This is a genomic window from Flavobacterium psychrotolerans, from assembly GCF_003097635.1.
In the GTDB taxonomy this organism is placed as follows: domain Bacteria; phylum Bacteroidota; class Bacteroidia; order Flavobacteriales; family Flavobacteriaceae; genus Flavobacterium; species Flavobacterium psychrotolerans.
The window spans coordinates 115,343-173,013 of record NZ_QCZI01000006.1 but is presented as its reverse complement, the minus strand read 5'-3'; the positions used below and the strand labels follow the sequence as shown (position 1 = coordinate 173,013).

At 35.0% G+C, this 57,671-nt stretch carries 49 protein-coding genes and 1 tRNA gene (2 of these 50 running past the window's edge); 15 read left to right on the top strand and 35 right to left on the bottom strand.

What is annotated here, in order from left to right:
* The 19 genes from DB895_RS06805 to DB895_RS06715 all read right to left on the bottom strand — a co-directional run.
* Positions 1-457, bottom strand: the beginning of a protein-coding gene (locus DB895_RS06805; protein ID WP_116724612.1) for an RNA-binding domain-containing protein. 1,205 nt of this gene lie to the left of the window's left edge; 457 of the gene's 1,662 nt are visible here — the first part of the coding sequence; the start codon lies at positions 455-457; its stop codon lies beyond the left edge, outside the window.
* Between the two features lies 1 nt (position 458).
* Complete coding sequence (locus DB895_RS06800; RefSeq protein WP_208012142.1) at positions 459-3,311, bottom strand: SNF2-related protein; 2,853 nt, start codon at positions 3,309-3,311, stop codon at positions 459-461.
* Between the two features lie 160 nt (positions 3,312-3,471).
* Entirely contained in the window at positions 3,472-4,359 is an 888-nt protein-coding gene (locus DB895_RS06795) for a hypothetical protein (protein WP_116724610.1), read from the bottom strand.
* 21 nt (positions 4,360-4,380) lie between these two features.
* Positions 4,381-4,662, bottom strand: coding sequence for a helix-turn-helix domain-containing protein (locus DB895_RS06790; RefSeq protein ID WP_116724609.1), 282 nt, complete (start codon positions 4,660-4,662; stop codon positions 4,381-4,383).
* A 3-nt stretch (positions 4,663-4,665) separates the two neighbouring features.
* Positions 4,666-4,953, bottom strand: a complete 288-nt coding sequence (locus tag DB895_RS06785; protein ID WP_116724608.1) for a helix-turn-helix domain-containing protein — start codon at positions 4,951-4,953, stop codon at positions 4,666-4,668.
* 115 nt (positions 4,954-5,068) lie between these two features.
* Complete coding sequence (locus DB895_RS06780) at positions 5,069-6,577, bottom strand: hypothetical protein (RefSeq protein WP_116724607.1); 1,509 nt, start codon at positions 6,575-6,577, stop codon at positions 5,069-5,071.
* A 62-nt stretch (positions 6,578-6,639) separates the two neighbouring features.
* Entirely contained in the window at positions 6,640-7,893 is a 1,254-nt protein-coding gene (locus DB895_RS06775; protein WP_116724606.1) for a phage integrase SAM-like domain-containing protein, read from the bottom strand.
* Positions 7,894-8,285: 392 nt separating this feature from the next.
* Positions 8,286-10,190 (bottom strand): YCF48-related protein, encoded by a 1,905-nt coding sequence (locus tag DB895_RS06770; RefSeq protein ID WP_116724605.1) that lies wholly within the window; start codon positions 10,188-10,190, stop codon positions 8,286-8,288.
* 524 nt (positions 10,191-10,714) lie between these two features.
* Positions 10,715-11,377 (bottom strand): VanZ family protein, encoded by a 663-nt coding sequence (locus DB895_RS06765; protein WP_116724604.1) that lies wholly within the window; start codon positions 11,375-11,377, stop codon positions 10,715-10,717.
* A gap of 369 nt (positions 11,378-11,746) precedes the next feature.
* A complete protein-coding gene (queG, locus tag DB895_RS06760; protein WP_116724603.1) occupies positions 11,747-12,673 on the bottom strand; it encodes a tRNA epoxyqueuosine(34) reductase QueG in 927 nt (308 codons plus the stop codon).
* Positions 12,674-12,749: 76 nt separating this feature from the next.
* Positions 12,750-13,772 carry a Holliday junction branch migration DNA helicase RuvB gene (gene ruvB, locus DB895_RS06755; protein ID WP_116724602.1) on the bottom strand — a complete coding sequence of 341 codons (1,023 nt, stop codon included), beginning with the start codon at positions 13,770-13,772 and terminating at the stop codon, positions 12,750-12,752.
* 78 nt (positions 13,773-13,850) lie between these two features.
* Positions 13,851-15,653, bottom strand: coding sequence for a cytochrome c oxidase subunit I (locus DB895_RS06750; protein ID WP_116724601.1), 1,803 nt, complete (start codon positions 15,651-15,653; stop codon positions 13,851-13,853).
* Positions 15,654-15,678: 25 nt separating this feature from the next.
* Positions 15,679-16,839, bottom strand: coding sequence for a cytochrome c oxidase subunit II (locus tag DB895_RS06745; RefSeq protein ID WP_116724600.1), 1,161 nt, complete (start codon positions 16,837-16,839; stop codon positions 15,679-15,681).
* A gap of 18 nt (positions 16,840-16,857) precedes the next feature.
* Positions 16,858-18,165, bottom strand: a complete 1,308-nt coding sequence (locus DB895_RS06740) for a cation-translocating P-type ATPase (RefSeq protein WP_116724599.1) — start codon at positions 18,163-18,165, stop codon at positions 16,858-16,860.
* Between the two features lie 27 nt (positions 18,166-18,192).
* Complete coding sequence (locus DB895_RS06735) at positions 18,193-18,738, bottom strand: c-type cytochrome (RefSeq protein ID WP_116724598.1); 546 nt, start codon at positions 18,736-18,738, stop codon at positions 18,193-18,195.
* A gap of 8 nt (positions 18,739-18,746) precedes the next feature.
* Positions 18,747-19,271, bottom strand: coding sequence for a DUF3341 domain-containing protein (locus tag DB895_RS06730; protein WP_116724597.1), 525 nt, complete (start codon positions 19,269-19,271; stop codon positions 18,747-18,749).
* Positions 19,264-20,667, bottom strand: a complete 1,404-nt coding sequence (nrfD, locus tag DB895_RS06725) for an NrfD/PsrC family molybdoenzyme membrane anchor subunit (RefSeq protein ID WP_116724596.1) — start codon at positions 20,665-20,667, stop codon at positions 19,264-19,266. Before nrfD ends, DB895_RS06730 begins: the two co-directional genes overlap by 8 nt.
* A gap of 37 nt (positions 20,668-20,704) precedes the next feature.
* Positions 20,705-23,767, bottom strand: a complete 3,063-nt coding sequence (locus tag DB895_RS06720; protein WP_116724595.1) for a TAT-variant-translocated molybdopterin oxidoreductase — start codon at positions 23,765-23,767, stop codon at positions 20,705-20,707.
* A gap of 34 nt (positions 23,768-23,801) precedes the next feature.
* Complete coding sequence (locus DB895_RS06715; protein ID WP_116724594.1) at positions 23,802-25,127, bottom strand: c-type cytochrome; 1,326 nt, start codon at positions 25,125-25,127, stop codon at positions 23,802-23,804.
* 217 nt (positions 25,128-25,344) lie between these two features.
* Here DB895_RS06715 and DB895_RS06710 point away from each other — a divergent pair, with 217 nt between their 5' ends.
* The 3 genes from DB895_RS06710 to DB895_RS06695 all read left to right on the top strand — a co-directional run bounded on the left by DB895_RS06710 (position 25,345) and on the right by DB895_RS06695 (position 28,331).
* A complete protein-coding gene (locus tag DB895_RS06710; protein WP_116724593.1) occupies positions 25,345-25,734 on the top strand; it encodes an SPOR domain-containing protein in 390 nt (129 codons plus the stop codon).
* 278 nt (positions 25,735-26,012) lie between these two features.
* Complete coding sequence (locus DB895_RS06700) at positions 26,013-26,567, top strand: hypothetical protein (RefSeq protein ID WP_116724591.1); 555 nt, start codon at positions 26,013-26,015, stop codon at positions 26,565-26,567.
* 591 nt (positions 26,568-27,158) lie between these two features.
* Positions 27,159-28,331, top strand: a complete 1,173-nt coding sequence (locus DB895_RS06695) for a C1 family peptidase (protein ID WP_116724590.1) — start codon at positions 27,159-27,161, stop codon at positions 28,329-28,331.
* A gap of 362 nt (positions 28,332-28,693) precedes the next feature.
* On the opposite strand, the gene infB is transcribed toward DB895_RS06695, so the two are convergent.
* Genes infB through rimP form a run of 3 tightly spaced genes read right to left on the bottom strand, consistent with a single transcriptional unit; the run spans position 28,694 to position 33,301 of the window.
* Positions 28,694-31,528 carry a translation initiation factor IF-2 gene (infB, locus tag DB895_RS06690; protein ID WP_116724589.1) on the bottom strand — a complete coding sequence of 945 codons (2,835 nt, stop codon included), beginning with the start codon at positions 31,526-31,528 and terminating at the stop codon, positions 28,694-28,696.
* Between the two features lie 50 nt (positions 31,529-31,578).
* Positions 31,579-32,823, bottom strand: a complete 1,245-nt coding sequence (gene nusA / locus DB895_RS06685) for a transcription termination factor NusA (protein WP_116724588.1) — start codon at positions 32,821-32,823, stop codon at positions 31,579-31,581.
* Positions 32,824-32,836: 13 nt separating this feature from the next.
* Complete coding sequence (gene rimP, locus DB895_RS06680; protein WP_116724587.1) at positions 32,837-33,301, bottom strand: ribosome assembly cofactor RimP; 465 nt, start codon at positions 33,299-33,301, stop codon at positions 32,837-32,839.
* 176 nt (positions 33,302-33,477) lie between these two features.
* Here rimP and DB895_RS06675 point away from each other — a divergent pair, with 176 nt between their 5' ends.
* Positions 33,478-34,305: a universal stress protein gene (locus tag DB895_RS06675; RefSeq protein WP_116724586.1), complete on the top strand. Its 828-nt coding sequence runs from the start codon at positions 33,478-33,480 to the stop codon at positions 34,303-34,305.
* Between the two features lie 123 nt (positions 34,306-34,428).
* Here the strand turns inward: DB895_RS06675 and DB895_RS06670 are convergent, their stop codons facing one another.
* The 6 genes from DB895_RS06670 to ruvC all read right to left on the bottom strand — a co-directional run bounded on the left by DB895_RS06670 (position 34,429) and on the right by ruvC (position 39,158).
* Entirely contained in the window at positions 34,429-35,694 is a 1,266-nt protein-coding gene (locus DB895_RS06670) for a glycosyltransferase family 4 protein (protein WP_317046124.1), read from the bottom strand.
* A gap of 133 nt (positions 35,695-35,827) precedes the next feature.
* Complete coding sequence (locus DB895_RS06665; protein WP_116724584.1) at positions 35,828-36,529, bottom strand: PH domain-containing protein; 702 nt, start codon at positions 36,527-36,529, stop codon at positions 35,828-35,830.
* Between the two features lie 85 nt (positions 36,530-36,614).
* The gene (locus DB895_RS06660) at positions 36,615-36,983 is read right to left on the bottom strand and encodes an MmcQ/YjbR family DNA-binding protein (protein ID WP_116724583.1); all 369 of its coding nucleotides are present in this window, start codon (positions 36,981-36,983) and stop codon (positions 36,615-36,617) included.
* Positions 36,980-37,381 (bottom strand): GNAT family N-acetyltransferase, encoded by a 402-nt coding sequence (locus tag DB895_RS06655; protein ID WP_116724582.1) that lies wholly within the window; start codon positions 37,379-37,381, stop codon positions 36,980-36,982. Before DB895_RS06655 ends, DB895_RS06660 begins: the two co-directional genes overlap by 4 nt.
* Before the next feature lie 6 nt (positions 37,382-37,387).
* Entirely contained in the window at positions 37,388-38,521 is a 1,134-nt protein-coding gene (hemW, locus tag DB895_RS06650; protein ID WP_116724581.1) for a radical SAM family heme chaperone HemW, read from the bottom strand.
* Positions 38,522-38,606: 85 nt separating this feature from the next.
* On the bottom strand, positions 38,607-39,158 hold the full coding sequence (ruvC, locus tag DB895_RS06645) for a crossover junction endodeoxyribonuclease RuvC (protein WP_116724580.1): 552 nt from the start codon (positions 39,156-39,158) through the stop codon (positions 38,607-38,609).
* Positions 39,159-39,271: 113 nt separating this feature from the next.
* Here ruvC and DB895_RS06640 point away from each other — a divergent pair, with 113 nt between their 5' ends.
* Both DB895_RS06640 and DB895_RS06635 read left to right on the top strand, forming a co-directional pair.
* The gene (locus tag DB895_RS06640) at positions 39,272-40,216 is read left to right on the top strand and encodes a lysylphosphatidylglycerol synthase domain-containing protein (protein ID WP_116724579.1); all 945 of its coding nucleotides are present in this window, start codon (positions 39,272-39,274) and stop codon (positions 40,214-40,216) included.
* A complete protein-coding gene (locus tag DB895_RS06635) occupies positions 40,213-41,331 on the top strand; it encodes a glycosyltransferase family 2 protein (RefSeq protein WP_116724578.1) in 1,119 nt (372 codons plus the stop codon). The genes DB895_RS06640 and DB895_RS06635 overlap by 4 nt, the downstream gene beginning before the upstream one ends.
* Positions 41,332-41,393: 62 nt before the next feature.
* Here the strand turns inward: DB895_RS06635 and DB895_RS06630 are convergent, their stop codons facing one another.
* A complete protein-coding gene (locus DB895_RS06630) occupies positions 41,394-41,873 on the bottom strand; it encodes a hypothetical protein (RefSeq protein ID WP_116724577.1) in 480 nt (159 codons plus the stop codon).
* 81 nt (positions 41,874-41,954) lie between these two features.
* Between DB895_RS06630 and DB895_RS06625 the strand changes: the two genes are divergently transcribed.
* On the top strand, positions 41,955-42,455 hold the full coding sequence (locus tag DB895_RS06625; RefSeq protein WP_116724576.1) for a DUF456 domain-containing protein: 501 nt from the start codon (positions 41,955-41,957) through the stop codon (positions 42,453-42,455).
* Positions 42,456-42,623: 168 nt separating this feature from the next.
* On the opposite strand, the gene DB895_RS06620 is transcribed toward DB895_RS06625, so the two are convergent.
* From DB895_RS06620 to dnaE, 4 genes are all read right to left on the bottom strand, one after another.
* Positions 42,624-42,697, bottom strand: a tRNA-Asp gene (locus tag DB895_RS06620).
* Positions 42,698-42,783: 86 nt separating this feature from the next.
* Positions 42,784-43,710 (bottom strand): DUF58 domain-containing protein, encoded by a 927-nt coding sequence (locus DB895_RS06615; protein ID WP_116724575.1) that lies wholly within the window; start codon positions 43,708-43,710, stop codon positions 42,784-42,786.
* Positions 43,711-43,857: 147 nt separating this feature from the next.
* The gene (gene trxA / locus DB895_RS06610) at positions 43,858-44,175 is read right to left on the bottom strand and encodes a thioredoxin (RefSeq protein WP_116724574.1); all 318 of its coding nucleotides are present in this window, start codon (positions 44,173-44,175) and stop codon (positions 43,858-43,860) included.
* A 240-nt stretch (positions 44,176-44,415) separates the two neighbouring features.
* On the bottom strand, positions 44,416-48,951 hold the full coding sequence (gene dnaE / locus DB895_RS06605; protein WP_116724573.1) for a DNA polymerase III subunit alpha: 4,536 nt from the start codon (positions 48,949-48,951) through the stop codon (positions 44,416-44,418).
* 730 nt (positions 48,952-49,681) lie between these two features.
* Between dnaE and leuC the strand changes: the two genes are divergently transcribed.
* The 5 genes from leuC to leuB all read left to right on the top strand — a co-directional run bounded on the left by leuC (position 49,682) and on the right by leuB (position 55,108).
* Entirely contained in the window at positions 49,682-51,076 is a 1,395-nt protein-coding gene (gene leuC, locus DB895_RS06600; protein WP_116724572.1) for a 3-isopropylmalate dehydratase large subunit, read from the top strand.
* A gap of 166 nt (positions 51,077-51,242) precedes the next feature.
* Entirely contained in the window at positions 51,243-51,839 is a 597-nt protein-coding gene (gene leuD / locus DB895_RS06595; RefSeq protein ID WP_116724571.1) for a 3-isopropylmalate dehydratase small subunit, read from the top strand.
* An 84-nt stretch (positions 51,840-51,923) separates the two neighbouring features.
* Positions 51,924-52,445, top strand: coding sequence for a GNAT family N-acetyltransferase (locus DB895_RS06590; protein WP_116724570.1), 522 nt, complete (start codon positions 51,924-51,926; stop codon positions 52,443-52,445).
* A 43-nt stretch (positions 52,446-52,488) separates the two neighbouring features.
* Entirely contained in the window at positions 52,489-54,012 is a 1,524-nt protein-coding gene (locus tag DB895_RS06585; protein ID WP_116724569.1) for an alpha-isopropylmalate synthase regulatory domain-containing protein, read from the top strand.
* A 34-nt stretch (positions 54,013-54,046) separates the two neighbouring features.
* Positions 54,047-55,108 (top strand): 3-isopropylmalate dehydrogenase, encoded by a 1,062-nt coding sequence (gene leuB / locus DB895_RS06580; protein ID WP_116724568.1) that lies wholly within the window; start codon positions 54,047-54,049, stop codon positions 55,106-55,108.
* Positions 55,109-55,219: 111 nt separating this feature from the next.
* Here the strand turns inward: leuB and DB895_RS06575 are convergent, their stop codons facing one another.
* Positions 55,220-55,585 carry an RNA recognition motif domain-containing protein gene (locus DB895_RS06575; protein WP_116724567.1) on the bottom strand — a complete coding sequence of 122 codons (366 nt, stop codon included), beginning with the start codon at positions 55,583-55,585 and terminating at the stop codon, positions 55,220-55,222.
* Between the two features lie 144 nt (positions 55,586-55,729).
* Positions 55,730-56,227, bottom strand: a complete 498-nt coding sequence (locus DB895_RS06570; RefSeq protein WP_116724566.1) for a DUF6252 family protein — start codon at positions 56,225-56,227, stop codon at positions 55,730-55,732.
* A gap of 186 nt (positions 56,228-56,413) precedes the next feature.
* On the opposite strand from DB895_RS06570, the gene DB895_RS06565 reads away from it, so the two are divergent.
* From DB895_RS06565 to DB895_RS06555, 3 genes are all read left to right on the top strand, one after another.
* Positions 56,414-56,971, top strand: a complete 558-nt coding sequence (locus DB895_RS06565; RefSeq protein ID WP_116724565.1) for a 30S ribosomal protein S16 — start codon at positions 56,414-56,416, stop codon at positions 56,969-56,971.
* Positions 56,972-56,985: 14 nt separating this feature from the next.
* Complete coding sequence (rimM, locus tag DB895_RS06560; RefSeq protein ID WP_116724564.1) at positions 56,986-57,510, top strand: ribosome maturation factor RimM; 525 nt, start codon at positions 56,986-56,988, stop codon at positions 57,508-57,510.
* A gap of 88 nt (positions 57,511-57,598) precedes the next feature.
* Positions 57,599-57,671: the 5' end (the start) of a tRNA1(Val) (adenine(37)-N6)-methyltransferase gene (locus DB895_RS06555; protein ID WP_262497401.1), read on the top strand. 641 nt of this gene lie beyond the right edge of the window; the window shows 73 of its 714 coding nt (coding positions 1-73); it begins with the start codon at positions 57,599-57,601; the stop codon falls past the right edge of the window.

The window sequence follows — 57,671 nt, the reverse complement described above, 5'->3', positions numbered from 1 at the left end:
TATAAATAGTACGAATAAAATCAGGGAATTTTTTTAAATCAGTTAAGTTAGTACCAATACGTATATAGGATTGATGCATAAAGCTTGTAGGTTCAGCAATTGCCGCAGGAATTCTATATATTTCTACATTATTTGAATTATAATCACATACATAATGATCAAATTTTATTGAAGGGCTTAAATGTCTTCTAATCCACAATTCAAGTTCCTCATTACCTACTTTACGATTATTAAATTTAAAATTAGTCCCTATTACTTTATGGGAAACGTCATCAATGCCAAAAACTAAATAAGCAAATGATTGATTTTTTACACAAGCAGCATTAGACAAACCAGATATATATTGCCCTAGTTTTTCATTAGTAGTTGCGTTGCCACTCTTGAACTCTATCCATTCGTTTTCTTTAGGCAAAGCTTTTAATTCATCTATTAATTGTATCAAATCGTCATTTGTCATTTTAAATCATTTTCCATTTAATTGTGAATAATTCTTTTTGCTCAATTTTTTGGTTTAAACGTTTTTCAATATCTGACAAAAGGGTTTCTTTTTTATCATCGATATCGTCTTGAGCAGAAAATAAAGTTTGTCTTTTTTCACTTCGTTTCTTCTCTAACTCTTTTATTTGTCTTTGTGATTTTACTTTAGCTTCCAAATTTAGCATTTTTTTAGCTTCGGCTTTGCGTAACTTGATTTCTGCATCAAGGTCTCTAATTTCTTTTTCAAGGCTAATTTTCATATCATCAGCCCACTGGTCCAATTTATCCATTTCAACATCAAAGAAATCCCTGTTTCTATTGGAATTTTCAGAAATTATTTCTTGTCTTTTGTTATAAATCAAATCCTTGAATATTGTACTGGCTTCGTTAGTTAATACCATTGCACCATTTACTGTTGCATTTAGCGAGAAAAAGCGTTGTGCGGTTTCGCTTGGTATTACTTCTCCTTCATCAGAGTAACAAGCCATCAAAAGGTAGTCTTCTTGCTCAAAGGAATTTATAGATAGATGCTGTAGTTGAAACCAGCCCGATTTTCCGATGAATTCATTTAAAGTTGAAACTTTCCCTTGTGTCCCATTATAGTCAAAAACAACTTCCTTTATTGGTGTTTCATTTGTCTTGCAAGCATTCAATATACGCTGCGCTAATTTGTGACCAATTCTGTAAACGTTTGTATCATCCGGAATAAAAATATCTGATTTTCTTTGTCCTTCCTTCGGCTTCAAAATCATATATGGCCCACTATGAATGACTTCATTTGGGAATGGGTTTTTTACTAATTTAAAAGAATAATCTTCTGAAAATTCCGCATAATCATTCAAGAAATACTGTGTTGTTTTCCAGAGTTTATCTTCGAATGTATTTAAGTATTGCTTTGTTTCAAGCAAGTTGCTTTTCAGTTTTTCTCTTACTTCATCATCAAAATGCTCTAATAAGGTAGTTCTAACAGTTTGGATTTTTTCAGATATTTCCGGTCTTAATTCATCTTGCAAACTGTCAAACGCATTTTTAATTTCCTCAACAGTTCTGCAATCATTATAAATTTGAGCAATCCTCTTTTCAAAATCCACACCATTACCAATAGCACCCAGTACTTCATCACTTGATCCGAAAACACCATCAAACAATTGAAATTTTTGGTCTAATAACTCATATACTCTTTGGTCGGCAGCATTTTTAATATTTAGAAAATTTACTACCACAACATCGTGTTTTTGACCGTAACGATGGCAACGACCAATTCGTTGTTCAATTCGTTGTGGGTTCCAAGGTAAATCGAAATTAACTATAAGAGAGCAAAATTGTAAATTGATACCTTCGGCCGCTGCTTCGGTAGCAATCATAATGGTTGCATCCTCTCTAAAATAATCAACTAAAGCTGCTCTTTTATCTGCTGTCGGCGAACCTGTAATCTTATCCGTTCCTTTGTGCTCTAGCAACCAATTTTTATATATTTCTTTTGATTTGACATCGGTGTTAGTTCCATTGAATTGAACTACTTTGTCCTTGTATCCTCTTGCTTCCAAAAGATTATATAGAAACTCTTGTGTCCTTCTACTTTCAGTAAAAATCAAAGCTTTTTGATTTGCCCCTAATTTTTGTAATTCCTGAAATGCTTTTTCCAATGCCGTAAATAAACGTTCTGCTTTTGAATTTTTCCTGATTTTCTGAGCTAAATCCCTGTATTTTTTTAAATCAGCTATTTCATCATTTATAGCTTCTATATCCTCTTGAGTGTATTCAATTTCATTTACAATCTCTAGCTCGTCTTCTGTCCATTCTTCGTTAGTCTCTTCAAGTCCTTCATAATCCTCCTCTAAAACAGTAAACAAATCAACATCACTTTTAGTGATAATTTTTTCAAGCTTTTTAACCAAAGCATCTAATGTACCATATATGGCATAAGTTGACGAAGCCAGTAATTTTCTTAAAATCAATGTCATTAACTGACGCTGACTATTAGGAAGCGCATAGAGTTTCTTGCGTTGTAAATATTCAGATACCCACTCATATAATTGGTGTTCTTCATCAGAAGGCGTAAACTCTTCACAAAAGGCTCTTCTCTCAGTATAATTGATATATTCTAAAACTTGCCTTCTTAAAGTACGGTGACAAATAGGTAGTAAACGGCTTTTTAATTCATCGTAATTGCCCTCGTCGAGTTGTCTGCTGTATTGACTTTTAAAGCTTTTTAAATCCCCGAAAATGAAATCATCAATAATACTCACTAAGCCATACAATTCCAAAATGGAATTTTGAAGTGGTGTAGCAGTTAGTAGTACTTTTTTTCTTTTCTGTAATGCATCCTTAATTACATTTCCTATTTTGTTAGAAGCTTTATATACATTTCTTAATCTATGTGCCTCGTCAATAATTACCAAATCCCATTGAGTTTGTTCAATATAAATTGCTTTGTTTTTTGCAAAATGATAAGAGCATATTACAATATTATCGCTTTGATTGAATGGATTAAGATTACGAGATTTAATTTGTTCGTTGAAAGTTTTAGTTTCCAGGATTATTGAAGGTAAAAAAAACTTGTCTGCTAATTCCTGACTCCATTGCTTCCGAAGATTTGAAGGTGCAATAATTAATAATTTTCTTTTACGTTCTGCCCACTGTTGAGATAAAATTATACCCGCTTCAATTGTTTTACCTAGACCAACTTCATCCGCTAGAATTGCACCTTGAGACAGAGGAGATTGGAAAGCAAATAAAGCTGCTTCAACCTGGTGAGGATTTAAATCTACTTGAGCATCTTGTAAAGAGGAAGTTAACTTACCAAGGTCATTAGAAGGTCTTTGTCTCGTCAATTCGTAAGCAAAATATTTAGCGTGATATGACGTAAAACTCATTGAAGTTGATTTAATTATAATGATACAATGATACAAAAAAGCAGTGGAATGTAAAAGTGGTAAAACATCTAATAAAGTAAGATTTGGTAAAAAACTCTTTATTAATTCAATCTAAACTCTAAAACACAATTCTTACCTGTGCAGTTTCCATCTTTGTAATAGTTGGAATATGCACACATTTTAAATATTTGGTTCTTCGTTCTATGATTTTTCTAATGTTGGTGTGAAGATTATCAGTACCTAATTTTTTATGATAAAGCTTCTTTTGATTGTTGAATTTGTTCCGGCTTCCGTTTTTTAGAATATCTTCCCAAAAGTTAGTATTGAAAAATTTAGTATCAATGTCTTTGGATAAATCGAATAGCAAAATATTATCCCATTCTTTGAGTAAAGAAGCTATTAGTACATTGTAGTTGTCAATAATAGTTAAATCTTGCAACGTAAATAATCCTAGACTGTGAATGAATTTTGCTTGTCTTGTTCGAATTTCAAATCTAAAAGTGTTTTCGCACTCGTGTGGAAATTGCACACTTTTATCATAGGCTTTTATTTGTTTGTAGGCTTCATTTCCTGCTTGCTTATAGTCAAAATAGGTTGTTGTTCTTGCAAACTGTCGTTTTTCGTGGTAGATTAAATTATGGATTAAATCGGAAACTTTTATTCTTGGATTGATGTTTACACCGTATTCAAGATTAACAAGGTAGCATTTGTTCAAATCAAGGTTAAATAAATTCTTGATTTGAATAATAGCGTTGATACAATATTCTATATAAAAATCGTCGGCATTGTGTAATTCATCATTGAAAAAATAATGTATGCTTCCACTAATTTCTAATCGGTTTTGGTGTTTTGTAAAATAAAGATTTTTGTACTTCTTGGTTTGCTTTTCTTTAATTTCATCACTATACAATCTTTCCGATTTGCCAACATATTCTAATAGATCGTTATTCCAAACGGTATCTATTAGAATTTTATCTATAATTCTGAATTTTAATAAATCTAGCATCTTTAGGATTTATTAATTCTATTATTTTTTATTAGCTGGCTTGTAGTTCTTGTTTAGTAATTCTTGAATATCCTTTAGTCGGAAATAAATTTTATTGCCAATTTGAACAAAACCAATAATTCCTGTGTTCCTCCAAAACTGCGATGTACGCCTGCTGATTTTCATTATTTTGAGAAACTCTTCGTTGTCACAAAACAAATCGTCTGGATTGAGTAATTGGGATTTTGTTAGAATTGCTTTTAAGTCTTTTAGCTGTTCTTTTATTTCAAGAAACGTTTTTTCGGTTGGTTCGTAATATGGCATACCTTACTTTTTTAATAAGGTTAGACATTCCAACAACTCACTCCTTTTGTAATAACGCCTTGCTCCAATGCCATAAGCCGTAACTTTTCCCTTATTCGTCCAAGCCCATAAAGTGCTGCTGTCGATTTTGAGGAATTTACAAGCTTCATCTCGGGAGAGCAATTCTTCGGAGTTGTCTTTTGTTTGAAGATCTTTTTGAAATTCTTGAATTCCGTTTTTTACGGATGTGCCTATCAATTGTTGAAGTTGTTCAACCGATAGTTCTTTTAATAGGATTGCGTTGTTTTCCATAATACCTTGTTTTACAAATTATTAACAAGGCAAAATTATTATGAAGAGCATTCTAGTATCAACCCGCTACCATTCTTTGTACGGACTGTTTTCGTTCTATTTATAGAACGGTAATCTAATTTATTTGAATAAGTTCTTTTGTGGTAGTATAGGTATTGATTTTTTGACTTGTACTACATTCGTTTAGCGTTTTTATTTTATCAAGGTTTATTTTAAAAGGTTCTTTGTTAACCCATTCAATAAACATTTGAGGTTTGAAGTGACTAAAAATATAATTGTCCTCTACCATTTTTCTGTATATGAAACTAAAATCCGCCATTTTACTATTGCCATCCTTGAATTGATTAAATAATTTTTCGAATAGTTGAAACGATTTTACATTAGAAAATACTTGCGGATATGGGTTTACTTGATTTTTTACAATAGAATTATCAATACTCATATTAGAAGATTTTTCGTTACTATTCCCAATAGCTTCGGATATGGAAGTTTGTTCCCCTAATTTACTTTCACTTAATTCTTTTAATAGCTTTAGTTTTTCAAAATCTATTGCATCGTCAATGGCCTTTCTTGCCGATTGAAATTTTTCATTTAATGGACTATTATGAATCCTTATAAATAACTGGTCTTCTATCAGTTTGACACTATCATCAAACATCAGCAAGCAATAATTCTGAATTTTGATTGCCAAATAAAAATCATTGGTATTGATGTTATGGTTAATGATCTGAGCAAAATTTTTTATACTATCTAAACTACTGGAAATTTTATCGCATTTAAAATTAATGGAATTCATAATTGCGTTTTGAAGTCTTTCATTTGGAACACCTTTCACAATATTTTCGAATAAGCCAACAATTTCTTTCATTAATAAAGATAAGATATTATTGTAACTCTGGAGTAATTGAATTCTTTCGAATAAAGCCGGGTTTTGTAAAATCTCATCGCTTCTTTGTTTTCTCCAATTAGAAATTAAAGTTGAATAATAATACATATTGGGTTTGCCGTCTTCGTCCATAGTTTTTAAACAGTCCTCAAAATATCCAGAATAAATGGCTTTTTTATAATCCTGGATTGTTGCGTTTATTTTTTGGGTGTTTTCTTTTTTGTTTAACAAATGGATTTGCTCATCTGACAATGGCTCATCTAGAGGAATATCAAGAAGGGATTTATAATACTGGTAGAAATACATATTACTTACACCAAAAATATAATCTACTATAAGTTGATAATCATAACCATTTGATGTGATAATATCTTCTAAATCATATAAATCTGAAATGTCTTTGTTTTCTTTGACTAAAATCTGTACGAGGTCATCATAATAATCACTTATAAAACTTTTAGTTACATTTCCCTGCTCTAAATAATATTGACCATTATCAAAAATATCAGCTAATACAAGCAAATAACCTGCAATTTCTTCACTACAATTATCAATTTCTTTTTTAAATCTTTTTACTTTCTTTTTGGTAACTTTTTGTTTTTCCTCTAAAGTAGAGCATAATAAAAATTCAAGTTTGCTCTTATCCTTTATATTGAATTCAATTGTGACCATTTCACCTCCAATTAAGTTTGCAATCCTGTCATATATTTCAATTTCTCTTTTGCTAAACTCTCCCATTAATTAAATTTAAGTTTCAGAATGTGAAAATATCAAAATAAATCCAAACTAACTAAAACCTATCAAAAGTAGTTCACTAATTCCATTGCCAAATCTTTGTTGCTTTTTCCAATATAAGTCAAAAACATAGTTTCTGTACTGTGTCCTGTAACATATATTAGATAGGTTGTTGGAATTTTACCATAAAAATTGGTTGCAAAAGAGCGTCTTCCAATGTGGGAAGTTACAAGTTCCCATTTTTTAAAAGTTCCTGCTTCTTTACGATATATTCCGCTATCTTCTTCTGTTTCGGATTTTTTGCTTCCAGATACTTGTTCTTCAATTTCTGCTATTTCACAAACCTTTTTAATATAGGCATTGTATTTCTGGTCAGATATGGCATAAGGAAATTTGCCTTTTCTTTTTTTAAGGATTTCCAATACTTTTTTATGTAATGGAACGGTCATATTTTTACCTGTTTTCACCTGGGTAAATTCTAATAAACTTTTACCGTTTTCAACTCTTATTTGCTTATCGGTAAATCTCATAAAATCTGAAATTCTTTGCCCTGTATAGCAGCTGATAATTAACCAATCTCTAGCATTAATCAGACTATCTTTAAACTTGCTTTTGTCCGTTTTCTCAATTTTTTCTAAATCTTCAAATGTCAAATAAACACTATCTACTTTTGTTTGCTTGATTTTTATATTGCCTAATTGAACACTTATATCCAATCCGTAAGATTTTGCGTGATTGCAGATTGTCTTAATAAATTTCAAAGCTGTTGCAATAGTATTTGGAGCATAAAGATTTTCCAAACAATAGGCCTCAAAACTCATTTTGAAATTGCCATCAACATCGGTAAGGTTTAAAGGTTTTTTAGTGTAATCAACGTAACGAATTAAAAGCTGCTTGATAACATTGATTTTCTTTTTTGTGTTTGGAGTAATCTCGTTTTTCTTAAATTCAAGATACTTGTCAAAATAACCAATTAGATCATTTGGAAGCTGCTCTTTTGGAACTGGTGGATTGTAGTACAACGCTATTTGGTTTTGCAACCATTCTTTATTAACAGCACCAGCACTAACGTTATTAAACGCAGTTAGAACGTGTTTTTCAATCTTATTGAGTTCTTCTGTTACCTCGTGCTGTTTGTTAACTACAGCCAATTCTTTTGGCTTTTTGATATCGTGTTGTTTTGTCCAATAATGCTTAGTAACAACATACCGGGTATTAGTTGCAAATACATAATCAGTATTATTATTTCTGAATAACAACCTCAAAGTTATTGGAGCTTCTTCTTTTGTTGAACGATATAAAAAGTTAATTGTAGCCATCTTTATGCATATTTAATCACACACAAATATACAAAATTTGTACGGCATTTGTACGGTTAAACCAAAATATATACAAACTTATCCAAACCTATTCAATGCAAAAATACTTTGTAAAGTGTTGATTTTATTGACTTTATTAGTTTTTGTCAATGATTTAGGAAGTTACTATAATTGATGTTTTTGAGTAAAAATGGTACTGGAGGTACCACAAAACAAAACGTCTTAACAAATTGACTATCAATTAATTAAGACGTTTTTTTCATTCCTATGAATTACAGTGTAAAACAATTGAATTTGTTTTAAAAGTCTGTAGCTCCCCTTTTGAAAATCAAGTTTTATTTATCGTGCCTTTTCAATGTACATTATTTAGAATTAATGAAACATCAATTCCTTTAGTTGATCAGTATTTTATCTTTAAAAACCTTTTTGCCATCATAGATTTTTATAAAATAAAGACCTTTGCTCTGAGGCTCAAAATATATTTCATTAGTTACTTTTTGATCAGTATTTGTGGCTTCAAACATTTTTTGACCTATAACATTATAAATCTCTATTTGTAATTTTTCTGTAGGTTCTTTAACATCAATATAGAATAAACCATTATTTTGATTAGGGTAAAGAATAATATTTTTACCACCAAAATAGTTATCATTGATACCTAAGTTGTCAGAGCGAACCAAATTAGATAATCTATTATTACAACTTTTAGAATCTAATCCAAGTTGACCGATTAAATTGTCGTTACTGTAGTATCCCCAAATAGAAACTTCATGCCAACTTGGAGCTTCTCCAGTAATCATGTGACCAACATAAACCCCTAAATCAGCGTAAACCCTCCCAGAAACAGGCCCTGTTAATCCTGTGGCAGAGGTGATATTCCCATTATTGTCAATATTTAAGGTAACGTTTCTAAAACCACAATTGTCAGTTGATAATGTTCCAACAATTTTGTCTTTCAACACACCAGGATTGGCGATTTTGTGGAATCTCCAGTTTTGCCCTCCTGCCGAACCTATTCCTTCAGTATTTGAAGTGAGTTGACCGCCAATTGGAAAACTTTCACTTCCATCAGTTAAAGTTCCAGAAATGACACCACTTCCACTAACGGTATAATTACCAGTCCATGGACCACCAAAACCATTCATTCCTATTATATTTCCGTTTCCATCAAAAACAAAATAATTCAAATTATCATTATAGGGATCAATAGGAGTCAAGTCAGTATAAAAAAACCAAGGCCCATTTAAAGTTGAGTTTGAATAAGAACCAGTTGAAACACTATATTTAACTATAGGACCATAATCTGCAGTTGCCCAGCCATTATTGGCATCCCAAAAATCCATACTATAAACTTTATAGCTAAATGGCAGTGCCTCTGTTGACCATGTTGAACCGCCATTAGTAGTAGCCAACATGTATTGATTACCGTTAGTGTTGTTTTTGTATGCTATCCATCCCGTTGAGCCATTTATGAATGACAATGCAATATAATCATAACTAGTATTGAAAGCACTGTTGGATATTTGAGTCCAAGTGGTTCCACCATTAGTGGTTTGGAATATTTTACCATTTCTACCAACAATCCACCCCTGATTCGCATCTGTAAACTGAATAGCATTCATATCACCTGAAGTATTATCCACAAATTGCGGTGACCAATTGCTTCCACCATCAGTTGTTTTATAAATAGTGTAAGGAGGCAACATATTTGGACCTGCAGAAAATGAATAGCCAGTTGTTGTATCCACATAATAGAAAATTCCACCACCATTCGTTGTTGTCCACGTAGTTCCTCCATCTATGGTTTTTTTAAAAGTGGGAGTTCCTGTAGTCATATTATAAATTAGCACCCAGCCATGGGTAGCATCTACAAATTGGACTTGTACTCCCGCATCCCCTGCAGTAGTTGAAAGTACAGTTCGACTCCAAGTACCTCCACTATTTGTGGTTTTGTATAATACGGCACCCAGCATATCTCCATTTGTATTTGACAACGTTTTCATAACCCAACCGGTAGAAGGGTTAATAAAACTAACTCTAGAACCAGGTGCATCTACACCGAAAGTGACATCTGTACTATTAGGAGTTACAACACTCCACAATTCGCCACCATTTGTGGTGTGCAATAACTGATTTGAAGATAATCCTATCCAACCTTCTGCGGCACTTACAAATTGCATTGATTCCCCCGCTTTGTTAGTTGGATTGGTTTGCAAACTCCAACTACCTTGTGCTAATAATGTAGCACTTGACAATCCAAAGACTATCATAACTAAAATTAAAGTAAAATTTTTCATAACAAGATAATTTAAATTTTCCTACTTATATGGTTTTCGGTTTCACCCTGAATTCTCATTGTGATTACACACTAATGAAACTCAATCCCAAAGTTAATTATACCAAATATGAAATGATATGATATTTATCATATTGACTAATGACTAATAAGCCTTTAGCCTCTGAATAATAACAAAATAAAAAAAATAATTACTTGAAATCCCTCAACAACTCGATGCGTTGTTTAATTTTGTGTGTGTGCTGTTTTTTACATAGAATGCGGATACACGTAGGCCCTAGTAGCTCATTTATTTTAACGTTGAATGTGTTTTACTGGGCGTAAAAAAACATTAAAAGATTAAAAGGTAGTGTAAAACATAAAAAAAATATGCTTTACTCATTTATAATGCTGAATATCGATTATTTCAACCATTTTTTAAACAGGATTTGATGCAGTCATTTAAAAACCCGAATAGAAATATTCGGGTTATTTGTTAGATTTTATGACAAAGAAATACAGAGAAAAGGAATCAATCTCAAAAATTTAAATATATTTCCAAAACACCAGCTTTTTAAAAAACCAGAACGACATTATTCCCAAAATTGCACCAACACAGTTTAGCACCTGGTCTTGATAACTAGCTGTCCTTCCCACAATAAAGAAATATTGAACAAACTCAAGAAGGCCTCCCCCTAAAAAACAGAAAAAAAAAGCAAGAAAATAATTGTTGTTTCTATATTTAACATAAAATAATATTGAAAATGCTAAAATCAAGTAACTCAGTACATGGGAAAGATTAGAAAAATTATCCAGAAGATAATTTGTAGAAAAATATCTTTTTAGAGGAATATTATTTTTATTTTTTACAACTTTTAATTTTTCTTTGCCACACATGCTGCCTAACAACGGAATTTGATCTGCAATAGACTTAGCAATTGTTTTAATTCCCCCATCTTTATAAGGCGTGTCAAAAGTCGGATTTCCCAAACTGAAATAACATTCTACTGATGGATACGAATATTTCCCTTTTCCTGAATAATAATAAATCGACTGGTCATTGAGTATTCCAAAATTATCTCCCACTTTCGGCATTTCATATTGAGCAATCTTTTCACTGATGGGATGATAAGGAATACACTCCAATAGTGCTATCAAAAAAAATATAAAAACGGGGTGTATTAATACTTTCTTAAAAACACGAATCATAAATTACTGTTTTGAGCACTGATGAAAATGCGATTTATCATATACAATTTGCCTAAGGTAAAAAAATAAATTTATATTCTAAGATTATTTTCTAGATTCTGGCATCACTAAAACAACTTGTTTTATTGATGGTATTAATTTCCGACGTTTTATAAAAGTGTATAGAGCATCATTTCAATTCCTTAATTTTTAAAATCTCATTATTTGTAACTTCATTTTTTATTGCTTTATTATGAAAAAAGATTCACATATAACTTCATTTGAAGTTGAAAATAATAAAAAATAGGAGTAAAGAATCAGGATTTATACCTTTTTTGAGTTCTTGAATTACCGATAAAATTCTAGCTAACTTTAGCGCTAGATTTAACTTTATAATCTCTTCAAAAAATCAACGTTCCTTTTCAAACCTTCATATTTTGTTCTCTTTAACGCCGAATTTTTAAAAACTACTTTAAAAGTCTCTTCTGTAATTTCTTCCCAATCTTTTTTAGTCATAGAAAGCAAATCAGGATTAGGAATAAAAAGAGGTTCACTATGCGCTTTAGAGAATTTGTTCCAAGGGCAAACATCTTGGCAAATATCACAACCAAAAGTCCAATCATCAAACTTTCCTTTCATTTCTGCGGGAATATTGTCCTTAAGCTCAATGGTAAAATAAGAAATACATTTACTGCCGTCAACAACATAAGGAGCCACAATGGCCTCTGTGGGACACGCATCAATGCAAGCGGTGCAGGTTCCGCAATGTTCTGTTGAGGCATAATCGTTTTCGAGTTCCAAATCGACAATGAGCTCTGCGATAAAATAAAATGAGCCGACAGATTTGGTGATTAAGTTGCTGTTTTTTCCTATCCAACCCAAACCACTTTTAGCAGCCCAAGCTTTGTCTAAAACAGGTGCAGAATCGACAAAAGCGCGTCCGGAAACTTCACCGATTGTTTCATTTATTGAATGGAGCAATTCGTTTAACTTTTCTTTGATGACAAAATGGTAATCCTGTCCATAGGCATATTTGGAAATTTTATAGCTGTTGACTTCTTGAAATTCTGAGGGATAATAATTCAGCAATAAGGAAATCACGCTTTTGGCATCATCAACCAATAGGCTTGGATTCAACCGTTTGTCAAAATGATTTTCCATATAGGCCATTTGCCCGTTCCGATTTTGGTTTAACCAATTCTCCAATCGTGGGGCTTCTTTTTCTAGAAAACCAGATTTTGATATCCCACAAGACAAAAACCCAAGGCGTAGGGCTTCGGATTTGATGAAATGGGTATAATCTTGTTTGTTATTCATTTTGCATTAGGGATTGTAGCGGTATCCCACGCTTTTTAGCGTGGATATAGTGGAAAGCCCGACTGGAGGGAATGCCCTAAAACAATCCCCCTTGAATGTTGTTTTTAATCTTTCCTAAATGTTTGTAGGCTTTTTCAGTTACTTCACGGCCTCTTGGCGTTCGCATGATGAATCCTTCCTGAATCAAAAAGGGTTCATAGACTTCCTCGATGGTTTCGCTGCTTTCTGATACGGCTGTTGCCAAAGTGGATAATCCTACCGGCCCACCTTTAAATTTATCGATGATGGTAGTGAGGATTTTATTGTCCATTTCATCCAAGCCATGCGCATCGACATTTAATGCTTTAAGCGAATAGCGGGCAATTTCTATGTCAATTTTTCCGTTTCCCTTGATTTGGGCAAAATCACGAACCCGACGCAATAATGCATTGGCAATACGAGGTGTTCCCCTGCTTCTTCCGGCAATTTCTATGGCGGCTTCCATGGTAATGGGCATTTTTATAATGGCGGCACTACGCTGAACAATGGTTGTCAATAATTCTGTGGTATAATATTGCAAACGGCTCTGGATTCCAAATCGGGCACGCATGGGAGCCGTCAATAATCCGGAACGTGTTGTCGCACCAATTAACGTAAAGGGATTGAGATTGATTTGAACCGATCTGGCATTTGGCCCGGATTCAATCATAATATCGATTTTAAAGTCTTCCATGGCTGAATATAAATATTCTTCCACAATGGGGCTTAAACGGTGAATCTCGTCAATAAAAAGCACATCCCGTTCATCGAGATTAGTGAGCAATCCTGCTAAATCTCCAGGCTTGTCTAAAACGGGCCCGGAAGTAATTTTTATCCCTACCCCTAACTCATTGGCTAAAATATTTGCCAAAGTGGTTTTCCCCAAACCTGGTGGCCCATGAAACAGGGTGTGGTCTAAGGCTTCGTTTCTTTGATTAGCGGCTTCAACAAAAACTTTTAGGTTTTCTAATATCTGATCCTGACCCGAAAAATCTTCAAAAGAGAGTGGCCTCAATTTTTTTTCGAGATCAAGTTCCTCTGGGTTATAGTTGTTGTTTGTTGGGTCTAAATTTTCATTCATGTTACAAATATAACAAAGTTAGGAACAAATAAAAATGCCTTTCGTTTTGGAAAGGCATTTTTATAATTTTAATGAATCCTAGTGGTGTAATTGCTCTTCCCCTTCTTTCATTGGTACATTTTGAGGCACGAAATCTTCATCATGACCCGGCTTACTGTAATCGTAAGGCCATCGGTACACGTGAGGAATTTCTCCTATCCAGTTTCCGTGAATATGCTCCATTGGCGCAGTCCATTCTAATGTATTCGATTTCCAAGGATTTTGAACTGATTTTTTACCGTAGAATATACTGCTAAAGAAGTTGTATAAAAATACCAGTTGAAAAACACCTCCAATAAGAGCGAAAGTAGTGATCAATACATTAACATTTTGCAAATCATCAAATAAAGGAAAATTCGTATTTGTGTAATACCGTCTTGGTAAACCCGCTAAACCTATAAAGTGCATCGGAAAAAACACGCCGTAAGCGCAAATTGCAGTTACCCAAAAGTGAATATACCCTAAATTTTTGTTCAACATTCTACCGAACATTTTTGGAAACCAATGGTAAATACCCGCAAACATTCCATAAAGAGCAGATATACCCATCACCAAGTGAAAGTGAGCTACTACAAAATACGTATCGTGAACATTAATATCCAAAGTACTATCTCCAAGAATAATTCCTGTTAAACCGCCGGTAATAAACGTGGATACTAAACCTATAGAAAACAACATCGCTGGATTTAACTGTAAGTTTCCTTTCCAGAGTGTTGTAATATAATTGAAGGCTTTTACAGCAGATGGAATTGCAATAAGTAAGGTTGTGAAAGTAAACACCGAACCTAGAAATGGATTCATTCCTGATATAAACATGTGGTGCCCCCAAACTATAGTTGATAAAAATGCAATTGCCAAAATGGACATAATCATCGCTCTGTAACCGAAAATTGGTTTACGGGAATTCGTAGCAATAACTTCTGAAGTAATACCTAAAGCCGGCAATAATACAATATATACTTCAGGATGACCAAGGAACCAAAATAAATGTTCAAACAAAACTGGAGAACCACCTTGATAATGCAATACTTCACCTGCAATATAAATATCAGACAAGAAGAATGATGTCCCAAAACTTCTATCCATGATCAACAATAATGCTGCAGATAATAATACCGGAAAAGAAACAACACCAATGATTGCTGTAACAAAGAAAGCCCAAATTGTAAGTGGAAGTCTTGTCATAGACATCCCTTTAGTTCTCAAATTGATTACTGTAACAATATAATTTAAAGATCCCATTAAAGAAGAAGCAATAAATATAGCCATAGAGACTAACCACAAAGTCATTCCCATTCCAGAACCACCTATCGCCTGAGGCAAGGCACTTAATGGAGGATAAATAGTCCAACCAGCATTTGCGGGTCCCGATTCCACGAAAAGGGAACTAACCATTACTACACTTGATAAAAAGAACAACCAGTAGGAAATCATATTCAAAAATCCCGAAGCCATATCACGTGCACCAATTTGAAGTGGAATCAATAAATTACTGAAAGTTCCACTTAAAGCTGCGGTCAAAACGAAAAAAACCATTATGGTTCCATGAATAGTAACCAAAGACAGGTAAATATCATTTGTCATCACTCCGTTTGGAGCAAATTTATCCCCCAACAAAAAATTGAAAATTTTGAAAGACTCTTCAGGCCAGGCCAGTTGCATACGAAAAAGCATCGACATCCCTACACCTATTATCCCCATAAATATACCTGTAATAAGGTATTGTTTGGAAATCATCTTATGGTCGATACTAAATATATATTTGGTTATAAAAGTATCTTTATGGTGGTGTTCGTGATCATGTTCTTGATCGTGACCGTGATCTATAACTGCTGCTGACATACTTTATTTCTTTTATTTTAAACTTTTATTTTAATGCTACTTGAGCAATCATTTTTCCATCTTTTGCTTTTGCAGAATCAACACCTTTAACATTAACATCTGTTTCAGGCGCTGGGACATTAGCGGCTTTAATTTCTTCCGCTAAAGTTGGTTTTTCATTTAACCATTTTTTATAATCTTCGGGTGTATCAACAACAATTTTCATTTGCATATTGTAGTGAGATGCTCCACAAATTTTGTTACATAACAATAAATATTCGAAAGTATATGGATCTAGTGCTGTTTCTCCTTTTGCTACTAAATCAATACTTTTTTTGGCTCGTATTGCATTAATATTTGCCACTTTTTCCTGCATGAAAGCCATATCCCTCATTTCTACAGTAGTATAAATAGGTGTAAAAGCGAATTGAGTTACCATACCCGGAACACAATTCATTTGTGCTCTAAAGTGTGGCATGTATGCAGAATGCAACACATCCTGAGATCTCATTTTAAAAAGGATTTTTTTACCTTTTGGAAGATGCAATTCAGAAACTACTTTATCATCCTGAGCATTTTTATCGGATAAATCAACTCCCAAAACATTAACACCTTCGATATACCTCACATTTGCCTTACCTAAAACATTGTCTTCACCTGAATATCTTGCAGTCCATTTAAACTGTTGTGCATATAATTCAACCACAACAACATCTTCGTCTTCATCAACAAACATAATATTTGTCCACGCATACAATCCATAAAGAATTAAACCCGCAAGAACAATAGCAGGAATTACACTCCAAATGGCCTCTAATTTATTGTTATCAGCAAAATATAAGGCTTTACGTTCTTTATTCCCTCTGTATTTAAAAGCGAAATAATGCAGCAAAACTTGAGTGATTGCCTGAACTATGAAAATCAAAATCCAAGTGATGTTCATCAAATTATCCACAAGAGCTCCATGTTCGGAAGCAGGAGTGTGAAGAACAAGACCTCCCCATTGAAACAATCCATAAATCGTAAAAATATAAATGAATGCCAAGAAGCCAAACATCAAATAACCTTGTGTGTTATTATCATCATCATTGGCCACTTGAGAATTATTTGAATTTTCTCCCACTTGAGTCAGATCAAATATCTTAGTTAATTGCCATAATGCAATAGATAATAAAACTAGAACTATAATTACCAACAAACTTGTCATCTGTTTTTACTTTTAATATTAATAATGAAAATGTTTACTTTCCTCAATATAAGGATTTCTTTTTGGCATCAAAGGGGCTTTCGTTAAAGCAGTAAAGACAACAAAAATAAATAATCCAAAGAAGAAAAATACTGAGCTAATTTCTGAAATACCAATAAACCATTGGTCGCCCACAGTAGAAGGCATAATCATATTAAAGAAATCAATATAATGACCAAATAAAATTACAGTTCCAGCCATAACCAATACCCAAGTAATTCTCTTGAAATCAGTATTAATCAAAATCAAAATAGGGAATACAAAATTCATAACTACAGCTCCAAAAAATGGTAGGTTATACAATTGAATTCTAGTCACAAAATAGGTTACCTCTTCTGGAATGTTAGCATACCAAATCAACATGAATTGTGAGAACCATAAGTAAGTCCAGAATACACTGATACCAAACATAAATTTAGCTAAATCGTGTATGTGGCTTGTATTTACGTTTTCTAAATACCCTTTTGATTTTAAATATAATGTAACCATACATATTGTAGTAATACCACTAACAAAGAAACTTGCAAATACGTACCATCCAAACAATGTACTAGACCAATGAGGATCAATTGACATAATCCAATCCCAAGACATGATGGATTCCGTTACGATAAAGAATACTAAAAACATAGCAGATATGTTAAAATTCTTTTTATAAAAACTATCGTCTTTAGATTCATCCTGAGCCAAACAATTTTTCCTAGAAAAGTATCGGTAAAGATTCCAACCAATCAAAAATATAGCTGCTCTAACAATCCAAAAAGGAAAATTTAAATAACCTGATTTGTTAGCTATAATTTTATCGTGAGCAACAACTTCGGGATCCAACCATATGAACAAGTGATTAAAATGCAATCCGCAAAGCACTAAAAAAACGAAGAAAATTACAGACCCGACTGGCAAATAAGCTGTTATACCCTGCATTACTCTAAATAAAACCGGAGACCAACCTGCTTGTGCCACCTGTTGAATGGCATAAAACGCTAAAACACCCATTGAAACCAGCATAAAGAAAATACAAGCAACATATAAAGCAGCCCAAGGCTTGTTTTGTAATTGGTGTAAAACATGTTCTAAATGCTCTTTATGTTCAGCTGCCTCTTGAATGCTGTTCTCGACAGCAACGGCATGAGCTTCATGATGGCCTTCATGAGCATCTGCTGCAAGTATTTTTTCAACTTCTTGAATATCTTTCGGGGCAGTTAAAAAACCATATCCAATCCCTAAAACACCTAAAATCATCAGGATGAGGGCGAATGTTTTTAATTTACTTGAAAATGTGTACATATCTATTAAGATCAGTTTGTTCTACAATTATAATTTGCTTTTTAGTTCTAACACATAGGAAGAAACTAACCAACGTTCGTGTGCATTCAATTGATTGGCATAAGATCCCATAGCATTTAAACCATACGTTTGAACGTGAAAAATACTGCCTTCCGTAATTGGTCTGTCTTTGTAATTTGGAACTCCTAAATATTTACCTTGAGTAACCAACTTCCCTTTGCCATCCCCTGCATTACCATGACAAATAGCACAATATATTTCAAATAATGCCTTGCCTTTTTCAGAATCATTAGATAAAGAATCCAAAGGAGATTTCAAGTTTAATTTAGCCAATTCATACCCTGCCGGTGTATTTTCATATTGGTATGGTTCAAAACCTCTATTAATAGTACCTTCAACAGGCAACTGTCCTTCTTTACCATTTTTGAATGCGTCAGATTGAGAATAAGTATTATAACTTACTGGCTCATACATGTTAGGCATGTATTGATAATTAGGTTTCGAATTATCATGACAAGACGAAACTAAAATAGTAATACAAACTAAAAGTGTTATTTTATATATGCTTTTCATATTTTAGATTAATGCTTTTCGATTACTTTTACTTCAACAGCGCCCGTTTTTTGGAAAAAAGAAACTAATTCCTCCTCATTGTTATTTACAGCAACTTCCATTAGGAAATGATCGTCCGTAGTTCTAACATCCGGATTTTCAGCTTGTTTGAAAGGCCATAATTTACTTCTCATATAGAAAGTAATAACCATTAAATGCGCCGCAAAAAATACCGTTTCTTCAAACATGATTGGAACGAAAGCCGGCATGTTATCAATATAACTAAAACTTGGTTTACCTCCAATATCTTGTGGCCAATCTTGAATCATAACGAAATTCATCATCCAAGTTCCGAAAGACAAACCACATAACCCGTAAATAAAAGCACAAATGGCTAATCGTGTCGGGGCAATTCCCATGGCTTTATCCAATCCGTGTACCGGAAAAGGAGTAAAAACTTCTTCAATATGATGGTGAGCTGCACGTGTTTTCTTTACGGCATCCATCAAAATATCATCGTCATTATAAATGGCGTATATTACTTTATTACTCATGATGTGAATCTTTATTTGCTGCTCTTTCTCTAATGTAATTATCTCCTGTTCCTTTCAATATTGTTTTAACCTCTGCTTGTGCAATAACTGGGAATGTTCTGGCATACAGTAAAAATAATACAAAGAAAAAACCAATTGTTCCAATGAAAATACCAATATCTACAAACGTTGGTGAGAACATGGTCCAAGAAGATGGAAGATAATCTCTGTGTAATGAAGTCACGATGATTACGAAACGTTCGAACCACATTCCAATATTTACAACAATGGAGATAATGAAGGAGAACATAATACTTGTTCTTAATTTTTTAAACCACATAAATTGTGGTGAAAAAACGTTACAAGTCATCATAGCCCAATATGCCCACCAGTATGGTCCGGTTGCTCTATTCAAGAATGCATATTGTTCGTATTCTACTCCTGAGTACCAAGCGATGAAAAGCTCTGTAATATAAGCGACCCCAACAATAGAACCCGTTATCATTATAATGATATTCATCAACTCGATATGTTGAACTGTAATATAGGCTTCAAGGTTTGATACTTTTCTCATGATAATAAGCAAGGTATTTACCATTGCAAATCCAGAGAAAACCGCTCCAGCAACGAAGTATGGAGGAAAAATTGTAGTATGCCATCCTGGTATTACAGAAGTAGCAAAGTCCATCGATACAATAGTGTGTACAGAAAGCACAAGTGGTGTTGCCAAACCTGCAAGAACTAAAGAAACTTCTTCAAAACGTTGCCAATCTTTTGCTCTACCACTCCATCCAAAACTCAAAATAGAATAAATTCTTTTGTTGAAAGGCGTAATCGCTCTGTCTCTCAGCATTGCAAAATCAGGAAGTAAACCAGTCCACCAGAAAACTAATGATACCGAAAGATAAGTAGAAATTGCAAATACGTCCCAAAGTAAAGGCGAGTTAAAGTTAACCCACAGCGAACCAAATTGATTCGGAATTGGCAAAACCCAATACGCTAACCATGGACGCCCCATGTGAATAATTGGGAATAGACCTGCTTGAATCACTGAGAAAATAGTCATTGCTTCTGCAGAACGGTTAATCGCCATTCTCCATCTTTGACGGAATAATAAAAGTACTGCTGAAATTAGTGTTCCTGCGTGACCAATACCAACCCACCAAACGAAGTTAGTAATATCCCAAGCCCAACCAACAGTTTTATTTAATCCCCATGTTCCGATACCGGTAGAAACAGTGTAAATAATACAACCTAATCCCCAAAGGAATGCGGCTAATGCAATTGAAAATACAATCCACCATTGTTTGTTTGCTTTACCTTCAACAGGTGCGGCTACATCTACTGTTACATCGTGATAAGACTTATCACCTATAACTAAGGGTTTTCTAATGGGAGCTTCGTAGTGAGACGACATAATCCTTTATCTTGTTACTTAATTAATTTATTTTATACTAGGTATTTCTAACTTTTACGTGGTAGATAACGTTAGGTTTTGTTCCAACATGCTCTAATAAATGATACATCCTGTCATCTTCACCCAATTTAGCAACATGACTTTCTTTATCATTTACATCTCCAAATACCATTGCTCCAGAAGAACAAGCATTTGAACAAGCAGTTTGAAATTCACCATCAACAATAGCTCTTCCTTCATTTTTAGCTCTCAAGATAGTTGCTTGTGTCATTTGAATACACATAGAACATTTCTCCATAACCCCACGAGAACGAACGTTAACATCTGGATTCAACACCATACGACCTAAATCATCATTCATGTGGTAATCAAATTCGCTGTTTTTATTGTATAAGAACCAGTTGAAACGACGTACTTTATAAGGACAGTTGTTTGCGCAGTAACGAGTACCAACACATCTATTGTAAGCCATTTGGTTTTGACCTTGACGACCGTGTGATGTTGCAGCTACAGGACAAACAGTCTCGCAGGGAGCATGATTACAGTGCTGACACATTACTGGCTGGAAAGAAACTTGCGGATTATCTGCCGCTTTTTCCATTTCTCCAAAACCTCCAAGAGATCCTTTTTTACCAAACAATCCTTCAAATTCTTCTTTTTTCTTATTGTCACCTGCAAAAGTATCTTCAGAAGAATAATATCTATCAATACGCAACCAATGCATATCACGACTTCTTCTTACTTCAGATTTCCCAACTACTGGAACGTTATTTTCAGCATGACAAGCAATAACGCAAGCGCCACAACCCGTACAAGCATTCAAATCAATCGAAAGGTTAAAATGATGACCAACTGAACGATCAAATGAAGTCCATAAATCTACAGTTGTAGCTTCTACTTCTTTGTGATCTAGAGATACCATAGGAACTTCATTCCATTCTTTAGCATCTTTAGTGTTGAATATTTCCAAAGTGGTTTCTTTGATAATATCGCCTCTACCCATTAACGTTTTTTGTCCCTGAACACACGCAAATTCATGCGAACCGGAAGATTTAGTCAATTTTGCAGATTGAACATTATTAAAACCTTTATACAAGGAGTAAGCATTAACCCCTACTTGCATTTCTTCTTTTAGTGCTGCTTTTTTACCATATCCCAAGGCTAAACCTATTGTTCCTTTAGCTTGGCCTGGTTGTATTATTACTGGTACTTTTTCCAATTTTATGTCGCCAACTGTAAGAGTTGCATAGCTACCGTCCAAGCCTCCATTAGCAACAATTTCATTTGTCATAGCTAATTTGTCGGCATCAGCTCTTGAAACAGTAACATAATTGTCCCAAGAAACTCTTGTGATTGGATCTGGAAACTCTTGCAACCAAGGATTGTTCGCTTGTTGTCCATCACCTAAACCCGTTTTAGTATATAAAACCAATTCTAATCCTTCAACCCCTTTTGATTGTGCTAACAAAGATGCAGCAGCGCCATAATTAACAGTTGAAGATGATGCCGAAGCTATCGCTCCAACATATATACCATCATGCAACACTTTATTCCAAGTTGAACCTGAAATAATGCCAGCTGAATTCGCTTTTATATAATCATAAAAAGTGGCTGCGCTTCCGTTCCAAGATAGTAAAGCGTCTTGAAATTGTTTAGTATTAAACAAAGGACGAATTGTAGGCTGAGTAAGTCCGTAAGTTCCTTTTGTAATACTTACATCTCCCCAAGACTCTAAATAATGAGGGGCTGCAGCAGCTATAGTCGCAACAGATGCCGTTTCATCTTCTTTTAAAGAGAAAGAAACAGATGTGTGAACCTTTTTCAAAGCATCTGTAAATTCTTTACTATTTGGCAAAGTATAAACAGGATTAACTCCACTCATAATTAAAGTATGAACACTTCCTGCTTTCATATCATTAATTAACTGAGCTACTTTTTCGTTAGATCCTTTTCTAATCTGTCTTGTTCCTAAAGTGCTAAAAGATTCACTTGCTAATGTTTGGTTTATAGCCAACACCAACAATTGAGCATTCTTATCTTGAATTCCAGAAACTAAAACACCTTTACTTCCAGCAGCCTTTAATTGTTGAGCTACTTTAGTAACTTCAGCATCAAATTCTTTGTCTAAAGAAACAGCAACAGATGAATTTGTAATTACATTGTATATTTTAACTAATGCTTGTTTTTGATTTGCAGTAGACATCGGGACACGCTTATCAGCAGCTGCACCAGATAATGTCATATTTGCTTCTAATTGAAAATGACGGGACATTTTTCCGTTTTTCGGAATTCTGCCTTGAGCATATCCTTTATCATAGCTGCCCCCTTGCCAATCTCCTAAGAAATCTGCACCAACAGACACAATTAACGACGCTTTTGAAAAGTCATAATCAACCAAAGCCCTTTCACCATATACAGTCTCAAACGCATCTAGAGCAGCTGACTCAGAAACCGCATCATAAACAACGTGTTTTGAATTTGGGTTTAATGTGATAAATTCAGCGATTAGCTTTTCAGTAGATGGACTTGCCAAAGTGTTAGTCAACAAAACCACTTGACCCCCCTTAGCCTTAGCTTCAGCTATACTTGTTTTAACTTTTGAATCAACATCTGACCAAGTTGCGGCCTTACCTGTAATTTTAGGCTCTTTCAAACGCATACTGTCATACAAAGACAAAATCGACGCATGAATTCTCGCATTTGCAGCAAATTTTGCTCCAGTAATGGTATTGTTATCAATTTTAATAGGTCGGCCTTCACGTGTTTTTACTAAAAGATTAGCAAAATCAAAACCATCAAAAACCGAAGTTGCATAATAATCAGCAACACCCGGAATAATTTGTTCTGGCTGAATTACGTATGGGATAGACTTGTGCACTGGTCCTTCGCATGCTGCAAGTGAAGCTGCCGCCGTAGAAAACCCAACGTACTTTAAGAAATCACGACGGGTTGTAGATGAAGATGACAAAGATGACTTATCCCCTAAAAATTCATCTGTAGGAATTTCTTCAACAAATTCGTTATTTCTAAGCGCCTCAACAATAGAACTATTTCCGTTTAGTTCTTCAACACTTTTCCAGTATTTTTTGTTTGATGACATATTATATATAAATATTAGCTTCTTAATAATTTGATTAATAGTGACATTTACCGCATTCTAAACCTCCCATTTGAGCAGCAGTCAACTTGTCCACACCGTATTTTCTAGAAAGTTCCTCATGAATTTTAGTATAATATTCATTTCCTTCCATTTTAACGTCTGTTTTTCTGTGACAATCAATACACCAACCCATTGTTAATGGAGCAAATTGTTTTTGAATTTCATAAGTTTGAACCGGGCCGTGACAAGTTTGGCATTCTACTCCCGCAACAGTAACGTGTTGTGAATGATTGAAATATACAAAACTTTGCAAATTATGAATACGCACCCATTTCACCGGCTGAGTTTTACCCGTATATTTCTGATTGTCTTTATCCCAACCTACCGCAGTATATAATTTCTGGATTTCACCATCATAAAAAGCTTTAGAATGATCTGGCGTTGCAGTCGTATCAGAAACTTCAGATATACTCTTATGACAGTTCATACAAACATTCAATGAAGGAATACCAGCATTTTTACTTACTCGAGCGGCAGAATGGCAATATTTACAATTTATACCATTACTACCAGCGTGAATTCTATGCGAATAATGTATTGGCTGAATTGGCTCATAATTCTGATCCACACCCACCTGCATCAAATATCCATAAACAAAGAAAGCACTCGCCAACAACAAAAAGATTGATGTAACCAATACTAAAAACTGATTTTTAGCAAAGGCTTTCCAAACAGGAATTGTCGGCTCTTTTTCAGCAACTGATATCCCATTTGCTTTTGCAACTTTAGTCAAAACATTGTTTACTAAAAACAACATGACAATCAACATCAGCATTACAAGAGACAAAGCCCCTAAAATAATATCATTTGAAACCCCTCCCGCATTAGCCTCTGTTCCTGGAGACGCAGCAGTTCCTACCGCAGCAGCAACTGGCGCAGCAACCGGTTCGGAGGTATAAGCAATAATATTATCAATATCCCCTTCCGACAATTGCGGAAAAGGAGTCATTGGTATCTTATTATTTTCTTCAAAAACCTTTACAGCATCTGCATCACCAGATTTTATCAAATCGGAACTATTATGAACCCATTTGTAAATCCATGCCTTTTCACGTCTTTGAGAAACATTTCTCAAAGCAGGACCAGTCATTTTAGCGTCTAGCTTATGACAAGCAGCACAATTAGTGTTGAAAATTTCTTTACCCTTTACAGGATCACCACCAGAAGCAACTGGTGCGGCTGCATCAGCAACTGCAGGAGCGGCTGTTTGAGCAATTGATGTTAAGGAGAAAGTTAGCAATACTGCTAAACTAAAAAATAAATTCCTTGAAATCGAATTATGGTTACCCACTTTTTTCATATTATTATAATGATTATCGACTAAAATTTGGCATGACATACACATAAACATGTAGCAAAATCAATGCTTTCTTTAAAAACTGGGACAAAAATACAATATAAGAACTATTCTCAAAACCTTAAAATAGTCTTAATTGTTAATTTATATTTATTCTAAATAATATTTAATGTTTTGTTTAATTCAATAAATAGTACATTTGCATAAAAATCACTACTTTATGAGAGTTTTAACATTCAGCAAAACTGTTTTTGTCCTGATAACATGGACTGTATTTAGTTCAAATTTGCATGCACAACAAGGGGAATTAACTGTTAGTCAGGATCCGAAATTCGAACAAATGTTAAATGAGAAAAGAAAAATTAACTCTTCCATTACCGTAAATGATCGGTATAAAATTCAAATTTATAATGGAACCAGTGAAATTTCTAAAAAAACATTAAACGAATTTAGGAGAGACAACAAGAACTTCGACGGAACCATCGTTTTCAGCACACCTACTTATAAAGTTTGGGTTGGAAATTTTAAATCCAGAATCGAAGCAGAACGGAATTTAATTGAGATTAAGGTAAAATATCCAAATGCAATTTTAATTAAACCAAACAAATAAACATTTACTTCTTAATACACACAAAAAGCAACTCACAAAGGGTTGCTTTTTTATTTCTAGCGTTTTAAGCGAGATAGAAAAACCCAACTTAGAGGTGGGGCAAATAACGATTGTTCGGCACGAAAAAAATTCTGAAAACTTTGATGCTAAAACAAATTACAATTCCAATTTTATGTTAATTTTATCGAAAATTAGAAAAACAGTAAAATTGATGAAATATAAAATTCATTTTGTCAATTTTTCTCAAAGAAACGAATTCAATTCTAAAAATTAAAATTATGAAAATGTTCAAAACCTTATTATTACTTTCTCTTTTCATCACAACGATTAACATACGTGCCCAAGATAATACCGCAACAACCAAACAAATTGACAAAACCACTCTAGGTATAGGTCTGGGACAAGATTATGGTGGATTTGGAGTTAATGTGTTGTATTACCCAGTCAACCAATTGGGTCTTTTTGGAGGAGTTGGCTATGCATTTGCTGGGGTCGGATATAATGTAGGTGGTAAATTTAGATTTATATCAAAAACTCATACAACAAAAGTAGATCCGTATATTTTAGCCATGTATGGATATAATGCTGCAATAGCTGTAAAAAATGCGACACAATATAACAAATTATTTTACGGAACAACTTTTGGATTTGGGCTTGACTTCCAGTCAAAAGCAATAAATAAAGGATATTGGACTTTAGCGCTATTGGTTCCTATTAGAAGTCCTGATGTGGATCAATATATGGATGATTTGAAAGAAAATCATGGTATAGAATTTAAAAGTAAATTATTACCCATTGGTTTTTCCATTGGATATCGATTTAAATTAAACTAACACTCACAACTTGTAGGAAATTGAGATTTGCAACCCAATCTCACAATATGCGTGTCATAAGTAAAAGAGCAACCCATTATGGGTTGTTTTTTTTTTATGTTGAAAATTATCTGCATTTTTTAATGGTCATTAAAAGGTACAAATGCCGCAGAATTTCTTTATTTTTTCATTCAAATTCAATTTAGCTATATTTTTCATCCAGTTGTTTTTAAAATCTGATCGTATTGGCTTTGATAAATGCATGGAGCATTAGAGCCATTAGCATTTGTCGTGTAGACAATTTTAGTGTCGTCTTTATTTTAAGCAAATACGCAATTAGTAACCAAAACAGAAAGACTTGCAAAAAGCAGTTTTTTTGCATACTGATTGCAAACTAAATCCACAGTAAGTATCATTTTCAAGAATAAAGCACCTCCTAATCCGGATGATTTGAGGAAGCACAAAATGAATCTCATTTCAATTTCTTCTTACTACCAATTTATCAAAGGAATTAACCCAATTGTTACAATACGAACCAAATTATGATTATTTTGTTAAATAAAATTGAAATGGCAGTAAAGCTGTATATTTACAGTCTCAAAAATTAAAAAAATGATTAGAAAAAGCATAGTATTAGCAGGCATGTTCTGTTCATTGAGCCTTTTTGCTCAAGAAGAATTAATTAAAAAGGTAATCAACAATGCGTCGTTGAATTCGAAATTCGAGTTTAAAGAATTGATTAATTTAGAAAGCACTTCCGTTAAAAGTCAAGGAAAAGCAGGCACTTGCTGGAGTTATTCCGGCAATTCATTTATTGAATCGGAAATGATCCGCATGGGGAAAAAACCTGTAGATGTTGCCGAGATTTTTACGGCAAGACAAGTATATTTAGGAAAAGCCAGAAACTACATCCTTTTTGGAGGAAATATGGGACTTGGAGATGGTGCCGAATTGCATGACGTAATGAATATTTTAAGAGATAAAGGAGCTATGCCACAGCAAGCTTATACACTTGAAGATTATGGGAAAGGGGAAGTAAAATCGGATGAATTGCAAAAAAGATTTAAGGAAATTCTGGATGAATACATTAAAAACCCAAATAACAATTCGGCAACTTGGGTAACCGACATTAACAATTATCTTGACGAGAAATTGGGAAAACTGCCAACCCATTTTGATTACATGGGCAAAAGCTATACTCCACAGACATTTGCAAAAGAAGTCATTGGAATAAATCCCAACAATTACGTAGAATTCTCTTCCTATAAAGACAGGGGGTATTACCAAAAAATAGTACAGCCGGTTTCCGACAACTGGAGTTACGACCAATTATACAATGTTCCTATGAAAGAATTGACCAACATTGTTGATTATGCCCTTTCAAAAGGATACACCATTGGTTGGGCAACAGACGTGTCAGAACCTTATTTCAGTTGGAAAAACGGGGTAGCTCAAGTGCCCAATTTAGATTTATACAACATTACCCCTGAGGAGCAAAAAACTATTTTTGACGGGCCATCGCAAGAAAAAGAGATCACCGAAGACCTGAGATTAGACGGCCTCTACACGATGAACACCACAGACGACCATGGTATGCATATTGTTGGACTCGCCAAGGATCAAAACGGAAAAGAATATTACAAGGTAAAAAATTCATGGGGAGAAACCAACGATTACAAAGGCTATTTATATGTTACCAAAGCGTATGTTCAGCTTAAAACTACGGCAATTATGATCCATAAGAATGCGATACCGAAGCTATTAAAAAACAAATTTCATATTTAAAAAGAACTTAAAGAGCAGCTAGAAAGAAATCTAACCACTACACAAAACAACAAAAGCAATTCTTAACAGGGTTGCTTTTTATTTTATTGTGGCTCATCGTTGTGCGCAAAGTCAGGAGCCATTTGCCCGCCTGAAAAATATAATTGATTTTAAATTACCCGCGTTACAAACGCTCTATTTATCCTTCGATTAAGTAGGTACGCGATGCAATCGAGCGCCAGAATTATGGAAAAACGAGCTCCAGTTAGTTTAATAGCCGTTTTGCAAACCATGTCCGCAATCAATAAATATTTATAACATTGCCAAAACGAAAGCCAATTTAAATAAAAAATCCCGACGAATCGGGATTTTAAAACTATATTCTATTTCAATTTTTTCTTAACTGCTACTTCTTGGAAGGCTTCAATAACATCTCTTTCCTCGATGTCGTTGTAGTTCTTGATTTGGATTCCACAATCGTACCCTTTAGAAACTTCTTTCACATCGTCCTTGAATCGTTTCAATGCCAATAGTTCTCCCGTAAAGACAACCACACCGTCCCTAATAATTCTAATTTTAGAGTTTCTGGCAATTTTACCGTCCATAACCATACAACCTGCGATTGAACCTACTTTAGAGATTTTGAATATCTCCCTAATTTCAGCCGTACCCAGAATTTCTTCTTTCATTTCCGGAGCAAGCATGCCTTCCATGGCATCTTTCAAGTCGTCGATAGCGGCATAGATGATAGAGTAATAACGGATGTCAATTTCTTCTTTGTCGGCCAGTTGTCTGGCATTTCCTGCAGGACGAACGTTAAACCCGATGATGATGGCATCTGATGCAGAGGCTAACATTACGTCAGTTTCTGTAATCGCTCCAACACCTTTATGAATGATGTTAATTTGGATTTCTTCCGTAGATAATTTAGAAAACGAATCGGACAACGCTTCAACAGATCCATCCACATCTCCTTTAAGGATAATATTCAATTCTTTAAATTGACCTAAAGCAATACGACGACCAATTTCGTCCAATGTGATGTGTCTTTGTGTACGAACAGATTGTTCCCTCATTAATTGAGAACGTTTGGAAGCAATTTGTTTTGCTTCTTTTTCGTCTTCAAAAACGTTGAATTTATCACCCGCAGTCGCTGCACCATCAAGTCCTAAAACCGATACCGGCGTTGACGGACCAGCTATAGTAACCACATGCCCTCTTTCATCATGCATGGCTTTTATCTTACCATGATGTTTTCCTGCCAACATATAATCTCCTACTTTTAATGTTCCGTTTTGAACCAAAATAGTAGATACGTATCCTTTTCCTTTATCTAGGAATGCTTCCACAACCGTTCCTGTAGCAGGTCTGTTTGGATTGGCTTTCAAATCTAAAAGTTCGGCTTCTAACAATACTTTTTCTAATAATTCCTTTACACCCGTTCCTACTTTTGCAGAAATATCGTGCGATTGAATTTTACCACCCCAGTCTTCAACTAGCAAATTCATTCCTGCTAATTTTTCTTTAATTTTTTCTGGATTGGCATTTGGTTTATCAATTTTATTGATAGCAAAAATAATTGGCACATTAGCCGCCTGAGCGTGAGAGATAGCCTCTTTGGTTTGTGGCATGATGTCATCATCTGCTGCCACTACAATAATGGCGATATCAGTAACTTGAGCTCCACGAGCACGCATGGCCGTAAAAGCTTCGTGTCCCGGTGTATCTAAAAATGCAATTTTTTGACCATTATCTAATGTTACTCCGTAGGCACCAATATGTTGGGTGATTCCTCCAGATTCTCCTGCGATCACATTTTCTTTACGAATGTAATCCAGCAACGATGTTTTACCGTGATCGACGTGACCCATTACCGTTACAATAGGTGCTCTAAAAACTAGGTCTTCTTCTTTATCTTCAACCACTTGAATGGCTTCCTCGATGTCAACGGTAATAAACTCTACTTCATAACCAAACTCATCGGCTACAATTGTTAAAGTTTCAGCATCAAGACGTTGGTTCATGGTTACCATGATTCCAAGTGACATACACGTTCCAATTACTTTTGTAATGGGCACATCCATCATGATAGCAATTTCACCCACGGTAACAAACTCGGTAACCTTGATGGTTTTACTGCCTTCGTCTAAAGCTCTTTGCTCGTCATCAGATTTTTGACGGTGCGTATCTCTTTTGTCTCTTCTATATTTTGCCGCTTTAGACTTCCCTCCTTTTCCTTGGAGTTTTTCTAAAGTTTCACGAATTTGATTTTTTACTTCTTCCTCTGTAGGTTCAACTTTTGCAACAATTGCAGGTCTGTTCCCTTTTACAAAACCAGGTCTGGCACTTCGGTTTGCAGCATTATTAGCGCCACCAACATTTGGGGTGATCTTATTAGGATTTACTCCCCCTGGGGTAGTTGTTCCGCTAGGTCTAACTTCTCCGGGCTTTGGCGGAATGCGTTTTCTTTTATTTTTATTGGCGTTTGAATTAGGATTCGAAGCCGCATTAGCACCCGGTTTATTAGGCGTAATTTTAGGTTCTTCTTTTTTCTTTTTAGGCTTATTGAATTGCGATAAATCAATAGTTTGCCCAGTTAAAGTAGCCCCGGATAATTTCTGATATTGTGTTGTTATAGATTCTTCAACAGGAGCTTCATCACTTTTTACAACCTCTACTGAAGCCTCCGAAATATTAACTTGTTTAGCGGGTTCCTTTTTATCTAAATCAACAGTGTTTTTTAAGATTTCTTTTTGAACAGGTTTTTCGGCATCTCTTTTTGGAGTAACAACTTCTATAGATTTTTCAATTGGAGCAACTGGTTTTTCAACTTGAACAGAGGCGACTGGTTTTTTAGGATTCAAGTCAATTGTCCCTACTTGTTTTGGTGCGCTAACGACAGCTCTAGCTTTAATCACCTCAAGTCTTTGGCGCTCCTCGTCATGCTTACGTTTATCTTCTATCTCTTTCTCTCTCTCAACACGCAACGCCTCTTTTTCTTTCCTTTTTTCCTCGCCTACTTCTTTTGAAGCTTCTTTGTTCCCTTTGTCGCCAGCAAATTGATTTTGCAGAATATTAAATTCGGCATCAGAAATTTTTGCATTTGGATTGGATTCAATGGCAATTCCTTTATCTTTTAGATAATCCACAGCCCTTTCTAACGAAATATTTAATTCCCTTAAAACCTTGTTAATTCTTATTACTCTCTCTTCAGACATAAACCTTTTTATTATTACCTTTTTGTTGTTGTGAAGTTAGAAGAAATTAATTATACATTAAATTCATCCTTCAATATGCGCATTACATCTAAAATCGTTTCCTCTTCTAGGTCTGTTCTTCTTACTAAATCGTTAACATCTTGTTTCAAAATGCTTCTTGCGGTATCTAAACCAATTTTTGCAAATTCTTGAATTACCCAAGCTTCAATTTCGTCGGAAAATTCGGTCAATTCAACATCATCCTCTTCTTCCGCAACGTTACCTTCTCTAATTACATCCAACTCGTAACCCGTTAATTGACCTGCTAGTTTAATATTATGTCCACCACGGCCTATTGCTTTTGACACTTCTTCTAATTTCAAGAATACTTCTGCTCTTTTAGTTTCCTCATTAATTTTGATGGAAGATACTTTTGCAGGGCTTAATGCTCTTGTTATATACAATTGAATGTTACTGGTATAATTAATAACATCAATATTTTCATTTCCTAATTCACGCACAATTCCATGAATACGAGAGCCCTTCATTCCCACACAAGCGCCAACAGGATCGATTCTGTCATCATAAGAATCTACGGCTACCTTTGCTTTTTCACCAGGAATTCTCACTACATTTTTCACCAAGATTAACCCATCCGCAACTTCAGGAATTTCTTGTTCAAACAATTTTTCCAAGAACTTTTCAGAAGTCCTAGACATAATAATTTGAGGTTTATTTCCTTTTAACTCTACGCTTTCAATGATTCCGCGAACATTATCTCCCTTACGGAAAAAATCAGATGGAATTTGCTTTTCTTTTGGCAGTATAATTTCGTTTCCTTCATCATCAACTAAAATAACTACTCTTGGACGCACGTGATGTACCTCGGCAGTATAAATTTCACCTATTAAATCTTTAAATTGTTTATAAAGATTCGTGTTATCGTGTTCGTGTATTTTAGAAATTAAATTCTGGCGCAAGGCCAATATGGCTCTTCTCCCTAAATCAATTAATTTTACTTCTTCCGAAACTTCTTCGCCAATTTCAAAATCGGGCTCAATTTTTCTGGCTTCGGTAAGGGTGATTTCCAAATGATCCAAATCTAAATCATCATCAGCAACGATAACTCTTCTTTGCCATATCTCCATATCTCCTTTATCAGGATTGATAATTATGTCAAAATTATCATCTGAACCAAATTTTTTCTTCAATGCATTTCTAAATACATCTTCTAAAATCGCCATAAGCGTTACACGATCAATAAGTTTATCGTCTTTAAACTCTGAAAATGAATCGATTAATGCTAAATTTTCCATGCCAACTTTTTAATTAAAATGTTACTGTAACAATTGCTTCTTTTATTTCCGCGTAAGGAATATCCTGTCTTTTCTGAACAGTTTCCTTTCCTTTGCCAATCTTTTTCGGCTCCCTTGCTTGCCACGCTAAGGTAATAAATTCCTCGTTAGCGTCCACTAATTGCGCTTCAATTGTTTCTGTAGCCAATTTTACGATCAAGGTTCTGCCTATATTTTTCTTGTATTGCCTTGTGATTTTTAATACCGAACCAACTCCCACAGAAGCCACTTCGAGAGAAAAATCTTGTTCTTCCCTATCTAAGTTGTTTTCGATTGCCCGACTAATATCAATGCAGTCCTGCAAAACCACTCCAGTATCATCATCTAAAGTTACAATAATTTTATAACTATCTGTAATAGTCAAATCTATTAAAAAAACAGATGGTTTTTCTAACAGCGCCTCATCAATCAATTCGGAAACTCTTTCTTTAAATGTCATATTTTATAAAAAGAGGCACGCAATGCGTGCCTCATTATCTTATTTTTAATAAATAACGGTGCAAATATAGTGTTTTTTTTATAAATTAAAAACCATTGTTAGATGAAAAAAAATATTATCTTTATTGCTTTATTTTTTATTAAACTAATTTTAACCAAAATTTTACCCTTTTAATTATGAAAAGAATCTTAGTTCCCACGGACTTTTCCGAATATGCAGAATATGCGTTGAGAGTTGCCGCTCAAATAGCAAAAGAAAACAATAGTGAAATTATTTTATTGCATATGCTAGAATTGCCTAATCAAGCAGGTGATGCTATTGGTAGCGGGCACGATATTCCTGAAATCATGTTTTTTAAAAATAAAGCTATTAGCAAACTTGAAGAATTAATGGATTCCGATTTTCTTGAAGGGATTCCTGTTTCTGAAATTATCCAGTTTGACAAAGCATTTGAAGGAATTTTAGCCATTAGCAAAATAAATAATGTCGATTTTATTGTGATGGGATCTCATGGCTCAAACGGATTTCAAGAAATGTTAATTGGGTCCAATACTGAAAAAGTAGTCCGTTTCTCTGACGTTCCTGTATTGACTATTAAAAACAGTACTGCCGATTTTAAAGCCATAAATTTTGTTTTTGCTTCTGATTTCTCAGAGGAAATCAAAAAACCATTCAAAAAATTGATTGAGTTTGCTAAAGCGTTCAATTCAGATTTAAGTTTGGTAATGATAAATACACCAGGCAACTTTAAACCTACTCTTGTTGCAGAAAAAATAATGAGTGATTTTATAAAAGAATTTGATTATAATAATTACTCGTTACACATATATAATGACGTAAATATCGAAAAAGGAGTTTTGAATTTTGCCAATAGCGTAAATGCCGATATAATTGGCATGTGTACCCATGGAAGACGAAACGGATTGGCTCATTTCTTTAACGGAAGCGTTAGTGAAGACCTAGTGAATCATGCCAGTAGACCCGTGATTACTTTTAAAATATAAATTCCGATTACCAATAATAAAGCAGGAGCCAAAGTTAAGTGTCATTTAACATTGGCTCCTGCTCATTTTATGCCATATATCATTAAGTCCATAGCGGTTTCCTTAAGAGGGGAATCACACAAATCAATTATTTTTGTTTTTGGCCTCAATCCAGCGCGACATATATTTAGTGCTTGCCACTGTATGATGCAATAAAATTGATCCAATAAAATTATTCCATCGGTGTTTTTCCATATTCTTTTGGACATCTAAAATATGTTGAATAAAATCATTTCCAAAAAGGGTTTTAGAATACCGTTTATTTACAATTTCAATTCCATTTTCCTGTACTTTTAGCCAGAGCACTTGATCTTGGTACAAGCGTATTGCAGCATCCACAATACTTTGTATCTCATCGGCAATAATTCCGTTCCAAGGTAAATTCCCATTCATTGATTCTGCACCAATAGAAGTTGTCACACTTGGCGTTCCACATTGCATGGCTTCAATTAACTTGCCTTTTGCACCAGCGCCAAAACGTAGAGGAGCTAGAACGATTCGGGCGTTTTTCACCACTTCCTCTGCATTGTCTGCCCTTCCTAAAACAAAAAAAAGTTCGTCAGGTTTGTGCAATTGCAATACTTTTTGCGAAGGATAAGCTCCGTAAATCAACATGGAAACCTTAGGCAATTGTTTCCGAATCAATGGCCATATGGATTCTTTTAAAAACTGAACTGCGTTCCAATTGGGCTCATGAAGAAAATTACCAATAAATACAAAATTTTTCCTTTCTTGAAATTTTGGCCAATTTTGCACTGTCGATTTCCTAATTGTTTCCACCAAAAAGGGCAGATAATACAATATGCTTTTGTCAATTTTAAAATGCGTTTGCAACAAATCCATCTCAATTTCAGAAATCAATAATGAAATATCACAACGTAAAATGCTCGCAATTTCTCTTTTTGCGGTATCGGAAAATAAATCTTCCTGTTTTAATTCTGTTTTTTCTTTACTCGCTTTTTGACGCGCCAGTCTCAAACAATGCAAATCTACCGTGTCCATTATTCGTAGTGCATTTGGGCAATTTTCAGCCACACGCCAACCAAATTGCTCCTCAACAACAAAACGGTCGAACAACACCAGGGAAGGATTTAATTCTTGAATAAAAGAATCAAAAGTAGCATCATTAATAGCAATAGAAACCTTTTCAACTCCTATGGTCGTTACATCAAACATGAATTCACTGTCGGCTGCGGCACTGGCAAACGTGATTTTCCAATTGTGTTCCTGAAACAAATCAATAAGTTGCATCATCCGGGTACCCGCACCCGAAGAGTTGGGCTCCGGCCAAACAAAACCAATAATCAGGATTTTTTGTTGCTGCATCATAAACAATTTAAATGGGTACAAAATAAGGTTTTTTAATTTCAAACCTTCTGCATGTTGTATAAAATAGCATATTACACAATATCAAAAAAACTCGTTAAAAACCAAACCCGACAAGTTTAATTTGTCGGGTTTGGTTTTTTATAAATTTTGTAAATTACATATAACTCAAAATTTCTTTTTTAAAAGCGTCGTATTCTCCCTGTAAGATCAATCCGTTGTCTAGGAGTTTTTTATAGTTTTGAAGCTTGGCAAAAAGCTCGTCTTGCGTCAATTCGCTTGCTAATTTTTCAGCTGGAGCAGCCATGTTTTGGATAATTGGCTCCGCATAATTAGAAACTGCCGACATAATTTTGGCAAAATTTACAACTTCTTCCGTTTCTACTTCTTCCACGATTTCTTCTGGGACATATTCTGGAATTTCAACTTTTACTTCTTCGGAAACCACAGGATTTACCGCAGGATTTTTTAATAAATCCAATTGTTCCTTGGCGTAAGTGGAAATTTTTCTGGCCTGAATTTTTGGAATATAATCGATGGAAACTTGGATCTGTGTTTTGGTTGAAAACGAAAATTCCGAACCCAAAATATTCTCTTTCATGAAAGTTCCTTCAATTTCGCCCCAAGTAAAATCAGTGAAATTCATCGAAAGTCCCATATTTTTGGGTTGACAAATGATGATTCTTTTATTGGTTACCACGATACTATCCGGAAAAACGGTAATAGCGGGCTTTTTTTGAACGGCGATATAACCAATTTCTTCGTTTTTCATCAATAAATCATTCAGTTTTGACGTGATTTTCTCGATGGCTTTTGGGTCTTGTTCTTCGTTCAGGAATTTTTTTATATTGTCAATCATGATATTTTTATTTGAATAATGTTCTATTTTTTTTTGCAAAAGTAATGCCTAATTTTCTAATTGCTTCGCCTATTGGGTAAATTATTTAACTCGGGGCAAGAATTTCGCTTTGGATTTTTTTGGTTAAACTTTTGAAAACCAATTCATAGGAATCGTCAATCAATTCCTTGACAAATTTATCCGAAACATCGCTGTTTATGGCAATGGTGTTCCAATGTACTTTGCTCATGTGAAACGCCGGCTGGATATCGTCATATTGCGCTCGCAATTCCTGCGCATAATCAGGATTGCATTTCAAATTGACTTTGGGTTCACCATTTTCCCATTGCAACAAAGACGATAAAGCAAACATTTTTCCACCTACTTTAAACACCAAAGTATCTTTGTCGAAAGGAAAATGTTCGGTCGTGCCTTTCTTGGACAAGCAATATTCGTAGTAGGTTTCTAAATTCATATTGTTACTTTTTCCATCATTTTTTCGGGGTGTGCTAATGCCTTAAAACCGAATTTTTCATATAAATAATGCGCATCTGATGTTGCCAACCGCCATATTTTAATGTTTTTCAAAACGGGCTCGTTCATAATTGCATTAATTAAAATGGAAGAATAACCGTTTCCTCGATATTCTTCAGCGATAAAAACATCCATCAAATAGCCAAAAACCACAAAATCTGTAATCACTCTACCAAAACCTATTTGAACATCATCCAAATAAATTCCGAAACAAACCGAACTGTCGATGCAAATTTGCACTTCGTCAATCGTTCTTCCAGCCGCCCAATATATATCTTTCAAAAAATTTTGAATGAAAGGAACATCTAGCTTCGTTTTATCGGTTGAAACGGTAATCATATTTTTTTATTTCAAATTTAAGTAAAACAAATCACTGGCGATTCCGTCCGTCAAAAACTTTCCTTTCGTGGTCGGTTTTAAAATCTTCTGGTCAATGAAAAGCAAGTCGTCATTGATGAATTTCTGCGCTTGTTTTTGTAAATAGTCTAAATAATCGTTTCCAAATTCTTTCTCAACTCTACCCAAGGAAACTCCCCAAATGGTTCGCAAACCGGTCATAATGTATTCGTTGTAGCAATCGGATTTGGATAAAATTTCAGTTTCGTTGGGTAATTTATTTTCCTCCAATGATTTTAAATACATTGAATTATTTGAAACATTCCAACCCCGGGAAACCCCATCATAACTGTGTGCCGAAGGACCAATTCCAAGGTATTTTTCCCCCAACCAATAGGCCGAATTGTTTTTAGAAAAATAATTTTCTTTCCCGAAATTCGACAATTCATAATGAACAAAACCATTCGCTTCAAGCGTTTCGACCAAAATCCGAAAATGGGCTTCGGCAACTTCGTCTTTGGGTTGGGCAATTTTTCCGGTTTGAATCAATTTATTCAAGGTAGTTTTTGGCTCCACCGTCAAGGCATAACTCGAAATGTGCGGAATGCCAAAACTCAAAGCTGTTTCTATGTTTTGTTTCCATTTTTCGTTGCTCATTCCCGGAATTCCGTAAATTAAATCGAGAGAAATATTGTCGAAATATTGAGTTGCTAATTCCAGACATTTTTTGGCTTCCGCCGAATTATGAGCACGGTTCATCATTTTCAAATCGTCTTCAAAAAAAGATTGAATTCCGATAGATAGACGATTGATTGAACTTTTCGATAATTCGATTATTCGTTCTTTAGACAAATCATCGGGATTAGCTTCTAGCGTGATCTCGGGGTTTTCAATTACATTATAGTTCTTGTAAACAGCATCACTCAGATGGCTTATTTCGTCAACCGACAATACCGATGGCGTTCCTCCACCAAAATAAATGGTTTCCACTACCTCATCTTTGAACTCACTTTTACGCATTTGGATTTCTTTGGCCATAGCCAAAATCATCTGGTCTTTCTTCTTCATCGAAGTCGAAAAATGAAAGTCGCAGTAATGACAAGCCTGCTTGCAAAAAGGGATATGTATGTAGATTCCGCTCAATTTAATTTAAAATTTTTATGAATTTAAAATTTGGAAATGAATTTGTCCAACCTTGAAATAATTTTCAAATTGTCACATTTTCAAATTATCTAATTTTATCTTGATTCTGTTTCACAAAAGCATCCCATCCCGTATAACTCTTTTCACCTACTGTTTTCCCCGAATTAAAAAAATGGCATACTGCTGCAGCCAATCCATCGGTGCTGTCCAGATTTTTGGGTAATTCTTTTAAGCCTAAAAGTTGCTGAAGCATCTTAGCCACTTGTTCTTTGCTGGCGTTTCCGTTGCCGGTAATCGCCATTTTTATTTTCTTGGGTTCGTATTCGGTGATGGGAATATCCCTTGAAAGACCTGCCGCCATGGCAACGCCCTGCGCCCGTCCTAATTTCAACATCGACTGCACATTCTTACCAAAAAAAGGAGCTTCAATCGCAATTTCATCTGGATGATGTGTATCAATAAGTTCAATGGTGCGTTCAAAAATGATTTTTAGTTTTTGATAATGGTTGTCGTATTTAGACAATTGCAATTCATTGAGTTGCAGAAATTGCATGTTTTTCCCAATAACTTTTATCAATCCAAAACCCATAATCGTGGTTCCAGGGTCAATTCCTAATATGATGCGTTCGTTTGCCATAATTTATTTTGCCACAAAGGCACGAAATCATAAAGTTTATTTACTATATTAAAACTACAATTCGCGAAGGTGAACTTGCGGGATTGTGAAGAGTTTTCATTTACTTTGCAACAATGGTTACAATTCCCCACAAAGCTAAACAATTCCTTGTTTTTACAATCAAAGTTCTGATTGTAACTGGCGCATTTTATTTTATTTACAATCAATTGGCCAATAATGACAAACTCGATTGGCAGAAATTCATTGTTTTGTTCCAAAAAAATCAGTCGATAAGTGGGATTTTATTCATCTTGTTGTTGAGTTTTTTAAATCGTTTTTTTGAGATTTTAAAATGGCAGAATTTGGTTTCCTTCATACGTAAAATTTCTTTGTCTGAAGCCACGGCACAAGTATTAGGTGCTTTGACTGCGGGGATTTTCACACCAAATGGTCTGGGTGAATATGCTGGAAAAGCACTGTTTTTTGAAAAATCAGTCGCAAAAAAAATTATCTTTTTGAATTTAATTTGCAACGGAATTCAAATGATTTTGACGATTGTTTTTGGAATATTCGGCTTGTTGTATTTCAATGCCAACTACAATATAATTACTACCAAAACTGTAATTGTAATCTTCGGGATTTCTATTCTCTTTTTCCTATTATCTTTTTTCTTGAAAAAATTTGCCATCAAAGGCTATTCCATTGAAAAACTGATTCATAAAATTAATGAAATTCCGAAATCAATTCATCAAAAAAATATCCTTTTGGGACTTTGTCGCTATCTCGTTTTTTCCCATCAATACTATTTTTTGTTTCTGGCTTTTGATGTCGATTTGCCTTATTTAACGTTAATGTCCGCCATAACCAGCATTTATTTTTTAGCATCCTCATTACCTACATTTCAGTTTTTGGATTTTGCGGTAAAAGGAAGCGTTGCCGTTTATTTCTTCGGATTATTAGGCGTAAACGAATGGATTGTGGTTTTTATTACGACCCTAATGTGGTTTTTAAATGTGGTATTGCCTGTACTTATCGGAAGCTATTATGTGTTGAATTTTAAAATACAAAAAACAATATGACACTCATTATAGCATTAATTCTTTTTATTTATGTACTCACCATCGGTCATTTGATTTATGGTTTTGACAAAATTCATACATATAAAAGTTCGGATACGAAACCAAAAACACACTTTGCCATTATAGTTCCATTCCGCAATGAAAGTGCCAATTTGCCTCAGCTTTTGGAAAGTTTCAAAAATTTGAATTACCCAAAAACCCTATTTGAAATTATTTTAGTCGATGATTTCTCTGAAGACGATTCCGTCAAACTAATTTATAATTGGCGCATGAAAAACGGGGAATTCCACACCACACTTCTGGAAAATTTACGAATTTCGAATTCTCCGAAAAAAGATGCCATTACACGGGCGATTCCAATTATCAAAAACGAATGGGTTATTACCACGGATGCCGATTGTGTTGTTCCGGAAAACTGGTTGCTTACTTTGGACAATTACGTTATGAATCATGACGTTTCCATGATTGTGGGTTCGGTTTCTTATGAATGCAAAAAATCTTTCCTGCATCATTTCCAACAATTGGACTTGATAAGTTTGCAGGGAGCCACGATGGGAAGTTTTGGAATCGAGTTGGGATTTATGTGCAATGGGGCCAATTTTTGTTACACCAAATCATTATTTCAGGAATTGAATGGATTTGCTGGAAACAACAAAATGGCAAGTGGTGATGATGTTTTTTTATTACAAAAAGCAGTGCAAAGCCATCCCGGAAAAGTACATTATTTAAAATCAAAATCGAATATTGTAACTACAAAACCCATGAATTCTTGGAAGTCACTATTTCATCAAAGGGCACGCTGGGCTTCGAAAACGGGCTCCTACCAAAGTCTTTTTGGAAAAGACTTGGCGGTGATCGTTTTTGTTGGGAACTTGGGAATCGTTTTGGGTTTTGGGTTTTGGGTTTCGGCATGGCTTCCATGGCATAATTTTGCAATTTTTTTTCTGATAAAATTTATTTTTGATTTTGTGCTACTCAACAAAACGAATTCTTTTTTAACAAAAAAAAGAATACGCTTTTTAATTCTAAGTAGTTTGCTGTATCCGTTTTTTTGCGTGAGTGTCGCGTTATTTTCTCTTTTTGGAAAATATGAGTGGAAAGGCAGGCGATTTTAGATTTTTGAAGTGCCTAAAACCCTAGCCGAGATTGCTTCGTGCTTCGCAATAGCAAAATAAAATTATTCCACTTTTAAAATTACAGGCAATATAAATTGCGTTTTTACAGGAATCCCTCTTTTGACAGCAGGATTTACTTTAGGAAAATCGACCAAACGAGCATGGAGTATGCTGTCAATTTTTGAGGTGTTATAGGAAAGAGTATCGTTTAACTGAGGTTCAAACTGCATGGTGGAATTAGGAAAAACCGTTACCTTTACATCTATTGTATCCAGTTGCGGATAGAGTACTGAAAGGGTATCGATGCTCAGTTTCTCTTGTATGAGTTGGGTTAAATACTCAAAAAAACATTGTTTTTTTTGGATTTTGTCTTGTACGGAATCGCAATTTGAAAAGGAAGGAAATTCATCGACTTCTTTCCAATTGATCGATTTCAATTCTTTCTGCAACAATTCCTCATGTGTTGGAACTTGCCTCTCAAAATATTGACAAGAATTAAAAAGTAATGGCGATAAAAATACTATTAGAATTATTTTTCTCATATTCGTTAACAAAACAAATGCTGTTTTTAAATTTTATTTAAAAGTACATTATTAATCCCCAAAAATACTAAAAAATAATTTATGGATTTGCTGCTTTTGACTTTTGGTTTTGTTTGTGTAATTGCTGGCATTTTGGGAAGCTTTCTGCCCGTTTTACCTGGCCCTATTTTGGGCTGGATTGGCATTCTATTATTATATTACACGACTGCCGTTCCTGCAAATTTTTCGGTTTTGGGGATTTCATTGCTAATTACGATAGTAATTTCAATTCTGGATTATATAATTCCAGCAAGGGGAACCAAGGAATTTGGCGGAAGTTCCTATGGTGTTTGGGGAACTACTATTGGCTTGGTTATTGGGATTATTACTCCAATTCCACTAGGTTTCATTATCGGCCCTTTTGTCGGGGCATTTATTGGCGAGCTTCTTTACAATTCAAAAGATCTTCAAAGGGCTTTTAAAGCAGCAACGGGATCCTTTATCGGATTTCTCGCATCTACCTTTATGAAGTTTGCTTTGTCAATGCTGTACTTGGGAGTGTTTATTTGGATTGTTTGGCGCCACAAATCGGAATTATTTTAAAAACACAAACACCCTTAAATCAAAAAAGCTATCCACAATTAAGTGGAAAGCTTTTCATTGGTCTAACTACTAAACCTGCCCATTTCTGAGCGAAAACAACACAACTATTTTTGATGCTTTATTGGGGCAAAAAAGCACCTCATTTCTGAAGTGCTCTTCCCAATGTAGCGGTCTGGACGGGACTCGAACCCGCGACCCCATGCGTGACAGGCATGTATTCTAACCAACTGAACTACCAAACCTCTGCTTTATTGCGGTTGCAAATATACTACAGATTTTGATATCTGCAAACCTTTCTGCAAAAAATATTTTATTAATTTAAACCCACTCAACCAAAGCTTTGTTTTTCAACCAAATATGTAGTGAGTATTTTTTCAAAATTGTCATTAACACTAACAGGGACGTACTTAATTTTATTTTGCGCACAGGTTAACGCAATTTTTTTAAAATAAAGCTCCACTTGTTTTTCATAAATTTCTTTGACATTATCCGCAAAAATATTTACTTCATCACCCGATTCTACATCAATAAACTTTTTGGGGCCGTTATCAAAATCAAAATTCAACTCCGTTTTGTTGTCAATTACATGAAACACCACCACTTTATGTTTGTTGTGTTTAAGATGCTGTAAAGCACTAAATAAAGCCTCTTCATTACCCGACTGAAACATGTCTGTAAAGAGTATGATCATGGAACGGCGGTGTATTTTCTCCGCTATCTGATGCAGAAAAGTGACTGTATCCGTGTTTTTTGTTGCCGTAGGCTTTTCTATAAGATTTTCTAATTTGTTCAACAACATTCTGTGATGACGATCACTTCCTTTTTCTGGAGCATAGTATTCGTAAGTATCAGAATATAAACTCAAACCCACGGCATCGCGTTGTTTTTTTAATAAATTCATTAAAACAGCCGATGCCAAAACAGAAAAACCGATTTTGTTTTCGTAAAATAACTGCCCGCTTTTTAACTTCGGATAGTGCATCGAAGACGAATTATCGATAATTAAATGGCATCGCAAATTGGTTTCTTCTTCGTAACGTTTGGTGTACAATCGATCGGTTTTGGCAAATAATTTCCAATCGATATGTTTGGTGCTTTCGCCGGCATTGTAGACTTTGTGTTCAGCAAATTCGGCCGAAAAACCATGAAATGGACTTTTATGCATCCCAGAAATAAAGCCTTCCACGACTTGGTTTGCCAACAACTCTAAATGTTGAAATCTGGATATTTTTTCTATTTGAGACTCAATTTTCATATATTTTATCCGTTTCCCTTTCGGCTTATGTCAAATATAATAAAGTTTAAAAAAATACGAACAATTTGATTCAAATAAAAAAGGCTTGACTTTCGCCAAACCTTTATTCGTATTATGAGATTGCTTCATTCTTCGCAATGACGGCAATTACAACAATGCGTCCAAACTATCCGCATAAGTTTGTTTTGGAGCCACACCTACTTGACGCCCTACCACTTCTCCGTTTTGAAACACCAAAACCGTAGGAATATTTCTTACACCATATTTTGCCGCAAACTCTTGATTAGCATCCACGTCTACTTTACCAATCACCGCTTTTCCTTCATATTCAGTCGAAATTTCATCGATGATTGGACCTACCATCCTACACGGACCGCACCATGCTGCCCAAAAGTCAACCATTACTGGTTTATCTGATTTTAATACTACTTCTTCAAAAGTCGCATCCGTTATTGCTAATGCCATTTTAATTTTTTTAAATATTGAAGCACAAATCTACAGCTTTATTTTTAATGAAATTCAATTCCGAAATTAGTTTTGATTATGAATGTATTGCCATTATTTATTTAAGCACGCCCATGAATTTTTCAATATTTATTCCAAATTCATTTCAGGAGCTTTATCCATCTGTACACTTTATCTTTTCCTGCCTAAAAAAGGTAATTGCATCAACAATTCGACCATCAAGGCTAAGACATTTGAGATCTAATTCAACTTAAAGTTAATTTGCATTTTCTCTAATTCTACCAACAACTCATTCGAGATTTTGACTTTTAGTTTTCTACTTGGCATAGTTAGTTTGGTCACTACTTTTGTTTCTTCAATTTCGGGTTCCGAATTTATTACGCCTCCTACCGTTTCTAAAGTTTCAACATCTTCATTTTCATCCATAAAAACTTCATCATTATAGTCTAAAACGACAGGGACAACCTCTACCAATCGTTTAGTTTTCTCCAATTCCATAATTTCAAAAGCCACCGTGTTATCTCCTTTATTTTCTTGAAAAAGTGAACTTAACTTATGAATAAACTCTGTTTTCAAATCCTTAATATTCAAGAAAATTACTAACTTTTTAGCAAAAGTAACCAATACATCTTGCAATTGTTTCACTTCCGAAAATTGTATTCTAGGTTCGCTTTTTTTGCCCGTATCTTTATTTACCCAACCTTCTTTGATTAAAATTTTTATAAAAACAAATTGATTATTATATAAAAAATGATAGAATTTCAAATACTCCTCGCCAAAAATCTTAAACTCATAACTTTCATCGAACCCCTCTAAAGTAAAAATTGCCCAATCCTTTCCGTTTTTAGCAGTTTTGCGCTGAAAATTACTTACAATACCTGCGAAAGTTAGATTTTTACCCACGTGTAATTCCATATTTCGGAGTGATTCCAACTTAGTATTACAAAAATATTTCATCTCAAACTTAAAATCATCCAACGGATGTCCCGAAATATAAATCCCTACCACCTCTTTTTCTCTTGATAATTTTTCCATCGTGCTCCAATCATCACATGGAGGCACAACGGGTTCAGCAATTTGCACTTCGCTGGTGTCCCCAAACAAACTTACCTGCGATGAATTTTCGTTTTCCTGAAACTTTGCTCCGTACCGAATGGCTTTTTCATAGAAAGTAATTCCATCTCCGTCATCGTGAAAATACTGTGCGCGTGTAGTTCCTAAAAACGAATCAAAACCTCCTGCCAGAGCCAAATTTTCTAATGCTTTTTTGTTCGCAGCGCGCAAATCAATGCGTTTAGTCAAATCAAAAATAGATTTGTATTTCCCATCCTTTCTTCGTTCTACGATAGTTGCCACAGCCCCGGAACCCACTCCCTTTACGGCACCCATCCCAAAACGAACCGCATAATCATCATTTACCGTAAACTTATAAAAAGACTCATTCACATCGGGGCCTAAAACCTGTAAGCCCATACGTTTGCATTCCTCCATAAAAAAGGAAACTTGCTTGATGTCACTCATGTTATTGGACAAAACTGCCGCCATATATTCCGCCGGATAATTAGCTTTCAGATAAGCCGTTTGATAAGCAATCCAGGCATAACACGTAGAATGTGATTTGTTGAACGCATATTCCGCAAAGGCTTTCCAATCGTTCCAAATTTTCTCTAACTTGTCTTTAGCATGCCCTTTTGCCATAGCTTGGGAGATGAATTTCGGCTCCATTTTCGCCAAAACATCAATCATTTTTTTTCCCATTGCTTTACGCAAAACGTCGGCATCACCTTTAGAAAAATCGGCTAGTTTTTGGGACAAAAGCATTACCTGCTCTTGGTAAACTGTAATTCCGTAGGTATCTTTTAATAATTCTTCACAATCATCCAAATCATATTCAATAGGCTCTTCTCCGTTTTTACGCTTAATAAAACTAGGGATATAGGCAATCGGTCCCGGACGATACAATGCATTCATAGCAATCAAATCAGGAAAAACCGTCGGTTTCAATTCCTTCATGTATTTTTGCATTCCCGCACTTTCATATTGGAAAATCCCAACCGTTTCTCCACGTTGAAAAAGTTCATACGTCTTTAAATCATCAATTGGAAATTCATCGGGATTGAGGTCTATTCCGGTTCTGTATTTTACTAATTTAACGGTATCTTTTATCAACGTAAGGGTCTTCAAACCCAAGAAGTCCATTTTCAACAAACCGGCACTTTCTACCACTGAGTTGTCAAATTGGGTCACATATAAATCCGAGTCTTTGGCAGTAGCCACCGGAACAAAATCAGTAATATCACTTGGAGTAATAATTACACCGCAGGCGTGTATTCCCGTATTCCTTAAATTCCCCTCTAAAACTTTGGCTTGTTGGATTGTTTCTCCTCCTAAATCTTCTTCATTGGCAAGACCAATTAATTCCTTGATTTTATCGTATTCTTCCGGTCGAACCGCTTTCTTTATTATATCCTCCTTTTCATTCAAAAAACGTGCTAAATTCCATTTGGACGGCATCATCCCCGGAATTAATTTTGCAATTTTATCGGCCTCAAACAAGGGCAAATCGAGCACTCGAGCGGTATCCCGAATTGCCGATTTGGTCGCCATTTTACCGTAAGTAATAATTTGAGCCACTTGTTTCGAACCATATTTTCGAATTACATAATCCATCACGCTGCTACGTCCTTCATCATCAAAATCAATATCAATATCGGGTAGTGACACACGATCAGGATTCAGGAAACGCTCAAAAAGCAGATTGTACATTAACGGGTCGATATTGGTGATTTTCAAACAATACGCGACTACCGATCCCGCCGCAGACCCCCGACCCGGCCCTACAGATACACCCATGCTTCTCGCCTCGGCGATTAAATCCTGTACAATCAAAAAATACCCAGGATAACCTGAATTCGAAATAGTTAACAGCTCAAAATCCAATCTTTCCTGGATTTCTGGCGTAATTTCTTTGTAGCGTCTGTGGGCTCCTTCAAAAGTAAGATGTCTCAAATACGCATTTTCCCCTCTTACTCCACCATCTTTTTCATCTTCTGGATCATTAAATTCTACCGGGATTTCAAATTTTGGCAACAAAACTTCTCTTGCCAAATTGTAAATCTCAATTTTATCCACAATCTCCGAAATGTTCGAAATCGCTTCCGGCAAATCGTTAAAGATTTTTTTCATCTCGTCTCCCGACTTGAAATAATATTCCTGATTAGGTAAGCCAAAACGATACCCTCGACCACGACCTATTGGTGTAGATTGCTTTTCACCCTCTTTTACACACAATAAAATATCATGCGCATTGGCATTGTCTTTATCAATATAAAAAGTGTTATTGGTCGCAATAATCTTGACATCGTGTTTTCGTGCCAAAGAAATCAATCCTTCGTTTACCCGATTTTCGTCTTCTTGGTTGTGACGCATCACCTCGATATAAAAATCTTCTCCAAATTCTTGTTTCCACCAAAGCAAAGCTTCCTCGGCTTGGTTTTCTCCAAGATTTAAAATTTTATTCGGGATTTCACCATAGAGATTTCCCGACAAAACGATGACATCTTCTTTGTATTTTTGAATTACATTTTTGTCGATTCTGGGCACATAGTAAAATCCCTCGGTATAGGCAATTGACGACATTTTTGCCAAATTGTGGTAGCCTTTTTTGTTTTTTGCCAAAAGCACTATTTGGTAACCATTGTCTTTTCGAGATTTGTCTTTGTGATTTTCGCAAACAAAGAATTCGCAGCCCACAATAGGTTTCATGGTGACTTCCGTTGGTGTTTCCCCTTTCTCGACGGCATCCTTGTTTTTGGCTTCCATCGACTTGTTGTGATTTAGTACATCCCGAACAAAATGAAAAGCACCCATTAAATTCGCATGATCGGTCATGGCAACGGCAGGCATCTTTTGTTGTGCCGCTGCTTTAACCAAAGCCGCAACGCTAATGGTGGATTGCAAAACCGAAAACTGCGTGTGGTTATGTAAATGCACAAAATCGGTATCAATGAGAATTTGTTTGTTTTCCGAAAGTGCCGCCTTTGAAATTGGGGCAGTTTGCTTTTCTCCAAATTGCTGGCGGATTTTATCGGAAGCCTCTTTTAGATTGATGTGTTTTAATCCGATGAGCTGGATTTCCCTCGGATTTTTTAACTGGAAATCCTCAAAATACTCCTGCTCCACTTCAAGCTCCTTTTTGGTAAAAACTCCAGTCCGAATTAATTCAAAAAAACAACGGGTTGTTGCCTCAACATCTGCCGTGGCATTATGTGCCTCCCCAAAAGGAACATTGAAAAGATATTGGTGCAATTCGGTTAGCGTTGGCAATTTAAATTTTCCGCCACGACCACCAGGCAATCGCAATAAGGACGCAGTAACTTCTGTACAGGTATCTAAAATTGGCATTGAAGCCATGGGAGAATCCACTCCAAATCGGTGAAATTCACACCCCATAATATTGATGTCAAAACCTAAGTTTTGACCCACAATATATTTGGCTTTGCCTAATGCAATATTGAATTTTTCTAAAACTTCACTTAAAGAAATTCCATCAGCCTCTGCTAATTCTGTAGAAATTCCGTGAATCCGCTCCGCATCATATGGAATGTTGAAACCCTCCGGTTTGACCAAATAGTCTTGATGCTCGATGAGTTTTCCCATTTCGTCGTGCAACTGCCATGCAATTTGAATGCATCGAGGCCAATTGTTGGTATCGGTTATTGGCGCATCCCAACGTTTGGGTAATCCAGTAGTTTCGGTATCGAAAATTAAATACATAAGCCTTACCCCCAGCCCTGCCAAGACAGGGATCCAAAACCAAATAGATTCTGGCTGTTTATTTAACTGGTTTTAAACACTTTAAAATTTATAACAATTAAAAAAAATGAATTTCAAATTTAGGATTTTTTAGGGAAGAATATCTGGGAAGTTATTAACAAAAACAGATTCCAAAAAAATTAATAATACATTCCTATAAATTAATTGGATTATCAAAAACTTATATCACATTCCAGCTAAATTACAACTCAAAAAAGAGAGTCTCTGTTTTTTGGATATCGTAGTATTTCACTGAATTATATTAATGAAATCAATGCCCTTCCCACAAAAAAAATTTCAAATAACGAAGAGTGAAACCCTATTAATTTTTAAAAAAATATGCTGTAAGTATTATTAATAAATATATTTTAAAGAAATTATTTTAAATTATACCAGTAAAAAATATACTATTACTATCAAAACAATTACAAATTAACAAAAAAACAAAACAGGATCAATACTTCAAGGAACAGCATTTAAAACGTAAAAAAAGCAAAATAAAAAAGCAATGACAAAAGCATAAATAAGTAAACAGGAGCGGTTAAGCACCGTAAAAACGGTTTGGTTATCGTATAAAACTGAATAATAAAATTGAATTCTCTATTTCTTTTTTTTAAATTTGTCGACATTATTCTAATTATAGATAATCACTCTAATTAAAGTAAAAAAATACACTTAAAAAATAGTAAAAATGAGTACTACATTATTCGACAAAGTATGGGATTCGCACGTCGTGCGTAAAATTGAAGATGGACCAGACGTTTTTTTTATTGACCGTCATTTCATCCATGAAGTTACCAGTCCCGTTGCTTTTTTAGGCTTAAAAGAAAGAGGCATATCGGTTTTATACCCAGAACGTACTTTTGCAACAGCCGATCACAACACACCAACTATAAACCAACATCTACCAGTTGCTGATGCTCTATCTGCTAATCAATTGAAAGCATTAGAAGACAACGCTGCAGAATATGGTATTTCTCACTGGGGATTAGGTCACATAAAAAATGGAATTGTACATGTAGTAGGTCCTGAAAACGGAATTACTTTACCAGGTGCAACTATCGTTTGTGGAGATTCCCACACTTCTACTCACGGTGCTTTTGGCGCCATTGCTTTTGGTATCGGAACTTCTGAAGTGGAAATGGTTATGGCTACTCAATGTATTATGCAGCCAAAACCAAAGAAAATGCGTATCAACGTAAACGGAACTTTGAGCAAAGGTGTAGGTCCAAAAGATGTGGCTTTGTACATCATTGCAAAATTGACTACTTCTGGAGGTACGGGTTATTTTGCTGAATATGCTGGAAATGTTTTTGAAAACATGTCTATGGAGGGTCGTATGACCGTTTGTAACTTGAGTATCGAAATGGGTGCTCGTGGCGGTATGATTGCTCCTGACCAAAAAACTTTCGATTTCTTGGAAGGACGTTTATATGCTCCAAAAGGCGAAGCTTGGACAAAAGCTGTTGAATATTGGAAAACTTTAAAAACGGATACTGATGCCGTTTTTGATGCTGAATTGAATATCGATGCAGCAGATATCGAACCAATGATTACTTATGGTACAAATCCTGGAATGGGAATTGGTATTTCTCAACATATTCCTAGTGCCGACCAAGTGGAAGGTGGCGAGGAAACTTATAAAAAATCTTTGGCTTACATGGGCTTTGAAGAAGATGACGTGATGATTGGAAAACCAATTGATTTTGTTTTCTTGGGAAGTTGCACCAATGGTCGTATTGAAGATTTTAGAGCTTTTACAGAAATTGTGAAAGGAAGAAAAAAAGCAGATAACGTAACCGCTTGGTTAGTTCCAGGTTCTCACGTTGTTGAAGCTCAGATCAAAGAAGAAGGATTGTTAGACATTCTTACTGAAGCTGGATTCGTATTACGTCAGCCAGGTTGTTCAGCTTGTTTGGCAATGAACGATGATAAAGTTCCTGCTGGAAAATATGCAGTAAGTACATCAAACCGAAATTTTGAAGGTCGTCAGGGTCCTGGTTCAAGAACTTTGTTAGCTTCTCCAATTATGGCAGCAGCAGCAGCGGTTACTGGAAAATTAACTGATCCAAGAGACTTGTTTTAGATTGAAGATTTTAGATTTTAGATTTCACTTTGTGTCATTTAAGAATCTAAATAACTTCAACTAAAAATTGATTTACATTATTAATAAAAAATATTTTTAGAATATCCAATTTAGTCTTTCAAATGAGATTCTAAAATCTGAATTCTAAAATCTAAAATTACAAAAAATGGCATACGATAAATTTAATATCCTTACGAGTAGTGCAGTGCCACTACCAATCGAAAACGTAGATACTGATCAAATCATCCCGGCTCGTTTCCTGAAAGCTACAAAACGTGAAGGCTTTGGAGACAACCTTTTCAGAGATTGGAGATACAACGGAGATAATACTCCAAAAGCTGATTTCGTGTTAAACGACAAAACCTACAGCGGAAAAATTCTTGTTGGAGGGAAAAACTTCGGTTCAGGTTCTTCAAGAGAACATGCAGCTTGGGCCGTTTACGATTATGGATTCCGTGCAGTAGTTTCTAGTTTTTTTGCAGATATCTTCAAAGGAAACTGTTTGAATATTGGTGTTTTGCCAGTACAAGTTAGTCCTGAATTTGCCGACACTATTTTCAAAGCTATCGAAGCAGATCCAAACACACAATTGGAAATCAACTTAGAAGCACAAACCATTACTTTATTAGCCACTGGACAACAAGAATCTTTTGACATCAACGGATACAAAAAGAACAACATGTTGAACGGTTTTGACGATATTGATTACTTACAAAATATTAAAGAAGAAATTGTAACTTTTGCAGATAAACAACTGATATAATTTTATAAAGATTCAAATATTTGAATTAAATAACCCTGTATCTTTTTATAAAATGGTACAGGATCAACTTTAGTTATTATCACAATGGATTTTAAACCGAGTACAATTGAAGATATTGATGAAATTTTTAAATTTTATGACTGGGCTGTTGCTTATCAAAAAACAAAATTCAATAAGCATTGGAAAGGATTTGAAAGAGATTTAATAGAACGTGAAATTTCTGAAAATCGACAATGGAAAATTAGCATTGACAACGAAATCGCCTGTGTTTTTGCAATTACTTTTGAAGACGAAAGCATTTGGAAAGAAAAAAATGAAGACAAAGCCGTTTATTTTCACAGAATTGTAACAAATCCAAAATTTAGAGGACACCATTTTGTCAAAAAAATAGTCGAATGGGGCAATACTTTTGCAAAAAAAAATCAATTAGATTATTTAAGGATGGATACTTGGGGGGATAATGAATCATTAATCGAATATTATCAAAAATGTGGTTTTAATTTCTTAGGAATTATCACACCCCATTTTGGCAATTTACCAAAACATTACGAAGGAATTACGTTAAGTTTATTCGAAATTGATGTAAAAGAAAAGCGAATATCGTAAGAATAAATAGCACACTTTTTAAAAGCGAATTTAGAAAAGCAATATGAAAAAAAGAAAGATTGAAATAATGGATACGACACTCCGCGATGGAGAACAAACATCGGGAGTTTCTTTTTCTGCTACAGAAAAATTAACCATTGCGCAATTATTGCTGGAAGAATTGAATGTCAATCGAATAGAAATCGCATCGGCACGGGTAAGCGAAGGTGAATTTCAGGGCGTAAAAGGCATCATGGCTTGGGCTGAAGAAAAAAAATATTGCGATCGGATAGAAGTCCTAACCTTTGTAGATGGCGGACTTTCGATTGAGTGGATGAAAAAAGCAGGAGCCAAAGTACAAAATTTGTTGACCAAAGGATCTCTGAACCATTTAACCCATCAATTAAAGAAAACCCCAGAACAACATTTCGCTGAAATTGCCCAAACTATTGCATTAGCACAAGAAAACAACATCGAAACTAATGTTTATCTAGAAGATTGGAGTAATGGAATGATTAATTCTCCTGAATATGTATTTCAGTATTTAGACTTTCTGACGACCCAACCTGTCAAAAGAATATTATTACCAGATACTTTAGGCGTTCTTATTCCTTCACAAACCTCTGAATTTATTTCTAAAATTATAACAAAATATCCGAACAGCCATTTTGATTTTCATGCCCATAATGATTATGACTTAAGCATCGCCAATGTAATGGAAGCGGTCAAAGCAGGCATTCAAGGTCTTCATGTTACCGTAAACGGAATGGGTGAACGCGCTGGAAATGCACCGTTAGAAAGCACCGTTGCTGTAATCAATGACTTCTTGCCCGAAATAGAAATCAGCGTAAAGGAGTCTTCATTATACTCCGTGAGCAAATTGGTAGAAACTTTTACAGGCCAAAGAATTCCTGCCAACAAACCCATTGTAGGCGATAACGTGTTTACTCAAACTGCCGGCATTCATGCTGACGGAGACAATAAAAATAATTTATATTTCAACAATTTACTTCCGGAACGTTTTGGAAGAAAAAGAAAATACGCTTTAGGAAAAACATCTGGCAAAGCCAATATTGAAAAAAACCTTCAGGAATTGGGTTTAAAATTAAACGCCGACGATCTTAAATTAGTAACCCAACGCATCATTGAATTGGGAGATAAAAAGGAAACCGTTACCAAGGAAGATTTGCCTTATATCATTTCAGACGTATTAGACAGTCAAACGTATCAAGATAAAATTGTAGTAGAATCCTATGTTTTAGTACATGCTAAAGGCTTACGTCCTTCCACAACACTCTGTTTAAAAATTGACAACGAAATATTTGAAGAAAACGCACAAGGCGACGGTCAATTTGATGCCTTTATGAATGCCCTTTCAAAAATATACAAAAACAAAAAAATGGTATTGCCTAAATTGATAGATTACGCAGTGCGAATTCCGCCAGGAAGCAGTTCCGATGCTTTATGCGAAACCATAATTACATGGACAAATAACGGCAAAGAATTTAAGACAAGAGGACTTGACTCCGACCAAACCGTAGCCGCAATTATTGCGACACAAAAAATGCTGAATGTAGCAATCATCTAAACCACAAGAAATTTTAAAAACTAATATAAAAGAAATGAAATTTAACATAGCCCTTTTAGCTGGAGACGGAATTGGACCAGAAGTAATCAACGAAGCCGTAAAAGTTTCTGATGCAATCGCAAAAAAATTCAATCATGAAATTAATTGGACACCCGCATTAACAGGTGCTTGCGCGATAGATGCCGTAGGCGTTCCTTACCCTGATGAAACGCATGAAATTTGCATGGCTGCTGATGCGGTTCTATTTGGAGCCATCGGACATCCAAAATACGACAATGATCCAAAAGCCACTGTAAGACCCGAACAAGGATTATTGTTAATGCGTAAAAAATTAGGTTTGTTTGCTAATGTTCGTCCTACTTTTACATTTCCCTCTTTGATTGACAATTCCCCTCTAAAAAGAGAGCGAATTGAAGGAACCGATTTGATATTTTTAAGAGAACTAACAGGCGGAATCTATTTTGGCGAAAAAGGAAGAAAAGACGACGGAGAAACAGCATACGATACTTGTACCTATACAAGGGTCGAAGTACAACGTTTAGCAAAAAAAGGATTTGAATTGGCTATGACACGTTCCAAAAAACTGTGTTGTGTTGACAAAGCAAATGTGTTGGAAACCTCTCGTTTGTGGAGAGAAACAGTGCAAGCTATGGAAAAAGACTATCCCGAAGTAACGGTAAGTTATGAATTTGTGGATGCGGTAGCAATGCGATTAGTGCAGTGGCCAAACTCATACGATGTTTTAATTACTGAAAACTTATTTGGAGACATCTTAACAGATGAAGCTTCTGTGATTTCAGGTTCTATGGGATTAATGCCTTCCGCGTCTGTTGGAGAACATACTTCATTATACGAACCTATTCATGGTTCTTATCCACAAGCTACAGGGTTAAATATTGCCAATCCATTGGCCACTGTATTGTCTGCCGCCATGATGTTTGAAGACGCTTTTGGGCTAAAAGAAGAGGCAGAGGCGATCAGAGTTGTTGTTAACAAATCACTGGAACAAGGAATTGTAACAGAAGACTTGGCCGCAAAAGGAGCAAAAGCCTATTCAACTAGTGAAGTTGGAGATTGGTTGGTTGCTAATTTATAAAAATAAAATTCACTTTTAGTCCCCTCTTCTTTGGAGAGGGCGGAGGGTGAGGAAAAACAAAAAAGGTGTCAATATAATTGACACCTTTTTTTATATGTATTAAAGAAAATACTAGTATCCTCCTCTGTTTCCACCACCACGGTTGTCTCCACCACGGCTGTTTCCACCACCATAACCACCGCCACGGTTATCTCCACCACGGCTGTTGCTATTAAAACTTCTTCTTTCACCTTCTGGTTTAGGCTCAGATTTGTTAACTACTATCGCACGACCTTGAACAGTTGCACCGTTCAATTCATTAATTGCTTTTTGTGCCTCTTCATCGTTTGGCATTTCAATAAAACCAAACCCTTTACTTCTTCCAGTAAATTTATCAGTTATAATTTTTACAGAATCAACTGCTCCGTAAGCCTCGAAAGACTCTCTTAAATCTGCTTCCTCAATACTGAATGGAAGGCTTCCAACAAAAATGTTCATAATTACTATTTTAAAATATTAAACAAATATAGTCATATTATATTCTAAACCACTATGTATTAGATTATTTATGTTAAGTTTAATTAAATACAAAAAAACCATCTGCTTATGAGATGGTTTTAAAAAAAATGATTCTGCTAATTTTTATGGCATAATTGGAACTTTGTAAAAAACACCGCTTTGAAGATTTAAAATTGGCGCCTCTTCTGAAGTAGCATCCGTGTTTTTAGCGTTAAATCTAAAAGTCCCTGAGATGGTAGCGCCATCATAATCCGTAACAACAATTTGCCCATCACCAATCCCAAAACCCGTTTGATAGGTAAGCACAACAGCGTTCAAAGTGTTAACGTAGATTGCCTTTTTAGCCTCACTTGCTCCTAAATCATAGGTAATGTATGTGCTTTTATCCCTTTGACTCACCAATTTGGCGGGTAATGGCATTGTTAAAGTCAATTTTTCATTTACGGTAACGGCTTCAATATTTAGTGAGCTACCAGTACCTATTTTTGCAACTGCATCAGATGCTTTCCAAAACACATTATCTTTAACTCCTTGAAAAGCTGCATTATTATTGAACGTAACATCTTGGCTACAGGACGTTAATCCAATAAGAAACAAGAGAAAATATATTCCTTTTTTCATTTTAATAAATTTATTTGACAAAAATAACTTTTTAATGCAAAATGAACATATTAAAAACCTAAAATAATTTTAATTTATTTTTTTGTTCAAGGAAAGCGCATTGAGATTTGTTTCTTCTGGAAAAAAACGTATATTTGCGCCCTTAATTAACAGAGGTCGAGTACCTCAAAATTTAATCATACGATTATGTCAGTAAAAATTAGATTACAAAGACACGGTAAAAAAGGAAAACCTTTTTACTGGGTTGTAGCGGCAGATGCTCGCTCAAAAAGAGATGGTAAATACCTAGAAAAAATTGGTACTTACAATCCAAACACTAACCCAGCAACTATCGATTTGGATTTGGATAGTGCAGTAAGATGGTTACACAACGGAGCTCAGCCTACTGACACCGCTAAAGCAATCCTTTCTTACAAAGGAGCATTACTAAAGCACCACCTTGATGGCGGAATCCGTAAAGGAGCTTTAACACAAGAACAAGCTGATGCTAAATTGGCAACTTGGTTAGAAGCAAAATCAGGAAAAGTAGATTCTAAAAAAGAAGGTTTGACAAAAGCGCAAGCTGATGTTAAAGCAAAAGCATTCAAAGCAGAACAAGCTGTAAATGCGAAACGTTTAGCGGATGCTGCTAAAGCTGAAGCTGACGCAATTGCCGCAAGTGCTCCTGCTGTAGAAGAAGAAGTTGAAGCTGTTGCAGAAGAAACTCCTGCCGCAGAAGAAAATAACGAAGCAACTGAAGCATAATTTTACTAGCGAAGATGCGTAAAGAAGATTGTTTCTATTTAGGTAAAATCGCGAAAAAATTTAGTTTTAAGGGTGAAGTCTTGGCTTATTTAGACACCGATGAACCCGAGTTATATGAGGATATGGAATCAGTATTTGTTGAATTCAACAATAATCTGGTTCCATATTTTATTAAAAACAGTTCCTTACACAAAAACGACTTTCTCAGAATTCGTTTTGAAGACGTAGATAATGAAGTCGAAGCCGAAAGTCTTTTAGGGCATGCCATTTATCTACCTATTAAAATGTTGCCAAAACTTACCGGCAACAAATTTTACTATCACGAAGTTATTGATTTCGAAATTGAAGACAAACGTTTAGGTATTATCGGAATCATTCAATCGGTAAACGACACCACAGCACAGCCCCTTTTTGAAGTTTTGAATGGTGATGTAGAAATGTTAATCCCTATGATTGATCATTTCCTGATAAAAATAGACCGATCGAACAAAAAAGTCATCATGGATTTACCAGAAGGATTAATTGAAATGTATTTATAGATTTTTAGATACGCTGCGCTTTTAGAATATTATAAACGCCTGCGGCTTTAGAAAAAATCTAAGTTGTCTAACAATCTAACAATCTAAGTTGTCTAAATTCCAATTCAAACAGTTTTCTATTGAACAAGACCGATGTGCCATGAAAATTGGAACGGATGGCG

What these genes read in the sequence shown, in the direction of transcription:
- DB895_RS06795 (WP_116724610.1), bottom strand. Translation starts at nt 4,359, where the DNA reads ATGCTAGATTTATTAAAATTCAGAATTATAGATAAAATTCTAATAGAT.
- DB895_RS06790 (WP_116724609.1), bottom strand. Translation starts at nt 4,662, where the DNA reads ATGCCATATTACGAACCAACCGAAAAAACGTTTCTTGAAATAAAAGAA.
- DB895_RS06785 (WP_116724608.1), bottom strand. Translation starts at nt 4,953, where the DNA reads ATGGAAAACAACGCAATCCTATTAAAAGAACTATCGGTTGAACAACTT.
- DB895_RS06780 (WP_116724607.1), bottom strand. Translation starts at nt 6,577, where the DNA reads ATGGGAGAGTTTAGCAAAAGAGAAATTGAAATATATGACAGGATTGCA.
- DB895_RS06775 (WP_116724606.1), bottom strand. Translation starts at nt 7,893, where the DNA reads ATGGCTACAATTAACTTTTTATATCGTTCAACAAAAGAAGAAGCTCCA.
- DB895_RS06770 (WP_116724605.1), bottom strand. Translation starts at nt 10,190, where the DNA reads ATGAAAAATTTTACTTTAATTTTAGTTATGATAGTCTTTGGATTGTCA.
- DB895_RS06765 (WP_116724604.1), bottom strand. Translation starts at nt 11,377, where the DNA reads ATGATTCGTGTTTTTAAGAAAGTATTAATACACCCCGTTTTTATATTT.
- queG (WP_116724603.1), bottom strand. Translation starts at nt 12,673, where the DNA reads ATGAATAACAAACAAGATTATACCCATTTCATCAAATCCGAAGCCCTA.
- ruvB (WP_116724602.1), bottom strand. Translation starts at nt 13,772, where the DNA reads ATGAATGAAAATTTAGACCCAACAAACAACAACTATAACCCAGAGGAA.
- DB895_RS06750 (WP_116724601.1), bottom strand. Translation starts at nt 15,653, where the DNA reads ATGTCAGCAGCAGTTATAGATCACGGTCACGATCAAGAACATGATCAC.
- DB895_RS06745 (WP_116724600.1), bottom strand. Translation starts at nt 16,839, where the DNA reads ATGACAAGTTTGTTGGTAATTATAGTTCTAGTTTTATTATCTATTGCA.
- DB895_RS06740 (WP_116724599.1), bottom strand. Translation starts at nt 18,165, where the DNA reads ATGTACACATTTTCAAGTAAATTAAAAACATTCGCCCTCATCCTGATG.
- DB895_RS06735 (WP_116724598.1), bottom strand. Translation starts at nt 18,738, where the DNA reads ATGAAAAGCATATATAAAATAACACTTTTAGTTTGTATTACTATTTTA.
- DB895_RS06730 (WP_116724597.1), bottom strand. Translation starts at nt 19,271, where the DNA reads ATGAGTAATAAAGTAATATACGCCATTTATAATGACGATGATATTTTG.
- nrfD (WP_116724596.1), bottom strand. Translation starts at nt 20,667, where the DNA reads ATGTCGTCTCACTACGAAGCTCCCATTAGAAAACCCTTAGTTATAGGT.
- DB895_RS06720 (WP_116724595.1), bottom strand. Translation starts at nt 23,767, where the DNA reads ATGTCATCAAACAAAAAATACTGGAAAAGTGTTGAAGAACTAAACGGA.
- DB895_RS06715 (WP_116724594.1), bottom strand. Translation starts at nt 25,127, where the DNA reads ATGAAAAAAGTGGGTAACCATAATTCGATTTCAAGGAATTTATTTTTT.
- DB895_RS06710 (WP_116724593.1), top strand. Translation starts at nt 25,345, where the DNA reads ATGAGAGTTTTAACATTCAGCAAAACTGTTTTTGTCCTGATAACATGG.
- DB895_RS06700 (WP_116724591.1), top strand. Translation starts at nt 26,013, where the DNA reads ATGAAAATGTTCAAAACCTTATTATTACTTTCTCTTTTCATCACAACG.
- DB895_RS06695 (WP_116724590.1), top strand. Translation starts at nt 27,159, where the DNA reads ATGATTAGAAAAAGCATAGTATTAGCAGGCATGTTCTGTTCATTGAGC.
- infB (WP_116724589.1), bottom strand. Translation starts at nt 31,528, where the DNA reads ATGTCTGAAGAGAGAGTAATAAGAATTAACAAGGTTTTAAGGGAATTA.
- nusA (WP_116724588.1), bottom strand. Translation starts at nt 32,823, where the DNA reads ATGGAAAATTTAGCATTAATCGATTCATTTTCAGAGTTTAAAGACGAT.
- rimP (WP_116724587.1), bottom strand. Translation starts at nt 33,301, where the DNA reads ATGACATTTAAAGAAAGAGTTTCCGAATTGATTGATGAGGCGCTGTTA.
- DB895_RS06675 (WP_116724586.1), top strand. Translation starts at nt 33,478, where the DNA reads ATGAAAAGAATCTTAGTTCCCACGGACTTTTCCGAATATGCAGAATAT.
- DB895_RS06665 (WP_116724584.1), bottom strand. Translation starts at nt 36,529, where the DNA reads ATGATTGACAATATAAAAAAATTCCTGAACGAAGAACAAGACCCAAAA.
- DB895_RS06660 (WP_116724583.1), bottom strand. Translation starts at nt 36,983, where the DNA reads ATGAATTTAGAAACCTACTACGAATATTGCTTGTCCAAGAAAGGCACG.
- DB895_RS06655 (WP_116724582.1), bottom strand. Translation starts at nt 37,381, where the DNA reads ATGATTACCGTTTCAACCGATAAAACGAAGCTAGATGTTCCTTTCATT.
- ruvC (WP_116724580.1), bottom strand. Translation starts at nt 39,158, where the DNA reads ATGGCAAACGAACGCATCATATTAGGAATTGACCCTGGAACCACGATT.
- DB895_RS06640 (WP_116724579.1), top strand. Translation starts at nt 39,272, where the DNA reads ATGGTTACAATTCCCCACAAAGCTAAACAATTCCTTGTTTTTACAATC.
- DB895_RS06635 (WP_116724578.1), top strand. Translation starts at nt 40,213, where the DNA reads ATGACACTCATTATAGCATTAATTCTTTTTATTTATGTACTCACCATC.
- DB895_RS06630 (WP_116724577.1), bottom strand. Translation starts at nt 41,873, where the DNA reads ATGAGAAAAATAATTCTAATAGTATTTTTATCGCCATTACTTTTTAAT.
- DB895_RS06625 (WP_116724576.1), top strand. Translation starts at nt 41,955, where the DNA reads ATGGATTTGCTGCTTTTGACTTTTGGTTTTGTTTGTGTAATTGCTGGC.
- DB895_RS06615 (WP_116724575.1), bottom strand. Translation starts at nt 43,710, where the DNA reads ATGAAAATTGAGTCTCAAATAGAAAAAATATCCAGATTTCAACATTTA.
- trxA (WP_116724574.1), bottom strand. Translation starts at nt 44,175, where the DNA reads ATGGCATTAGCAATAACGGATGCGACTTTTGAAGAAGTAGTATTAAAA.
- dnaE (WP_116724573.1), bottom strand. Translation starts at nt 48,951, where the DNA reads ATGTATTTAATTTTCGATACCGAAACTACTGGATTACCCAAACGTTGG.
- leuC (WP_116724572.1), top strand. Translation starts at nt 49,682, where the DNA reads ATGAGTACTACATTATTCGACAAAGTATGGGATTCGCACGTCGTGCGT.
- leuD (WP_116724571.1), top strand. Translation starts at nt 51,243, where the DNA reads ATGGCATACGATAAATTTAATATCCTTACGAGTAGTGCAGTGCCACTA.
- DB895_RS06590 (WP_116724570.1), top strand. Translation starts at nt 51,924, where the DNA reads ATGGATTTTAAACCGAGTACAATTGAAGATATTGATGAAATTTTTAAA.
- DB895_RS06585 (WP_116724569.1), top strand. Translation starts at nt 52,489, where the DNA reads ATGAAAAAAAGAAAGATTGAAATAATGGATACGACACTCCGCGATGGA.
- leuB (WP_116724568.1), top strand. Translation starts at nt 54,047, where the DNA reads ATGAAATTTAACATAGCCCTTTTAGCTGGAGACGGAATTGGACCAGAA.
- DB895_RS06575 (WP_116724567.1), bottom strand. Translation starts at nt 55,585, where the DNA reads ATGAACATTTTTGTTGGAAGCCTTCCATTCAGTATTGAGGAAGCAGAT.
- DB895_RS06570 (WP_116724566.1), bottom strand. Translation starts at nt 56,227, where the DNA reads ATGAAAAAAGGAATATATTTTCTCTTGTTTCTTATTGGATTAACGTCC.
- DB895_RS06565 (WP_116724565.1), top strand. Translation starts at nt 56,414, where the DNA reads ATGTCAGTAAAAATTAGATTACAAAGACACGGTAAAAAAGGAAAACCT.
- rimM (WP_116724564.1), top strand. Translation starts at nt 56,986, where the DNA reads ATGCGTAAAGAAGATTGTTTCTATTTAGGTAAAATCGCGAAAAAATTT.